46 protein-coding genes (2 of these 46 running past the window's edge) are annotated in these 57,671 nt (G+C 64.1%); 24 read left to right on the top strand and 22 right to left on the bottom strand.

All coding sequences use genetic code 11. The annotated features are described in order from the left end of the window. The 4 genes from L21SP4_RS07330 to L21SP4_RS12395 all read left to right on the top strand — a co-directional run. Window positions 1-605 carry the 3' portion of a hypothetical protein gene (locus L21SP4_RS07330; RefSeq protein WP_052882044.1) on the top strand. 745 nt of this gene lie to the left of the window's left edge, so 605 of the gene's 1,350 nt are visible here — the last part of the coding sequence; the start codon falls outside the window, past its left edge; its stop codon occupies window positions 603-605. Continuing rightward, on the top strand, window positions 598-1,278 hold the full coding sequence (locus tag L21SP4_RS07325) for a CPBP family intramembrane glutamic endopeptidase (protein ID WP_052882043.1): 681 nt from the start codon (window positions 598-600) through the stop codon (window positions 1,276-1,278). Before L21SP4_RS07330 ends, L21SP4_RS07325 begins: the two co-directional genes overlap by 8 nt. An 84-nt stretch (window positions 1,279-1,362) precedes the next feature. Beyond that, on the top strand, window positions 1,363-2,847 hold the full coding sequence (locus tag L21SP4_RS07320) for a rhamnulokinase (RefSeq protein WP_052882042.1): 1,485 nt from the start codon (window positions 1,363-1,365) through the stop codon (window positions 2,845-2,847). Window positions 2,848-2,898: 51 nt separating this feature from the next. Continuing rightward, entirely contained in the window at window positions 2,899-4,068 is a 1,170-nt protein-coding gene (locus L21SP4_RS12395) for an endonuclease/exonuclease/phosphatase family protein (protein WP_074041415.1), read from the top strand. Here L21SP4_RS12395 and L21SP4_RS07310 read toward each other — a convergent pair. From L21SP4_RS07310 to L21SP4_RS07235, 16 genes are all read right to left on the bottom strand, one after another. Next, window positions 3,983-6,091: a hypothetical protein gene (locus tag L21SP4_RS07310; protein ID WP_052882040.1), complete on the bottom strand. Its 2,109-nt coding sequence runs from the start codon at window positions 6,089-6,091 to the stop codon at window positions 3,983-3,985. The genes L21SP4_RS12395 and L21SP4_RS07310 overlap by 86 nt on opposite strands. A 2-nt stretch (window positions 6,092-6,093) precedes the next feature. Then, the gene (locus tag L21SP4_RS07305) at window positions 6,094-7,029 is read right to left on the bottom strand and encodes a PulJ/GspJ family protein (protein ID WP_052882039.1); all 936 of its coding nucleotides are present in this window, start codon (window positions 7,027-7,029) and stop codon (window positions 6,094-6,096) included. Then, window positions 7,026-7,577 (bottom strand): type IV pilus modification PilV family protein, encoded by a 552-nt coding sequence (locus L21SP4_RS07300; protein WP_052882038.1) that lies wholly within the window; start codon window positions 7,575-7,577, stop codon window positions 7,026-7,028. The genes L21SP4_RS07305 and L21SP4_RS07300 overlap by 4 nt, the downstream gene beginning before the upstream one ends. Beyond that, window positions 7,564-8,280, bottom strand: coding sequence for a pilus assembly FimT family protein (locus L21SP4_RS07295; RefSeq protein WP_052882037.1), 717 nt, complete (start codon window positions 8,278-8,280; stop codon window positions 7,564-7,566). Before L21SP4_RS07295 ends, L21SP4_RS07300 begins: the two co-directional genes overlap by 14 nt. 34 nt (window positions 8,281-8,314) lie before the next feature. Further along, entirely contained in the window at window positions 8,315-8,791 is a 477-nt protein-coding gene (gene tadA / locus L21SP4_RS07290; protein WP_052882036.1) for a tRNA adenosine(34) deaminase TadA, read from the bottom strand. 14 nt (window positions 8,792-8,805) lie between these two features. Beyond that, window positions 8,806-9,567: a 5'/3'-nucleotidase SurE gene (gene surE, locus L21SP4_RS07285; protein WP_052882035.1), complete on the bottom strand. Its 762-nt coding sequence runs from the start codon at window positions 9,565-9,567 to the stop codon at window positions 8,806-8,808. A 19-nt stretch (window positions 9,568-9,586) separates the two neighbouring features. Next, window positions 9,587-11,242, bottom strand: a complete 1,656-nt coding sequence (locus L21SP4_RS07280) for an alpha-amylase family glycosyl hydrolase (RefSeq protein ID WP_169747695.1) — start codon at window positions 11,240-11,242, stop codon at window positions 9,587-9,589. Beyond that, entirely contained in the window at window positions 11,239-13,512 is a 2,274-nt protein-coding gene (locus L21SP4_RS07275; protein ID WP_052882034.1) for a beta-galactosidase, read from the bottom strand. Before L21SP4_RS07275 ends, L21SP4_RS07280 begins: the two co-directional genes overlap by 4 nt. An 83-nt stretch (window positions 13,513-13,595) precedes the next feature. Further along, window positions 13,596-15,215 (bottom strand): CBM96 family carbohydrate-binding protein, encoded by a 1,620-nt coding sequence (locus L21SP4_RS07270; RefSeq protein ID WP_052882033.1) that lies wholly within the window; start codon window positions 15,213-15,215, stop codon window positions 13,596-13,598. 205 nt (window positions 15,216-15,420) lie between these two features. After that, window positions 15,421-16,923, bottom strand: coding sequence for a sulfatase (locus tag L21SP4_RS07265; protein ID WP_052882032.1), 1,503 nt, complete (start codon window positions 16,921-16,923; stop codon window positions 15,421-15,423). Window positions 16,924-16,935: 12 nt separating this feature from the next. After that, window positions 16,936-18,363, bottom strand: a complete 1,428-nt coding sequence (locus L21SP4_RS07260) for a sulfatase family protein (protein WP_052882031.1) — start codon at window positions 18,361-18,363, stop codon at window positions 16,936-16,938. A gap of 18 nt (window positions 18,364-18,381) precedes the next feature. After that, a complete protein-coding gene (locus tag L21SP4_RS07255) occupies window positions 18,382-20,913 on the bottom strand; it encodes a sulfatase family protein (RefSeq protein ID WP_052882030.1) in 2,532 nt (843 codons plus the stop codon). 299 nt (window positions 20,914-21,212) lie between these two features. After that, window positions 21,213-21,770 carry a prepilin-type N-terminal cleavage/methylation domain-containing protein gene (locus L21SP4_RS07250; protein ID WP_052882029.1) on the bottom strand — a complete coding sequence of 186 codons (558 nt, stop codon included), beginning with the start codon at window positions 21,768-21,770 and terminating at the stop codon, window positions 21,213-21,215. Then, complete coding sequence (locus L21SP4_RS07245; protein WP_074041414.1) at window positions 21,767-23,176, bottom strand: sulfatase-like hydrolase/transferase; 1,410 nt, start codon at window positions 23,174-23,176, stop codon at window positions 21,767-21,769. The genes L21SP4_RS07250 and L21SP4_RS07245 overlap by 4 nt, the downstream gene beginning before the upstream one ends. Window positions 23,177-23,287: 111 nt before the next feature. Further along, complete coding sequence (locus L21SP4_RS07240) at window positions 23,288-25,234, bottom strand: sulfatase (protein WP_052882027.1); 1,947 nt, start codon at window positions 25,232-25,234, stop codon at window positions 23,288-23,290. Window positions 25,235-25,313: 79 nt separating this feature from the next. Further along, window positions 25,314-27,650 carry a glycoside hydrolase family 65 protein gene (locus L21SP4_RS07235; RefSeq protein WP_052882026.1) on the bottom strand — a complete coding sequence of 779 codons (2,337 nt, stop codon included), beginning with the start codon at window positions 27,648-27,650 and terminating at the stop codon, window positions 25,314-25,316. A gap of 809 nt (window positions 27,651-28,459) precedes the next feature. Between L21SP4_RS07235 and ltrA the strand changes: the two genes are divergently transcribed. Further along, entirely contained in the window at window positions 28,460-29,791 is a 1,332-nt protein-coding gene (gene ltrA, locus L21SP4_RS07230; RefSeq protein ID WP_052880802.1) for a group II intron reverse transcriptase/maturase, read from the top strand. Between the two features lie 164 nt (window positions 29,792-29,955). Here ltrA and L21SP4_RS07225 read toward each other — a convergent pair whose 3' ends face one another. Next, window positions 29,956-31,113 (bottom strand): AraC family transcriptional regulator, encoded by a 1,158-nt coding sequence (locus L21SP4_RS07225; RefSeq protein WP_052882025.1) that lies wholly within the window; start codon window positions 31,111-31,113, stop codon window positions 29,956-29,958. 320 nt (window positions 31,114-31,433) lie between these two features. Between L21SP4_RS07225 and L21SP4_RS07220 the strand changes: the two genes are divergently transcribed. The 3 genes from L21SP4_RS07220 to L21SP4_RS07210 all read left to right on the top strand — a co-directional run bounded on the left by L21SP4_RS07220 (window position 31,434) and on the right by L21SP4_RS07210 (window position 34,747). Continuing rightward, complete coding sequence (locus L21SP4_RS07220; protein ID WP_052882024.1) at window positions 31,434-31,658, top strand: DUF433 domain-containing protein; 225 nt, start codon at window positions 31,434-31,436, stop codon at window positions 31,656-31,658. Further along, window positions 31,655-31,987, top strand: a complete 333-nt coding sequence (locus L21SP4_RS07215; RefSeq protein ID WP_052882023.1) for a DUF5615 family PIN-like protein — start codon at window positions 31,655-31,657, stop codon at window positions 31,985-31,987. Before L21SP4_RS07220 ends, L21SP4_RS07215 begins: the two co-directional genes overlap by 4 nt. Window positions 31,988-32,209: 222 nt before the next feature. Beyond that, window positions 32,210-34,747 (top strand): alpha-L-rhamnosidase-related protein, encoded by a 2,538-nt coding sequence (locus tag L21SP4_RS07210; protein WP_052882022.1) that lies wholly within the window; start codon window positions 32,210-32,212, stop codon window positions 34,745-34,747. Between the two features lie 6 nt (window positions 34,748-34,753). Here L21SP4_RS07210 and L21SP4_RS07205 read toward each other — a convergent pair whose 3' ends face one another. The 4 genes from L21SP4_RS07205 to L21SP4_RS07190 are packed head-to-tail and all read right to left on the bottom strand — an operon-like array spanning window position 34,754 to window position 38,924. After that, on the bottom strand, window positions 34,754-35,320 hold the full coding sequence (locus tag L21SP4_RS07205) for a hypothetical protein (protein ID WP_052882021.1): 567 nt from the start codon (window positions 35,318-35,320) through the stop codon (window positions 34,754-34,756). After that, window positions 35,317-36,678, bottom strand: coding sequence for a sulfatase family protein (locus L21SP4_RS07200; RefSeq protein WP_052882020.1), 1,362 nt, complete (start codon window positions 36,676-36,678; stop codon window positions 35,317-35,319). The genes L21SP4_RS07205 and L21SP4_RS07200 overlap by 4 nt, the downstream gene beginning before the upstream one ends. After that, on the bottom strand, window positions 36,675-37,475 hold the full coding sequence (locus tag L21SP4_RS07195; protein WP_052882019.1) for a hypothetical protein: 801 nt from the start codon (window positions 37,473-37,475) through the stop codon (window positions 36,675-36,677). Before L21SP4_RS07195 ends, L21SP4_RS07200 begins: the two co-directional genes overlap by 4 nt. Before the next feature lie 18 nt (window positions 37,476-37,493). Further along, window positions 37,494-38,924 carry an MFS transporter gene (locus L21SP4_RS07190; RefSeq protein WP_052882018.1) on the bottom strand — a complete coding sequence of 477 codons (1,431 nt, stop codon included), beginning with the start codon at window positions 38,922-38,924 and terminating at the stop codon, window positions 37,494-37,496. Window positions 38,925-39,577: 653 nt separating this feature from the next. Here L21SP4_RS07190 and L21SP4_RS07185 point away from each other — a divergent pair. The 12 genes from L21SP4_RS07185 (at window position 39,578) to L21SP4_RS07130 (ending at window position 52,614) form a co-directional block, all read left to right on the top strand. Then, window positions 39,578-40,306, top strand: a complete 729-nt coding sequence (locus L21SP4_RS07185; protein WP_052882017.1) for an SDR family NAD(P)-dependent oxidoreductase — start codon at window positions 39,578-39,580, stop codon at window positions 40,304-40,306. Between the two features lie 59 nt (window positions 40,307-40,365). Then, a complete protein-coding gene (gene speA, locus L21SP4_RS07180; RefSeq protein ID WP_052882016.1) occupies window positions 40,366-42,288 on the top strand; it encodes a biosynthetic arginine decarboxylase in 1,923 nt (640 codons plus the stop codon). Continuing rightward, window positions 42,278-43,480 (top strand): saccharopine dehydrogenase family protein, encoded by a 1,203-nt coding sequence (locus tag L21SP4_RS07175; RefSeq protein WP_052882015.1) that lies wholly within the window; start codon window positions 42,278-42,280, stop codon window positions 43,478-43,480. The genes speA and L21SP4_RS07175 overlap by 11 nt, the downstream gene beginning before the upstream one ends. Window positions 43,481-43,703: 223 nt before the next feature. After that, complete coding sequence (gene nspC, locus L21SP4_RS07170; RefSeq protein WP_201774608.1) at window positions 43,704-44,876, top strand: carboxynorspermidine decarboxylase; 1,173 nt, start codon at window positions 43,704-43,706, stop codon at window positions 44,874-44,876. Window positions 44,877-44,879: 3 nt separating this feature from the next. Then, window positions 44,880-45,725: an agmatinase gene (speB, locus tag L21SP4_RS07165; protein WP_052882013.1), complete on the top strand. Its 846-nt coding sequence runs from the start codon at window positions 44,880-44,882 to the stop codon at window positions 45,723-45,725. A 138-nt stretch (window positions 45,726-45,863) separates the two neighbouring features. Next, on the top strand, window positions 45,864-47,267 hold the full coding sequence (leuC, locus tag L21SP4_RS07160) for a 3-isopropylmalate dehydratase large subunit (protein ID WP_052882012.1): 1,404 nt from the start codon (window positions 45,864-45,866) through the stop codon (window positions 47,265-47,267). Between the two features lies 1 nt (window position 47,268). Further along, window positions 47,269-47,898: a 3-isopropylmalate dehydratase small subunit gene (leuD, locus tag L21SP4_RS07155; protein WP_052882011.1), complete on the top strand. Its 630-nt coding sequence runs from the start codon at window positions 47,269-47,271 to the stop codon at window positions 47,896-47,898. Between the two features lie 21 nt (window positions 47,899-47,919). Further along, window positions 47,920-48,969 (top strand): AI-2E family transporter, encoded by a 1,050-nt coding sequence (locus L21SP4_RS07150; RefSeq protein ID WP_052882010.1) that lies wholly within the window; start codon window positions 47,920-47,922, stop codon window positions 48,967-48,969. Beyond that, window positions 48,966-49,847, top strand: coding sequence for a carboxylating nicotinate-nucleotide diphosphorylase (gene nadC / locus L21SP4_RS07145; protein WP_052882009.1), 882 nt, complete (start codon window positions 48,966-48,968; stop codon window positions 49,845-49,847). The genes L21SP4_RS07150 and nadC overlap by 4 nt, the downstream gene beginning before the upstream one ends. A 35-nt stretch (window positions 49,848-49,882) precedes the next feature. Further along, entirely contained in the window at window positions 49,883-50,653 is a 771-nt protein-coding gene (locus L21SP4_RS07140; RefSeq protein WP_052882008.1) for a type III pantothenate kinase, read from the top strand. Window positions 50,654-50,676: 23 nt separating this feature from the next. After that, complete coding sequence (gene trpA, locus L21SP4_RS07135) at window positions 50,677-51,483, top strand: tryptophan synthase subunit alpha (RefSeq protein WP_052882007.1); 807 nt, start codon at window positions 50,677-50,679, stop codon at window positions 51,481-51,483. Window positions 51,484-51,528: 45 nt separating this feature from the next. Then, complete coding sequence (locus tag L21SP4_RS07130) at window positions 51,529-52,614, top strand: mannose-1-phosphate guanylyltransferase (protein WP_160300739.1); 1,086 nt, start codon at window positions 51,529-51,531, stop codon at window positions 52,612-52,614. A gap of 121 nt (window positions 52,615-52,735) precedes the next feature. On the opposite strand, the gene mutM is transcribed toward L21SP4_RS07130, so the two are convergent. Further along, window positions 52,736-53,545 carry a bifunctional DNA-formamidopyrimidine glycosylase/DNA-(apurinic or apyrimidinic site) lyase gene (mutM, locus tag L21SP4_RS07125; protein WP_052882005.1) on the bottom strand — a complete coding sequence of 270 codons (810 nt, stop codon included), beginning with the start codon at window positions 53,543-53,545 and terminating at the stop codon, window positions 52,736-52,738. 199 nt (window positions 53,546-53,744) lie between these two features. Here mutM and coaE point away from each other — a divergent pair, with 199 nt between their 5' ends. From coaE to clpP, 4 genes are all read left to right on the top strand, one after another. Beyond that, window positions 53,745-54,362 carry a dephospho-CoA kinase gene (gene coaE, locus L21SP4_RS07120; RefSeq protein ID WP_052882004.1) on the top strand — a complete coding sequence of 206 codons (618 nt, stop codon included), beginning with the start codon at window positions 53,745-53,747 and terminating at the stop codon, window positions 54,360-54,362. After that, a complete protein-coding gene (gene rho / locus L21SP4_RS07115; protein ID WP_052882003.1) occupies window positions 54,359-55,795 on the top strand; it encodes a transcription termination factor Rho in 1,437 nt (478 codons plus the stop codon). Before coaE ends, rho begins: the two co-directional genes overlap by 4 nt. Before the next feature lie 177 nt (window positions 55,796-55,972). Then, the gene (gene tig / locus L21SP4_RS07110; RefSeq protein WP_052882002.1) at window positions 55,973-57,271 is read left to right on the top strand and encodes a trigger factor; all 1,299 of its coding nucleotides are present in this window, start codon (window positions 55,973-55,975) and stop codon (window positions 57,269-57,271) included. 10 nt (window positions 57,272-57,281) lie between these two features. Beyond that, on the top strand, window positions 57,282-57,671 hold the 5' portion of the coding sequence (gene clpP, locus L21SP4_RS07105) for an ATP-dependent Clp endopeptidase proteolytic subunit ClpP (protein ID WP_074041412.1). 219 nt of this gene lie beyond the right edge of the window; 390 of the gene's 609 nt are visible here — the first part of the coding sequence; the start codon lies at window positions 57,282-57,284; its stop codon lies beyond the right edge, outside the window.

Below are 57,671 nucleotides of genomic sequence, written 5' to 3'. Positions count from 1 at the left end.
TTGTCCCGATCTACGCGCCGGAGACCTATTCGTCGGGTTCCTCGCTCAGCCACCTGGATGAAGGCACCTTTCCCGGCGCGCTCATGAGCCCGCAGATCGGGGCAGGGCAGTTGGTGCGCGAACCCACCGATCTCGAATGGGCGATGATGACCGATATGGGATGGCAGGTCATACCGGAGCCGGCGGCGGTCCTGCTGTCCACGTTCGGCCTCGGCCTGATGCGTCTGCTGCGCAGGCGTTTCGTGAAGCGGCTGGTCGGCAGGGAGGACGGGGCGATCCCGGCTCCGCCGGCCTGGAGTCTGGAAGAGGACACGCGCGGGTCGGCATCGATCTGGATTTCCATGGAACGCGGCTTTATCGCGATGCGCGACCGGGCCCGCAGGGCGGCTCCGGAGGCCGGATGTTTCGGGAAAATGACGGCCCTTTTCCGCGCGATCGAAGACGCCGCCTGGTCGAAAGCGGACGCGTGGACGCAGGCGCGCAGGGCGCGCGACGAGGCGCGTGGCGCGGAGCGGCTGGAACGACACGCCGCCCGCGAACGGAAATTCTGGGATTTCGTGTTCAGACTGGAATCCCGCCTGCGGAACCGGAGACGACGTGGCTGAACGGCTGCAGCGCTTCATATCCTCCACGGCCGGCACGCTTCCGCGTATCCCCCCCGCCGCCGTATGCCTGCTCGGTGTGGCCGTCTTTAACACGCTCTTCGTCTTTCACGGCGCGGGTCTGCTCGATGTCTGGTGGGGCCTGAGCGCCGCGCTTCTGCTGCTGATCATGAGCGCAATGGGCCGCCGGCAGGAGTACGCGCGCGCGATGCTCGACGATCTCAGGCAGGGGATTTTTCGCAAGGTGGTCCTGGGCGCCTTCGCCGGCGTGCTCCTCTACGGGGTGTTCGCCGCCGGGCGGTGGGGCGTCGCGCTGCTCTGGAGCGGAGGCGTCGAGCGGATCGCCGGCGTGTATACCTGGGGCGCGGGCCGGTCGCCCGTCGAACTTATGCTGATCCTCGGATTCCTGATCGGACCGGGCGAAGAAATCTTCTGGCGCGGTTTCGTCCAGTCCTACGCGGAAAAGACCACGGGGCTCCGCACCGGCCTTTTCGTCATGACCGGGCTGTACGCCGCCGCACACCTCGCGACCGGCAACGGGATCCTTCTGATCGCCGCGGCGGTCTGCGGTCTTTACTGGGGGCTGCTCTTTCGCACCCTCCGTTCGATCACCGTCAACGTCATCAGCCATGCCGTGTTCGATATCATGGCGTTCGTGATCTTCCCGTTTTCCTGATCCGACGCGGAGATTGAAGACCGGCGCGCGTTTCGCTAAAGTTCCAATCCGACTGCGTTAAAACGGACCGGAAGGAGAGCGGACATGGCGGCGACACGGGCTTATCTGGCACTGGATATCGGAGCATCGAGCGGGCGCGCGCTGATCGGGCGCTACGACGGATCGAAATTGAGCCTCGAAGAGGTGCACCGGTTCGACAACGGCCCGCATCGCGTACTCGACACGCTCCACTGGGACGTGCTCGCGATCTTCGACCATATCAAGCTCGGCATCCGCGCCGGGGCTGCGCAGACGAGCGGGGAACTCGTCAGCATGGGGGTGGATACCTGGGGCGTGGATTTCGGTCTGCTGGATGAGCGGGGCCACCTGCTGGCCAATCCCGTCAACTACCGCGATTCGCGCACCGACGGCATGATGGAGGCCGCCTTCCAGCGCATGCCGCGCGAACAGATCTTCCGGGAAACCGGCATCCAGTTCATGAAGATCAACACGCTCTACCAGATGCTCTCGCTGGTTCTCGCCAACGATCCCGTGCTGAAAGTGGCGCGCACCTTTCTCACCATCCCGGACCTCATCCACTACTGGCTCACCGGCCACGCGGTGGCCGAGCGCACCAACGCCAGCACCACCCAGTTCTACAATCCCGTCGAGAAGAAATGGGCCGCCGGAATGCTGCGCGAAATGGGCCTCCCGTCCTCGTTTCTGCCCGAACTGCGCAATCCCGGCACCTGTCTCGGTCAGCTGCTCACAGCCGTGGCCGATGAGACCGGCGCCGAGGGGCTGAACGTCGTGCTGCCGGGCTGTCACGATACCGCCAGCGCCGTCGCCGCCGTCCCCGCCGCGGGGAAAGAATTCGCCTACCTCAGCGCCGGCACCTGGTCGCTGCTCGGAACCGAACTCGACGAGCCGGTGATCTCCGACGAAGCCCTTCAAGCCAACTTCACCAACGAGGTGGGGGTCGACGACACCATCCGCTTCCTCAAGAACCTGTCCGGACTTTGGGTGCAGCAGGAGATCCGCCGCGTCTGGGCCGAGGCGGGCACGAAGTACTCCTGGGACGAGATCGGTGAAATGGCGGCCAAGGCCCCGGCGTTCGAAATCGTGTACGACCCGAGCCATCCTGATTTCCTTCCGCCCGGCGATATGCCCGCGCGGATCGACGCCTACTGCGAGCGGACGGGCCAGACGCCGCCCTCGACTCCCGGCGGGTATATCCGCGCCACGCTCGAAGGGCTGGCGCTGCTCTACGCCCACCTGTACGAGGACCTCGAACGGATTACCGGCAGGACGCTCGACACGCTTCATATCGTCGGCGGCGGTTCGCAGAATCCGCTGCTGCCGCAGTTCGCCGCCGATGCGCTCGGCCGTACCGTCGTCACCGGCCCCGTCGAGGCCACCGCCATCGGCAACCTGCTCGCGCAGATGGAGGCGATGGGGGATATCGGCTCGATCGCCGAAGGAAGAGAAGTCGTGCGCAACTCCTTCCCGACGCAAACGCTCGAACCCGGCGATTCCGCCCCCTGGCGGGAAGCGCTCGAACGCTTCCGCTCGCTCCGCGAAACGGCGTAAATGCAGCCGGCCCTAACGATCCCTGAATAAGGGCCGGTCATCATCGCGTTCATGTCTGTGACGCGGACGATCGTCTTTTCCATGTACGCCGGGATGCTGATCCCGTCGTCTCCCGGGGAATCCGCGGATACGATCCGCATCGCCACGTTTAACGTCGCACTTCACGGAGAGCGTGCGGGGGAAATGGCCCGGAAGCTGACCGCTCCGGGTCACGTTCGCGCGGAGAAGGTCGCGCACATCATCCGCGCCGTGCGGCCGGATATACTCCTGCTCAACGAGTTCGATTACGACGCCGGGGGAAGGGTGCTGGACGGGTTCCGCCGCCACTACCTCGAAGCGCCGGATGGCGGGCCGCCCCCGATCACGTACCCCCACGCGTTTACGGCGGCGGTCAATACGGGCGTGCCTTCCGGCTTCGATCTGAACGGCGACGGGCGGCGCGGCGAGGGCGCGAAGGACGCCTTCGGTTACGGCCTCTATCCCGGACAGTACGGGATGGCGCTCCTGTCGCGCTTCCCGATCGAGCGTGAGCACGTCCGCACATTCCGCCGGTTCCGGTGGGCGGACATGCCCGGTGCGCTGGGGCCGGCCGCCCTTCCGGAGCAGGCTGCGAGTCGATTCCGGCTCTCGTCGAAGAGTCACTGGGACGTGCCGGTACGAATCGGCGGCGCGACCGCGCATCTCCTCTGCGCCCATCCCGTGCCGCCGGTGTTCGACGGGCCGGAGGACTTCAACGGACGCCGCAATCACGACGAGATCCGTTTCTGGGCCGACTACATCGGTCCAGCCCGATCCGCATACATCCGTGATGATGCCGGGGTGCGGGGTGGGCTTCCGGAAGATGCGCGGTTCGTCATACTCGGAGACTACAACGCCGACCCCGATCACGGTCAAAGCCGCCCCGGCGCGATCGAACAGCTGCTTGAGCATCCCCGCATCAGTACCGGAAAACAGCCCGCGGACAAAACCGCCGCATGGGGATTAAGGGTCGACTACGTCCTGCCCTCCAAAACCGGGTGGCGCGTAAAGGCCGGCAGGGTGTTCCGCCCTTCGAACGGCGAAGAGGGCAGGGCATGGATAACCGGCCCGCACGCTTCGGATCATTACCTCGTGTGGATCGATCTTGAGCTGAAACCTATTGCCCCACCCTCCAGTCGATCATCTGGACGAAGAGGCGGGGTTGATCGCGCCGGTCGGTCTGGCGCGGATCGAGCCAGATGACCGCGGCGACATTCTTCTCGCCGAGGATCGTATCCCCGCCCTCCGTATACGATCCGCTGCGGTCGAGGTCGTCGATCGCCTGGACCTTGATCAGACAGGTATAGACCGCGTTCCGGGTGCCGATGAGCGTCTGGATCATGCCCACAAAGGCTTCGCGCGCCTCTTCGGTCTCGAACTCGTATCCGATCTCGTTGAAGAACCCCTCATTGCGCGCCCAGTCGAGCGAATTTGTGAACGCCGCAGTGCGGGTTAGGTTGGTGAAGAAATCCGCGAGCTGCGCCGCCTCGGACTCACTCACCTTGTGTTCACGTCTGTTTTTCCAGTCGTCCCCGAAAGCGTGGTAGATCTGCCCGTAGACGGGGGCGCCGAGGAAGGCGGTGATCAGTGCGTTTCTGTTTTCGGTGTTGATAGGGATGAGCCCCTGCTCCGGCGGACGGCTCGAGGCGACGAAATAATCGGTTACCGGGCAGAGCTGCGGGCCGTAAAGCCGGATCGTCCGGCGGGGGATGCCGTGACTGAGGTATCCGAGTTCGGCCACGTTGCGGAGCGGGCGGTCCGCGACGTACATGAAGTCCACATCGTCGTGGTTCGGACGTCCGATCGAATTGGTTGAAACGCTTTCCCACTGGTTCGTGTCGGTGCCCGCGAAATTGATCCTCGGGTCGCGGACCGCGACAGTTTTCGCTTCGCCCTGCTCCATGCTGATCCGGCCCGTGAGATTGCTGACGACATCGACCATGTCCCCGCCCATTCGCGTGACGATGCGGTCCAGGTCCACGCGGGCGGGGAAGTTCGTGGAGGGGTGCGTCACGGATTTCTCTTCCACATGGACGGATTCGGTGTCCGGGGTGTAGCTGAAATCCCAGTCGTACTCCTGCACCTGACCGCCGCAGGTTACGCGCAGGCCCTCCACTTCGACCGCGAAGCTCTGATCGTTGCGGTTGGTGGGGAAGGGGTAGGCCATTTCGAGATAGAGGCGGAACGTGTTGCCCGCTTTTTCCACGCTGTTGCTGACCATGAGTTCGCCGGCCATGGGCACCGATTCCGTGCAGAAGGACGCGAGGTCGCCCGGGATCCGGTCCGCATCGACATAATCCCTCAGATTGCGCGCCATGTCGCGGGCCGTAAAGGCCCTCTCTTCGCCCCCGAACGTGCAGCCGCCGAAATCAAGCAGATCCTCGTCTTCCAGGTGTTGAAATATCGCCGCGACCGCGTCGGCCCCGGAGGCCTCGAGCGGTTTGCCGAGGTCGAATCGGGGCGAGTCGGAACCGGGCCGCCAGGCGGGGTAGAAAGAAAAGTGATAGAGATCGCGGGCGCGGCCGCGGCGGCAGTTCAGTTCGTCCCCGGCGCGGGAAACGGTGCCCGTCGGGATGATGGTTTCGAGCGGTGATTCGAATCGGCGCAGATACTGCCGCCGGTCGCTGAGATAGGCCTCGGCATCGTCGATATCCGCGATCACGGACGCGCTGAGCTGCAGTTCGGCGGCGGAGGCCGCGTTGGAACGGGCGCGCATTCCGCTCGCGGGGTCGTATCCTCCCGCGTGCGAGATGTCGATTTTACCCGAGCAGTCATAGGCCAGAAACGCGTAACGTCCGATCAGCCTGCCCCCGTAGCGGATCGGTTCCCAGCCGGCGCCGTCGTCGGGGTGGTCCGTGAAATTCAGCGGGACGTATCGATGGGCCGTGGCGTGGATGCTGCTTCCGTACATGTGGACGTCGACTCCCGTGCCGCTGCGCAGAACGACGGGGCGGTCGCCGTCTCTCTCCGTGCAGAGCCGTTTCTTTCCGTCGACCTCCTCGTTCATGTACTCGTATAGATAATCCGCGGTTCGCGCGATGGCTGCATCCATGAGCTGCACGGCCTTGCCGTCGTTGATATGGCCGTGTGAGATGAGGCGTTCCGTCCGTATGTAAGCCGCGAAAGACACGGCGAGCAACATGAGCACGGAAAGCACGCCGATGACGGCGATCAGCGCAATGCCCGCTCGCGGTTCGCGGTTTCCGTATGCCTGAGACGTGCGCATGATTACTTCTCCGACTGCAGATGGGTGCGGGGGCTCCGGTTGAAGACGAACAGCCTCCGGAAGGTGCGGCACGAAATGTTGTCTTCATCGTCCGCCATGACCTGCGAGACGCTTTCGCCGAATTCGATACGGCGGGCCAGGGCGTCGGCGTCCTCGGGCGTGAGCACCCCGAGTTCGACGGCGACGGCGTCGGGCATGTCTTCGATCGAGGTGGCCTGGATCCCGGGGTCGTCCTCCGGAGGGGGGATATCGGTCGGCCAGGGAGTCCACTGTTTCGGGGGGTCCGGGTTGCCGTCCATCCCCGGCGTGATGTTTTCCAGAGTGCCGTCGGGCCGATAGCGGTATACGTAGACGTACATGCTGACGACGTTGGGCAGCAGCGGCTGCGCGCTCTGCCATCCCGCGTTCGACCCGGAGGCGTCGCGGCGCCGCCGGTCGAGAAAACCGGACATCGGTTTGTGCCGCACGCCGAAGGCCCGGTTGGTCCGGGCGCGGCTCTGATTCTGCAGGTAGAGCGCGAAGCGGGTCGGGTCTTCACGACCCGCCATGTCCGTCTGATGGTCGATGTAATAGAACTGGGAACTCGCGAGTCGGGAAGCCGGCGGGTCGACCGTGCCGTTGAGGCATACAAACGCGAACTCCGTGCCGGCATAGTCTCCGAGATGGGCGACGCTCTCGCCGGGTGTGTCCAGCCCCATCGGGCAGTCCCGGATGCAGGTGGAAAAATGCTCCTGCATTCGGTCGAAAGTCTTGTTGACCTGGACCGCCAGCTTTATCCGCGCACGGGCGCGGTCGGCCGTCCCGGTGGTCTGCAGATAGAGGGAGACCAGGGCCATCAGCAGAATCGAGAGTATGGCCGTGGCCAGCAGCATCTCCACGAGCGTGAAGGCCTTCCCGCCGCCCGGGAACCGTTCTCTTTCGTGGGCACAGACATTCATCGGTACGGATAGAGCCTGAATTCCATGGTGTGGTACGCCTCGGTGTACAAGAAGACCGATCCCTCCTCGGTCTGCGGGGCCGCCGCGGACCGCCATGCGCGCAGCGCGATGCGCTTATGGCGCGCGTTCAGGTCGTCCACGTAGAGGTGGTAGTAGTAATGGATTTCGTCGCCGGCGATGTCTTTGAAGGTGATCTTCGAAAGATGACCCTCCCAGTCCGGGTCAGAGCTGACCGTCACCGCTGCGGGTTCCCACGGGCTGTTGTCGGCCGCATCGACAGGGACGGTCGCGGGGAGGTCCCAGGCATCCCGCGGTGCGGCGGCGAGTGTTCCTTTGCAGGCTTCCAGCACGCTTGAAGCGAACAGGTGGATTTCCGTCTCCTCCGTGCTCTTGCGCACGGCGTCCAGGCCGGAGGGGAAAACCCCGAACAGCGCGAGGAGTCCGAACGAGAGGATGCCGATCGCGAGCACGAGCTCCAGAAGCGAGAACCCGCTTCTTTTCCCCTGCTTCCGGAAACGGTTTGCGTGCCCCTGATCAGTACTGGTCATAGTCTTCCGTGTGCACCGTGGCGATGCTCGTATCGTAATCGTCCACTTCGATAATCGCCCGCAAGCCTTCGCGCAGGCTGCCGCGTTCGATCTCTTCCGGCGTGCCTTCGGCGATATAGATCCGGATCTTTCCGTAAGAGGGGTGATCCCTGAGGGTCTGGATGTTCGCCTTGGACCCGTAGGTGAGCGAGGGCATCCCCATTTTCGAGATCATCAGATCTTCGGTGTTGATCTCCAGGTTCCGGTACAGGTTCATGATATTCCCGTGATTGGAATCGTTGGGCGTATGCAGGGGATCGAATACGGTATGATCGGGAAGAAAGCGCCACGAGGTCAACCGTTCATCGGCCGTGTTACGGTCTTCGGACCCGGCGAAGAGGGCATAGGCCCGGTAGGCCAGATCGGGACGCCCCGCCGCCTCGGCGACGTCTTTGTCCGCAAAAACGAGAAAGGTGTGCTTCTGCTCGAGCGCGCACCGCTGGCGCGCCATGTGCACGGCGCTCGCCACCTCGCGCGCCGCGCGGTCGATGCCGCGCCCCCGGGCCAGGTTCCTGAACGCCGGGAGCGAGACCGTGAGCAGAAGTGCCATAATCAGCATGACCGCAAGCAGTTCGATGAGCGTGAAGCCCCCGTGCGCCCGCTCCGTCCTGTAGTGCGTTCCGGGCATGTGTTCCCCGCGGAAGTCCTCTTGTAAAAACGCCATCCCTTGGGTATCGAGCTTCAGGCACCTCAGAGACTCATGACGGTGCCCGTCGTTTCCGGAAAAAAACCTGGAGCACAGCCCGGCATTCATCCGCCATCACGCCCTGCCGGATTTCGGGGCGGTGGTTCAGTTCCGTGCTCTGAAGTATGGTGAATTGCGAGACCGCCCCGCCGCGTTTCGGATCGTCGGCGCCCCAGACTACGGTCGGAATTCTCGCCAGCACGATGGCCCCCGCGCACATGGGGCAGGGTTCCTTGGTCACGTAGAGTGTGCAGCCGTTCAGGCGCCAGTCGCCGACCGCTTGGGCTGCCTGGGTGATGGCGAGAATTTCCGCGTGCGCCGTGGGGTCTTTCAGCGTCTCGGTCTGGTTGCGGGCGCGGCCGAGGATGGCGCCGTCGAGTGCGATGACCGCGCCCACCGGCACTTCACCTTCATCGGCGGCCTGCTGCGCCTGCCGCAGCGCCATGCGCATGTACACGATATCGGGCTGCAGGGTGTCGGCTTCGGCCATTCTCGCGCTCCCGTTTACTCCGTGTGCTCCGACGCGTCGCGGAGGTGATCGAGCCAGTCGCGGTCGGTGAGATCAAAGTGAATCGGGGTGAGCGCCACGTAGCCCTCGCCGACGACCCGGATGTCGATGTCGTCGGTCCGGTCGAGAATCTCCAGTTCGCCGTCGAGCCAGTAATAGGTGTTTCCCTGCGGATCGGTGCGCTTGTGAAACTTCTCCACGAATCGCGATTTACCCATACCCGCAGGTTTCATGCCTCGCAGCTCACCGTGCGGCAGGTTCGGGATGTTGACGTTCAACAGGCTGCCGGGACGCAGCCCGTTGTGGAGGAAGCGGTCCAGCACCCGGCGTACGACCCCGGCGGCCGTCTCCCAGTGCGGCGTTTCATAGGTGCAGAGCGAGAAGGCGATGCCGGGAATACCCAGAATGACCCCCTCCGTCGCGGCGGAGACGGTGCCTGAGTAGAGGACGCTGATGCCGGTATTGGAGCCGAGATTGACTCCGCTCAGGACGATGTCCGGGGGTTCATCGAGCAGGGCGCACACGGCGAGCTTCACGCAGTCGGCCGGCGTCCCGCTGACCGCCCAGCCGAAGAAATCGTCGCCGTGATAAATCTCTTTCGTGCGCAGGGGGTCGGCGAGGGTAATGGAATGTCCGGCGGCACTTCGCTCGTATTCCGGCGCCACCACCGAGACCTCGCCGTACTCCCGCGCCGTGTCGCGCAGCAGCCGCAGCCCCGGGGCGTGAATGCCGTCGTCGTTGCAGAGGAGTATGTTCACGGGGGAAGAGTTTCGTCGTTCAGGCGCGGGGATGCAAGCGGGGAGAAGGGGGAAGTGCTTCCAGGACACAGAAACTCACGGGGGCCAGGTCGAGTATGAGGCGCGGTCCGTCGCGGAAGATTTCCGGCGCGGTTCCGATTTCGATGGCGGTCGGGGTGGCGCGGTCCTCAGGCCACGTGAATCCGGCGCGGGCAGGTTCGGCGGAGGGGTTGAGGGCGACGATCATCCGCTCCTGCTCCGCAGTCCGCTCGAAGACGAATGGGTAGGCGTGCGGTTCGGCGTAGAGCGGGGCGAATCCTCCATCGGCCCGCAGGCAGCGGTGTTCGCGGCGGAGCTTCAGCAGCGCCTGGACCAGGCGCCAGATCGAGTCCGGATCGTCGCGCTGACCCTCGACCGTGGGGCGATCGGACGCGGGATCGATCGGGAGATAGAGATCCGCGGGGTCGGCGGTGGAGAATCCCGCGTTAGGGGACGGGTCCCACTGCATCGGGGTGCGCGAACCGGTGCGCAGGTAGGCGCCCTCCTTCGACGGCAGATCGGGCTGGTAGCGCAGTCCGATTTCATCGCCGTAATAGAGGCTGGGCACGCCGGGCATGGTGAGCACAAAGGCGAGGGCGACCTTCTGTTCCGAGGGGTTGCGGCGATACGAAAGCCGTGGCAGGTCATGGTTGCCCGAGGGAATCGACAGAAATCCGCGACCGCCCATCCCCCGCGCGTGTGTTTCGAACCACTCCATGAACGGTGTGATATCGCCCTTGCCTTCGCGACGGAAATAACTGTTGCCCGCGCCGGGAAGGACATTGGTTCCCGTCTCCATGCGGAAGAGCGAATTATAGGCGTCGCCGTTGCAGTGCAGGGCGAAATCGACATGAAAGCCGGCATCTATGGCGTCTTCGGGCGAAGACCACTCGGCGACCAGCGCCCGGTCCGGGTAGGCGCGATCAATCCATTCACGCACGTCCCGCCAGTATTCTTTCAGGGCTTCGCCGCCCATTTCATCCTTGATCAGCGTCGAGGCCAGGTCGACCCGGAATCCCGCCGCGCCCTTATCGAGCCAGAAGGTCATCACCCGGCGCATCTCCTCCTTCATCGCGAGGACGTCGGGGTGATCGACGGGGAGTTGCCAGGATTCGCGAGGATGCGCGTAACCATAGTTGAGCGAGGGCTGGAAATAGAAGAAGTTGGCGTGATAGCGGCCGGAGCGCGGCGAGAGCCCGCCGATGAACTTCTCGCCGCAGGGGGCGAAGATGTGATCCGTCCAGATGTACCAGTTGGAATAGGGGGTGGGTTCGGCTCGGGCGGACTGCTGAAACCAGGGGTGGCGGATTGAGGTATGGCCGGCGACGAAATCGAGCAGCACCCGGATGCCGCGTCTTCCGGCCTCGGCGAACAGCCGTTCGAGATCCTCGTTCGTTCCGTAGCGCGGGGCCACGCGGTAGAAGTCGGATACGTCGTACCCGCCGTCTTCGAAGGGGGAATCGAAGACCGGGTTGAGCCACAGCACATCGACCCCGAGTTCGGTAAAGTAGTCGAGCTTCTCGACGATCCCCGGGAGATCACCGATCCCGTCGCCGTTGGCGTCACGGAAACTCGGCGGAAAGACCCCGTAGATCACCGCGCTGCGGAGCCATTCGGGAATCCCCGCGACAGAGTTTTGATCCGTCGCCGCACTCATCGGATCGAGCCCCGGCGCCAGAGGATGTAGGCCGGATGGCCGGGTCGCAGATCGAGGTCCACCCGGTCGGTGTCACGGCCCAGCACGCGTGTTTCCCCGTCGCGCCACTCGCCGACCACAGAGGCGCGGTGCGGAAGGTATACGGTCTTTCTGCCGCCCCGGAAAGACTGCACCATCAGGAAGGGCGGAGAGGCCTGGATGAAATCGGGTTTCATCCATTTGTCGGAGACCTCGTCCAGATAGAGATGGCATCCCGCGCGCCGGAAAAGCTCGCGCCAGATGCGCGGCGTGAGGCGCGACGTGCCGAGGTAGACCGAGGTCCAGCCGTCCATTTCCTTCATCGCACAGGAGGGCAGCTCCTCATCAATATAACGGGCGAAGACCTCGGCCTCTTCGTCCTCCACGTGCAACCACGGCGACACGGGTCCCAGCTTCGCCCCGGGTTCATTCCAGTTGTAGGAGAGGTCGGTCGCCTCCCCGAGCCGGGGGTCGTATCCTTCCTCCATCAGCGTCCCCTGCACCAGGCGGGACTCCGGGTCGATCTCGTCCCTGTGCAACTCAAGTCCGATCCCGGTGAATTTCGTCAGCGAAGGGGCCTTGCCGGCTCGGAACAGGTCGGGCAGGTAACAGAAGACGATCATCCGACCATCCTTCATCCAGCGTCGGCGCAGCGCGTTTTTTTCGGCTGGATCGAGATGGTAGGGCGTGAGCAGGATCACGCAGCGCACCGATTCCGGGATGCGGTCGAGATCGCTCTGCAGGTACCATCCCAGGGCGGCATCCGTCCGGGAGAGGGCCATGCGGGTTTCATACACCCAGCGACCGTACACGGCGCGGGCGGGGACGCGCTGCCATGTGTAACTCTTCTCGTCCAGCACCACCGCGACGGACGGCTCGTAGGCGGGGTTCAGCGAAGCGCGTTCGATCAGGTCGTGGACCTTGTCGTACCAGTTCCAGATGCGCTTGTCATTGAAGCGCCCGTCCGAGAGCAGGTTCTGCCAGTGCGGAAATTCATTCTGGGCGATCATCAGCCCCATATTGCGTTTGAGTACTGCCATGGTCTCTTCCATGTGGGTCGTGCGCTGGGGGTAGCCGGGGGCCGCGAGGCTCTTGTCCGGTTCTTCGGCCAGGTGGGTGAAGGTGTCCTCTTCCAGGAAGACGGCCTTGCCGTGCAGCGGGCCGCTGCTGCGCGGCCCGTGGACGTCCATCGGGAACCCGAAGCGCCGATTGTACATGTTGTAGGAATAGGCGCTGCCGAAAAAGTCCACGTCCGGGCAGGCGAGCAGGCGGCTCGTGCCGAGATGCCCGATCTGCTGCGGCCAGTTCCCGGTCCAGGCGTGCTCGAAGAGATACCCGAAAAAATAGCCGACGAGCGAACGTTCCGCGGTGGCGTCTTTGATCGTCGCCGCCATCTCGCCCATCACGTCCGGGATGAGATTGTTCATAAAGACGGTGAAGTCGATCACCTTCTGCTGCGTGGCCGGGTTGCGGAAGATGCCGAATTCGCCCTCGTAGCGCTCGTCCCGCGAGGGCACCTCGATCTCCCGGAAGGACTCCAGCTCCGTGCCCCACACCTTGTTGACCTTCCCGATCGAACCGTAGGTTTCGCGCGCCCACGCACGGAAGGCGCGGGTCATCGGCGCCGAGTATCCGCCCGACTTTTCCGGGTGCCACATCTGCCACTCGCCGGTCAGGTAGTAGAGCGGGATCAGCCCGATGAAGCGGTCCGCATACGGGGAGTCGGCGATGATATCCAGCAGCTCCCGCACATTCCGGTGGGCGTATTTCCGCCAGACCTCTGAAGCGGGCGAGGCCATCTTCGTCGTGCTGCCGTCGGCGTAGGTGAACCGCTCCTCCGGATGTTTTTTGTGCCAGGTCTCGGAGGGTCCCAGCCAGACACGCAGAAGAATCAGGGCCTCGGGGAAGGGTTCGAAAAAGTAATCCAGCGTCGCGCGGATCTTTTCCGGCGAGGTCGCCTCGGGAAGTCCCACGTTGACCGACAGCACCCGCACCCCGGCATCACGGGCCTTGTGCATCTCCTCGAGAATGATCTCGTCCTTGTCGAATTGATTGTTCCCGAAATAGATCCGGAACGGCTGTGATCCGTGACCCTCCACGCGGACCCGCGGACCGTCAGAGGTGAAGGGGTCGAGCCGCGTCTCCGGAAAGGCGACCGCGTTCGTGGGGGTGTCGGGTCCGCCGCCCGCCGCCATCGCGCCGGCGGCCATGATAAGAAGGCCCCAGACAAGGAACGGTCTTTTGAGTTTCATGGGTATTATCCTGTTTTGAGCCGGGGCTGTTTCTTCGATAGGCGCGGGACTAAACCATTTGCAGTGAATAATCCAGCTTAAGCTCATTCAATCAGCATAGTCGCGAGCGTCTGGGCGTAGAGCCGCACGAGAAAGTCGTTGGGGTGATTGACGTGGTTTCCGGTCATGTCCGCGTAGATCTTGTTCCGGAGCAGGTAGGCGTGCAGCGACCACAGGTCGGCTACCGCCACGCCGTCGCCTTTGAGTTGCTTCAATGCGGGAAGATAGCCGCGCATGGGCTCCAGCGCGCGCCATTGCTCGTTGGGTAACATCGACATAACCAGGATGAACTCAGCGTCCGGATTCTGAGTCCGGATGGCGCGTATGGTTGCCTTCGTGTTTTCGATGTAGCGTTCGACCGGCACATGACCGCCATCGTTCATGCCGAAGGCGAGAATGCACAGATCCGGTCGCTCGTGCGCGACCAGTCCGTCGACCGTCTTCGCCCCCCACGCCGAGGTCATTCCGCCCAGCGAGGGGTTGATGAGCTCGATGGAGGAAGCCGTCTCGCGGCGCAGCTGTTCCGCGAGCAGGCGTCCCCACGAGGGCATGTACGGCGGACGGGCGGCTTTGGCGCTGGCGGAGGCGCCCACCGCGATGCTGTCGCCGAAGAGCACGATCTTAAGCGGCGCGCCCGCCCGCAGCCGGCCGGTCGTGCGCGGCAGCCTGTCGCCGCCATATTCCGGTACCGGTCCGCGCCATGGTTCCCCGCGCCGGTAGGTGACTCGTATCTGCCGATCGTTGAACCATGAGGATTCGGAAAACGCGAGGTATCCGCCGTCCCGCCGCTTCATCACGCCCGGCTTCGCGTCGGGGCTGTCCGGAAAGAGTTCGCGTCGGAGGGTCACCGGCATGTCGCTCCCGGGCCGCACGATTAAATGGCGCCCATCCACGCGGAAATCCTTTCCCTCTTCGTAGGTGCGGGTGAGGGCGTAATCCTCCACCCGGAGGATGCGTTCGGGGCGGAAGGCCAGGCGCGCCCGGGGTGCCTGGCCCTCCTTCGAAAGGGGGAGGGCTGTTTCCCGGTGAATGACGGGGTTGGACCAGAGGGGACGCATTGCGGCCGCGAACCCGTAGCGCGGGCGGGGTTCTTCTGCGATCGCCAGCCATGCGCGGTCGCCGCCGGCCTCTTTCGAACCGAAGTGCACCGGGCGGGAGAATCCGGGAGCGCTGCGCATTTCGATCAGAAAAGAGAGTTCCGTGCGGTCGAGATGACGGGTCACGTAATCCGTGAGATCAAAAGGGACCGGCCCCGAAGTATCCGGCCTGATGGTGGTCACGGCCACCCGTTCGAGTTTTCGCGGTTCCGTATCGAAGGTGACCGACGACTCGCCCCATTCCGAATCGATGGCGTACACGGAGAACGAGGGGTTTGATCCCGTGCCCTCCGCGGTTCCCTTAAACCAGATCCTGGCGCTCGCCGTCGAGGTCTGCGCAAGGGTGGAGAGGTCGTAGCGCAGCAGGATGGAGCGCTGCTCCTCCGCCGCATTTCCGCGCTGAACCCAAAGTTCGCGCGCATTTCCGAAATGTCGTGCGGCGTACGCCCCGCCGCGGATTTCCGTATCCGCGCAGGGCCCGAGTACCGTGCGGGGCGGACGTTCGCCGGCCACCGCCGCCAGCCCCGTCAGGAGCACTCCGCTGATGACAATTCTGCGCCAGCCCATCTGTCTCCTCCCGAACTATACGAACGGCCATACTATAATCGGCAACGCCCGTACCTTATACCGTTCCGCTTATTTTACTTCATGAATTCCACAGCGAATGACACCCGGCATGGCGGCCACGGCCGTAACTTCAGGATTAATACGGATTACGAAGGGCACGGATAACAGAATGGGATTAGCGGGGGGCTTTGTACTGATATGGTCTTTACCCCCTCCCACGGTCTGCCCTTCCCGCACGTTGCAGCATCCGGTCGTACATGGGACGCAGGCGCTCCAACGCGTCCCGATATTCCGGATCATCAACCCGGTTCCGCGTCTCCAGTGGTTCGTCGCGATAATCGTAAAGCTCCTCGGCTTTCGTCGATCCATCTTCGTCGATCCAGCGGATATAGCGGTAGCGGTCGGTGCGGACGGATTGTCCGGTGTACGGATGCTGCCACGCGCGGCGGTTCATGGCGTAGACGGCGTTTTTCCACGGCAGATCGAGGTCGTAGAGCAGCGGCGTGAGACTCATGCCGTCCGCGCGGCCGGGCGGCGGCAGGCCCGCCAGTTCGCAGAGCGTGGGCGCAATATCGACCGCCTCGGTCAGCGCGTCGCTGTGCCGCCCCGCCGTCTCCATCCCCGGCACCCGCACGATCAGCGGACAGCGCAGGGAGGTCTCGTAGTTGGTGTCCTTGCAGTAGACGCCGACTTCGCCGAGGTGAAAGCCGTGGTCTCCCCACAGCACGATGACGGTGTCACGTGATAGCTTCAGTTCATCCAGCGTACGGAGAATGCGTCCGACCTGCGCGTCGATAAATGACGTGCAGGCGCAGTAGCCGTGCATCACCCTGCGCCGGAGCTTTTCGGGCAGGGGGCCGGCGTTTGGAACGTCGTGGTACATGCGCAGTTCATAGGCGTTGTGCGGGTGGAAGTCGGGTGCTCCCGCGGGGTTCTCCATAAGCGTGAGCGGAAGCGAGGCGCGGTCGTAGAGATTCCAGTAGCGCTTCGGCGCGATCAGTGGGAGGTGGGGTTTCAGGAAACCGGCGGCCAGGAAGAACGGCTGCTCTTCTCCGGCGAGTTCGTGCAGGCTTTCGACCGCCATCCGCCCGATGACTCCATCGGGATATTTTTCTTCCGGCGCATCATACGCTTCGGTGCACGGGCCGACGGTCAGGGCAAAGCGCTGGTGTGGCGATAAATCCTCGCCGGCATCGATCCGATTCTGCACTTCTTTCCGCCTGCGCTTCTGTTCGGCGAGGTTTTCGGGGTCGAAGTAGCCGCGTCCGGTAAAGGCCTTCCACTCGTCCCATGAGCGTTCGTCGCCCCCCCCGCCGTGATGGAAGATCTTGCCCATGCCGACGGTGCGGTATCCGTGCAGGCGGAAGTGCTGGGGCAGGGTCAGGATGTCGGGTGACACGCCTCGCAGCGAGACGGCGTTGTCCTGCATCCCGTGGTGCTCCGGACGCAGGCCGGTGAGCATGCTCGCGCGCGAGGGGCCGCAGATCGAGAACTGCGCGTACGAGCGGTCGAAAACCATCCCCTGCGCCGCCAGCCGGTCGATGTTCGGCGTCTTCATGAAATCATGGCCGTAACAGCCGAGCATCGGACGCAGATCGTCCACGCAGAGAAACAGCACATTCGGCCTGGATCGGCGCGCCGCCCCCGCCGCCCATGAGCCCATGACCACCGATCCCGCCAGTGCCGAAATAAAATCACGTCTTTTCATCGTCTGCTCCTTTTACAGGTCATGTGCGGCTTTGAGCCGAACGAGTTCTTCAGGGTCGAGCAGCGGGTCGTCGGTTTCTTCCCGCCTCCGCTGCAGTTCGGCCTTCATCCGCTCCAGTACCGGTTTCATCTCCGGATTGCCCGCGAGGTTATGCATCTCGTGCGGGTCCTTCGAGAGATCATACAACTCGAATTCGGGCGGATGCATGCTCGTCTCGTACGCCTGCCGCGTCTCGTCGTCCTCGGCGAACTTGATCCCGACCGGTCCGATCTGCGGCACGGGATTGGGGCGCGTGTGATCGAGATTCCGGATCAGCTTGTAACGCCGGTCGCGGATCGAACGGCGGGGATAGAAGTGCTGCGCGGCATGGGCGGTGTATTCCCCATAGAGCGTCTTGCGCCAGTCCGCCGGGGTGGATCCCGTGAGCAGCGGGATGAGCGAACGGCCCGCCCGGTGCGCCGGCGGTGCGATGCCGGCTGCGTCCAGGATCGTGGGCAGGATATCGACCGAGGAGATAAAATCGTGGTTGACCTGTCCGGGACGGATTACGCCGGGCCAGCGCACGAGGAAGGGTACCTCCTCGCCGGCCTCGTAACAGGTGGTCTTGGCGCGAACGAAGGGAACGCCGTGATCGCCGAGAAAGATGATGAGCGTATCCTCTTCGTGTCCGGCCTCCCGCAATGTTTCGAGGAGCATGCCCAGACCGGCATCCGCCCTGCGCTGGGCGTTGTAGTAACCGGCGACCTCCCGGCGCACCCGGTCGCCATCGGCGTGCAGGTAGGGGAAGGGCTCGACCTCCTCCGGCGTGTACGGGTCCTCGGGCAGACCCATGTACTGGTTGGCCTCCTCGTTGTACGGCCGATGCGGATCGAAGTAATTGACATACAGGAAAAAGGGGCGATCGCCCGCTTCGTCGAAAAACATCGCCGCGCGCCGCGCGACCTCGCGCACGTCGCGCGTCTTCAGGGCCTGATGTTTCCACCATTCGAAATCGAACGGGAAGATCTCCTGCGGGGTGACATGCAGTTTCCCGATGATGCCGTTGTAGTATCCCGATTCCTTGAGGATTCCGGGGAGCGTGGGGATGTTGCGTTTGACGCCGTATTCGGGATGCGCACCGGCGAGACCGATCTGACCGTTCTGGTGCGGGTAGAGCCCCGTGAGTATTGAACTGCGCGAGGGGCTGCACGAAGCGTGCGTCACGTAGGCGCGGGTGAATCGCATCCCTTCCGCCGCCAGCCGGTCCATGTTCGGCGTGCGCCCCAGGGGGTCGCCGTAACAACCCAGCGTCGTCCCCTGGTCGTCGGTCGTGATCAGCAGGATGTGGGGTCGCTTCCCGCGCAGTTCGAACTGCGCGGCGGCTTCGCCGGAGACCGCGTAGAGCGCGGGCAAAGTCAGGGCTCGGGTCAGAAAGCTTCTTCGGCTGATCGTCTCTTTCATGGGAGTCGTACCTCGGTTTTACACAGTCCCTCTAACGTCCCGTCCCCGTGCAAATCTGAACCGGGAAAATGACAGCTCCTCAGACATGATCTGGTAGAGCCCTGACCAGGAACGACCTGCGGGCATTGTGAGCGCCGTATGCCCCACCAGCAACGTCGTGCCGTTCGGGTCGATCACCCGGTAACGCAACTGGCCGCTTTCGTTCGTCGCGGTACAGCGAAGCGTTTCGCCCTCGAAAGAAAAGGGTTCGGTGGAGACGACCTGTTGCAGATCCCGAGCCCGGCGCATCCGCAGCACCTGGAACACCGCCCGGTCAGGGGCGTTCTTCCAGAAACGGCATACGTAGAAGTCATCCGGGGATGTGGCGCCGAAGACGAGTCCCGCCATCGCGCCGCGGCGTTTGAGATGGACCTCCGCCTCCACGCGGAACGGCTCGGAAGGAGCCACGCCGGTGGTGTCCGCGAGCACGAGCGAAGGCGGCCGATCCGTCCGGGCCACGGCGAGTTCCCGGTTTCGGACGGCCCACTCGCCGGAGACGATCTGCCACGGTGCGCCCAGCGGGTGCCCCTCTTCAAACCACGCGACGGGCAGGGTATCGCCGCGATCGAAGCGGTCCTGGAACGACGGCCCGGAGCTTCCGCGGAACGCCAGCCACGGCAGCGGTGCGCCATGGGTCATGCGGATCCACAGCGCACCCAGCGCGTCGCGCACATAGGTAGTCATCGAAGCGAACTCGTCCGGGTACGTCACCGTCTTCTGCTTTCGATAACGGGCGCGCACGACGTCGTTCAATCTCGAAAGGGCGGTGTGGCCGGGCCAGCGCAGGACGTCGGCGGTCCAGAGCAGCGCGTGCGGATCTTCCTCGCTGTGCAGCGAGACGCGCAGGACCCGGAGCGCGTGTTCATGGCCCGGGTGGTCTTTCAGCAGGGCGACGGCGGCCGTACTGCGCACCACCGGCGAGTCGTCGGTCAGCCTGAATTCGAGCCGGCTTTTCAAGGGCGCGGCCCGCTCCCGGTCGGTCAGCGCATAGGCGCCGAGACAGGCCCAGTAGCGGAAGCACGGTTCGCGGTGATCGAGCGCCCTGCCGAATCTCTCCGCCTCCCGGGGGCTGCCCCCGGAGGCGGCGAAGGCCAGTTCGACCAGCGCGCGATGTTCCTTCGCGCGGCCCGCGAAGAACCGGGTCGGATCCGCGTCCCTGGTTTCACACCAGCGCATCAGCTCGTATTCCGGGACGACACCGAGATCCCGGTGTTCGATCATCCAGTCGAAGACTTCGCGCCGCAGCACGTCGAGCTGCTCGCGCCGGGCGGGATCGGCGGCGAGATTGCGTACCTGGTGGGGATCGGCTTCGCAGTCGTAGAGTTCTTCGACCGGCGTTATGCTGAAATAGCGCGCCTCCTCCGGCGTCAGGGTCCCGGCAAGGTGACGCGCCCAGAGCGCCTGCATCGTCGGCATCTTGTCGGTGCCGTGATGCATCCGGCTCTGCGGACTGAACGGAAGCAAGTTGCGGATGTACCGGTAGCGCCGGTCGCGCACCGAGCGGCTGATCCGGATTATTTCCTCCGTGCGGTCGCGGTAGCCGAACGAGGTCGGGCGGGTCTCCGCGGCGAGGAAGTTTGTTCCTTCCATCTCCGCCGGCGGTTCGATCCCGGCCAGTTTCAGGACGGTGGGTGCGAAATCGACGAACGAAACCAGGTTCCCGTTTTTCGCGCCGGGCCGGTACGCGGGCACCGCGGCACGATAGCGCTCCGGGATGCGCACGATCAGCGAAGTGTGCAGACCGGAGTCGTACAGCCAGCGCTTACCGCGCTGCAATCCCTCGCCGTGGTCGCCGAAAAAAAAGATGATCGTGTCTTCATAGAGTCCGTCGTGTTTAAGTTGATCGAGGAGCGCGCCGACTTTGCCGTCGAGTTCGGCGATCTTGTGGTAGTAGGCGGCCGTATCGCGCCGGGCGGCGGGCACATCCGGATGGTAGGGGCGGAGCGGGGCCTCGTCCGGATGGTGGTACGGCAGCGGGCCGCCCTGCACCGCATGGTAGCGGAACCGGCTCTCGTGGGTACAGACGTAGTTGAAGACGCTGAAGAAGGGTGTGCCCGGGGGCCGGTTCCGATACGACGCTTCGCGCGAACTGTCGTCCCACGCCTCCGGCGGGGTGGGGAAGTGGTAATCCTCCTTATGATGGTTGGAGCAGTAGTAGCCGTGTTCGCGAAGCATTCCGCTGAAGGTGCGTCCGGCGAACGGAACGCGGGTGCGCATGTTCTGGCTTCCGAGCGACGGCGGATAGCGGCCGGTAATGAGTGTGGAGCGCGCCGGCCCGCAGACCGGCGCATTGCTGAAACAGCGCAGAAACAGCATGCCCTCCCCGGCGAGGCGGTCGAGCCGGGGCGTCTTCGCGCAGGCGTCCCCGTACGCTCCGAGATGAGGACCCATGTCCTCCGCCGTGATCCAGAGGATGTTAGGCCGACGACCGCGTTCGTCCGACACCGCCGCAGCGAGCGCGGGCAGCGTGAGGGCTCCGGCATTGAACGATCGTCGCGTGATCCGGTTCATCGTGCTTGTCTACTCGTTCTTACGCGGTGGTGTCATCCGTATTCTTCGCGGCGTCTGCAAAAAGGGAACTATCCGCTCAGCGATGGCGGATCAGATAGACCCGTGAATCGACCTCGTAGTTATAGTGCGTCCCCCGCGAAGGATCTTCCTCGGAAATTATTTGTCCCTAATATTCGGTAAGCTCTTCCACGTGTTCGTCGTAAAAGCACATATTGGCGTGCCCGTCGTGGCGGTATTCGATCTGCCCGGGCGTCTCCTCGTCCGGATCAAAGTCGTCCTTCCAGTAAAGCCAGGGCCGGTTATGGCTGTCGATTATAGAGCAGGGTTTTGGCGGGGTGCTGTACAAGCTGGGGGTTCCACATGCTGTGCCTGTACACATTGATGTTTCGGGCTTTGGAGTTTTCCTGGCTGAGCCACTTGTTCATCGAGTAGGACATGCGGTAGGTCTTGGTGCCTGAGTCGTCGAGCGGATCGGGGGTGTCGGCGGGAATCTCGGGACAGCGATACACGCCCTCGTACATCAGCTTCTCGAGGACCTCATAGTTGGGGACGCGGAACTGGTCGCCGGGGGAGTCCTTGGTATAGGGCAACAGGCTGTGCTCCCAGCGCAGGGCGTACCACGGTATCCCCTCGTAGGGCGAGCCTTCATCGTTATTGCCCCAGACGAAGGTATGGATGCCGTGGTCGGCAGTATACTGTTTCTGGGCGATGGCCAGATTGCGGAGGTTGGATTTGCACTGCGCGTCGCGCGCGAACGAGACGCCCTGCTCGATCAGCGGGAACAGGATGCTGAGCAGCAGGGCGACGATCGCGATGACCACCAGCAGTTCGATCAGTGTGAAGGCGCGGCGTTTCATCCGGAGGCGCGCTCCTGTCGCTTTTCCCAGCGGCGGTATTCTTCGGCGGGAAACCGCTTGAAGTCCGGCGGCGGCAGCGTCGCTTCCCAGCGCTCAAATGCGCGCATTAGCGTACGGGTTCGTTCGGGATAAACTGTGGCGAGATCCACTTCTTCGCCAATGTCATTGCGGATGTCGTAAAGATGCGGCCTGCCGTCGCGGGTGACGACCAGCTTCCAGTCGCCGTCCCTCACCGCTTTCATCCCCTGGGCTTTCCAGAAGAGAGGTTCGTCATGGAGCGGTTTTGCGCTGCGGCCGGCGAGCACGGGCGTCAGATCCGCCGAGTCGTAGACGCGGTCGCCGGGCAGCGAGGCCCCGGCGAGACGGGCGCAGGTCGCGTAGACGTCCATCGAGGAGACGACGGGCTGATACCGCGAGCCGGCGGGGATCGTACCGGGCCATTCCGCGAGGAAGGGAACGCGGATACCGCCTTCAAACAGCGTGCCTTTGTAGTCGCGCAACGGGTCGTTACGGTAGGCGCCCGTCTTGCGCGCACCGCCGTTATCGCTGATGAAAAAGACGAGGGTGTTTTCCTCCAGTCCCGCCTCGCGCAGCTTCGCGCGGATATCCCCCACCGCGGTATCGAGCGCTTCGACCATGTTGATGTACGTCTTGCGGTTCTCGCGGGGATCGTCGACCCCGTTCAACGGAATGTCGACCGGACCCGGATCCTCATCATCCATCAGCGGCGTGTGCACGGCATTGAAAGCCACGTACAGGAAGAAAGGTTCATCGCGGTGACGCGCGATAAAGTGGTTGGCCTCCCGCGCGAAGGCGTAGGTCAGGTATTCCTTCTCATGGACGCGCTCGGTCCCGCGCATGATGCATTTCGGGGGCTTCAGATTCCCGAGATCGAAGTAGCGGTAGAGCGAACCCATGAAGCCGTAGAACTCGTCGAACCCGTGCTTGATCGGGTGGTCGTCGAACGAATGACCGAGGTGCCACTTGCCGACCATGCCGGTGGCGTAGCCCCGGCGCTTTAACAGCTCGGGCAGTGTAATTTCCTCCTGCGAGAGCCCGCGCGGATTGCCGGGGCGGGTCGGAATCACCTGGTCCGGGTTGGTCGGGAATCCGATCCGGTGGTGATGACGCCCCGTCATCAGACTGGCGCGCGACGGACCGCAGGCGGGGTAGGTCACATACCCCTGCTCAAACTGCATCCCGTTCAGGCCGAGGGCATCGATGTTCGGGGTCTTGAGATCCTGCGCACCATGCAGCCCGATGTCTGCATAACCGAGGTCGTCGGCGAAGAGGAGGACGATGTTGGGCCGGGTGGGACGTCCCGCCGTTGCGGCGGTACCCGACGCAGCGGCCGCCGCGCCGGTCCAGGCCAAAGATCGAAGAAAGTCTCTGCGGCTGCGACTCATGATCGTTCCCCCCTAAACGGTAATACGTACACAATCCTAAATCCCGGCTCTGTTTAGAATATCGATATGCATATGATGTTTAATAAAAAAAACAATGCCATGGGGTGGCTCTCATTCGTAGGCCATCCTGTAGAGCCGGATGGCGCGTACCTCGATGTAGTCGGGTTGGGTCGAGGGATCGTAGTGACCGCCCATGTTGAGATGCGTAGGCGCGGCCAGGCTGAACGATTCCGGCTCGTGGCCGATCTCGAACACCCCGGTGAGCGTGTGCCACGAGCCGTCCCGCTTCGGGAAGAATTCGACCGTCGTGGTCCGGCTTTTACGGTCGTGGCAGCTGAACCGGATTCTCCCTCCCGTGGCCACCTTCAGTTCCACCTGCACGGCATACCGCCCGGCGGTGAGCCCTTCCGCGTCCGCCGTACCGGCGACCGGGTAGACGCCCCCGGATTTCATGCGCAGCACCCCGCGGTCGCGCGCGAGCGTGATCATCCGCCGGGCGCGCCACGAACTGTTCGCTGCACCGGGTTCCCATTCGCGTACGGGGGAGAGGTCGCGGGGGAGGATCTCCCCGGAGACCTGACGCGGAATGACGTAATCCGGGTCGTACTGCGAGTTGGGTGTGGGGAGGGCGATGCCGGTGTCCTTGAGCCAGCCCGCGAGCGTCTTCTGCAGGGCGGCGAGCACTTCAGGGTTCCGGTCGGCCAGGTTCCGGCTTTCGCCGGGATCGTCCCCGACATGATAGAGTTCCGGCGGCAGGCCGAAATTCCGTACCAGACGCCAGGGGCCGCGCTGCAACGCGGCGACCGGAACGACCGGGGTCGCGTCGTCGCCCAGCAGCGCGGTCACGTTGTACCAGAAGAGTGGGCGCCGCCCGAGATCCGGCTGCCGTCCGGTGGTCAGCAGGGGTTTCAGGCTGATCCCGTCCGTGGGCTGTTCTTCAGGGAGCGGGACGCCCGCGATGTCGAGAATCGTGGGATAGAAATCCATGATGCACACGGGGAGATCTGACCTGGCGCCCTGCACGGCACCCGGCCAGTGGATGGCCATCGGTACCCGCAAGCCGCCGAGATAAGTGTAGCGTTTCTCGCCGCGGTAGGGGTCCACGGAGGTGATCGGGACCGATCCGAAAAGCTCACGCCCCCCGTTATCGGAACTGAGCAGGATCACCGTCCGATCCCGGATGCCCAGTTCCTCCAGCGTCTCCAGGACGCGGCCGACGCCCTGGTCGACGACGTCAAGCATGGCGGCGTAGGTGGGGTTGAGCGACGCGTCGCCGATTCGTTCCTTCTTTTCGCGGTAGTACTGCACTTCTTTTTCGGGTGCCATGATCGGGGTGTGCGGCGCGTAATGCCACAGCTGCACGTAGAAGGGCCGCTCGCGGTTCGCGCGAATGAAGTCGAGCGTCTCATCGGTCAGTCGGCGGGTCAGGTACTCGCCCGGCTTCGAGTCCACGTCGCCGGGCAGACCCTGAAACGGGGCGAAGTAATTCTTAATCGCGCCCGTCGTCTCCGCGCCGCCGAAATTGACGTCGAAGCCCTCGCTCTCCGGCGTCACGTCGCCGCCGACATTGCCGAAGTGCCATTTTCCGATATGGGCGGTAGCATAGTCCTTGCTCTTGAGCATTTCCGCAATGCTGGCGAACTCGGGGCGCTGTTGGGTCCACGCCGGCGCCCAGGTCGGGGAGTAGGGCGCATTGGGGCGCGGCATATCGGGGCGGTTGAGTTCTCCGCGCCGCGTCCAGGCCGTGCGCGCGGGCCACTGGCCCGTCAGCATGCTCTGGCGCGAGGGAGCGGAAAAGGGGTGGGTGGCATGGGCCGCGGTAAAGATCATGCCCTGTTCGGCGAGCCGGTCGATGTGGGGCGTCTCTATGTACGGATTGCCGGTAAACCCGAGGTCGCGCCAGCCGGCGTCGTCGAGCAGGATGACGATAAAATTCCACGGCCGGTTTGCCTTGAGCGACGCGTTCACGGCCGCCCGCGAGATCGTCTGGAGCCCCAGTACGATCAGAGCGATCATAATGCCCGTTCGTGTTCGCACGCCTTTCATCATCGATCTCATGCCTCTTCCTCCGGGTTTTACGCTTTTACGTACTGAACTCGATGTATACAGGGAACGCGCAGGTTGGTACGACGGGCCGTCACGAGGCGTGGCCGGTCAGTTCCTTCGTCTCACCGGCGCGCACTTCATCCGTGCGGCCGAACCCGCCTATGCGAACCGGGGCCGGATTGCTTTCGTCGGCGCGGATCTCGACCCCGCCTGACCGGACCGCGGCATCGACGGCCTGTCCCCGAAAATGCAGGCGGAACGAAATGGCCCCCCATTCTTCAGGCAGATGGGGGTCGAAGTACAGCGTGTCGCCGCGTAATTCCAGCCCGGCGAACCCGTAGATCGCCGCCTGCCACAGGCCCCCGCAGTTGCCGATGTGAATACCTGCTTCCGAGTCGTTGTTGTAGTCCTCGAAATCGAACGATCCGGCCAGCCGGAAATAGTACCGCGCGCGCTGGACGAGGCCGATCTTCGCGGCCGCCAGGGCGTGGATAGAGGGGCTGAGCGACGAGCCGTGCAGAATGAATCGTTCGTAGTAATCCCAGTTGGCGACCCAGTGCCGTCGCTCGAACTGTTCGGGGAAGAGCGTGAGCAGCAGGATGACGTCCGGCTGCTTGATCCCCTTGCAGCGATGATACTCCGCCCCCGGCCCGCCCCAGTCCGAACCCACGCGCTCCCAGTCGTCCTGCAGGTCGAAGAACCCGTCGCACTGCGGGATCAGCCCCGTCGTCTCGTCCACGGGCCGGAACATTTTCTGTCCGGCCTCGCGCCAGCGGGCCGGCTCGCCGTCGCGGAGCTGCAGGCGGGCCTCGAGTTCTCGCGCGCGGTCTGCGTCTTCCGCGCGCAGTGCGTCGAGCGCATCGGCGGTGCGGAGCAGCACCTCCGCCGTCGTCCAGTTGGTGTAGGCGTTGTTGTTCGTGATCGGATGGTACTCGTCGGGGCCGCCGACGCCGTGAATCTCGTAACGATCCTCCGCCTCGTGGCGGACCAGGCGCTGCATCATGTAGCGGCTGCTCTCCACGGCCGCTTCCAGCCCGTGGCGGTAGAGGAATTCGCGGTCGCCGGAGGTGGCCGCGTAGCGGAAGATGGAATGGGCGACGTCGGGTACGACGTGGATCTGGGTGCGGCTGCAGTTGATGGATACGGGCGCGTGCTCGTGGCCCGAGACCGAACTCTGCCACGGGTAGCGCGCGCCTTCGCGGCCTTCGGATTGCGCATATTCGCGGGCGGCGTCCAGCATCCGGGTCCGGTAGCGGTGGTGGGAGCGCGCGTATTCCGGGAGTGCCCACTGGTAGAAGGGCGCGAGATTGATGTCGTCGTCCCAGAACACACATCCCCCGTAGCCGTAGCCGCTCAGCGATTTTGCGGCGATGCTCACCGAAGAGTCGGGGTGGGGAGAGGCGATGATCAGATGAAAGATCGCAAACCGGATCATGCGCTGGTCGTCGGGACCGTTTTCGATGCGGATGTCCGTCTCGCGCCAGAGACGCCGCCAGGCCTCGGCGTGTGAGCCGAACGCTGCGTCGTAGCCCTCCGCCGCCGCGCGGTCGGCCAGCTCGACCGCGGCCTCGGCGGGATCGTCGAGGTCCGGATCCCGCGACGAGTACAGCGCGCAGCTTTTTTCGAGGACGACCGTCTCGCCTTTCGCGACCTCCAGGCGGGTGGATGCGGTGTGCCGGCGCAGTCGTTCGCCGCGCGACCACGCGGGATCGGCCGGCCGGCCGTCTGCGAGGATGCGGTGCCGCACGGCCTGGAACACCGATACGCCGGTGCTCGGGAGCGTGCTCCTGAGCGTGAACCCGTCTTCGGCTTCTTCGTGTATGGTGTCTTCGCAGGTGTCGTTCAGGCCGGCATCGATGCCCGAACGGAAGGCGAGGACGGCATCGTGATTCTCGGGCGTGACGCAGATCCGCTGCATGATCAGGTGACGGCGGTCCATCCCGCAGAAGCGGCGGAACTCGAAGCGCGTGATGCGCCCCTCGCCGTCGTCCCGGCGCACGGTGCGCACCAGTTCCCCCGTGCGCAGATCGAGCCGGCGGCGGTATTCGAGCAGCTCGCCGTCCCAGAGACGGAACGGGCGGTCATGGACCTGCATCTGTACGAAGAGGGGATCGGGGAGATTCTGGATTTCGCAGATCTCCTCGGGGGTGGTCATCGCCTCCTCGTCGAAGATGTATTGCTTGCGGCAGAAGGTATCGGCGCGACAGAACTGCTTACGCAGGCGACGATGGAAGACCCCGGCCACGAAGAGCCCCTGGACGTCCTTCGTGCCCAGTTCCTCGTAACTCCCGCGCAGGCCCATGTAGCCGTTGCCGATGCAGTACTGCGTCCCGCCGAGCGGTTCACGGGCCGGGTGGTACGAGTGCTCTTCGATTGTCCAGCCCGCCGCGTCCGCCGAGGCCGCGATGTCTTTTTCTCCGTCCGTCATACGCTCCCGATCCGGTTCCGGCATAAAGAGTGCACCGTACACGATACGTGGAGACTCGCGGCGCCGCTATATGCATATGCGTGTTTGGGTTAATAAATTCCACTCGCGGGGAAAGGTGCTCCGAACGCTGAACGACGGATACCACGGTATGGCCGGACTGTGGTCAGAGGAAAAAGAGGACCACGGATTACACGACGGATAAGATCCTGCCCCGCCCCGTTCACGTTTCCGATTCCACTCCTCTGCGAGCCCGGCGTCTTTGCGCGATTCAATAACAGAGCGAGTCGGAGTCCTGTTCACCCATTATCCGTGCCCTTCGGTGCGCCAAGCAAAGCTTGGCTGTTTCTAACTGAATGAAAGGAGTCAGTCGTGTGAATTGATCGTTGCACATGTAGCCGACCCAGCGGTGATCGGGGGTAACCCCGGCGTCGAAGCCTGGGAAGGCGAACGCGCGAGCCGTAGCGAAAGCGAACTTGATTCAGCCTCGTTACACAAGTCGAGGGCGGCCAGCCTATCGGATATGATGAAGCCAGCACTTGTCGGGAAGGAACGGTCATATGCACCGGCAAGGCCCTCCGGGGTAACAAGAGACGGCGCGCGCAGAAAGAACAGCCAGGAACTTGGGAGGCCCGCCGTGATGTCGGGTAAGCCGACAAGCCCGTGGGGGAATCAATAACCTCGGGGGTGATCGCGTGCGGGAGTCGGAGAGGCTCGTAGTAGTGATGAAGCGGGGTAATGCCCGTGGAGCGAAGGGGTCTCGGCGGAAGACGAGCTGAGTAAGAAGCGCGGGGGACTGATTGGTGAAACCTATGACAGAAGAAGCGACGGAGTACTATCGCATTGACGACAGACTCTTGCCGCCGAAACTCGCCGCGCTGAGACAGAAGCTGAGTCAGAAGGCCAAACAGGAGAAGCGGTTTCGCTTCTACAGTCTCTATGGCCACATTGGCCGGGCCGACACTCTGCTGGCGGCATGGAAACATGTACGCGCTAACGGCGGAAAAGAAGGCCCCGATGGTGTGACCATCGAGGACATCGAACAGAGTCAAGGAGGAGTCGAAGCCTTCTTGGCGGATATTGAACGCAGCCTGAAGGATCGAACCTACCGTGCTGGAAAAGTGCGGCGGGTCTACATCCAGAAGGTGAACGGGAAACTCCGTCCCTTGGGAATACCCTCGGTGCGGGATCGGGTCGTGCAGACCGCTACGGTTCTGATATTGGAACCGATCTTTGAAGCTGACTTCAAGGACTGCTCCCATGGGTTCCGGCCTGAGCGCTCGGCGCATGATGCGTTGAAGGCGATTGGGCAGGAGCTCCGGCAAGGGCGGTGTGCGGTGTATGATGCGGATCTGGCCGGCTATTTCGACAGTATTCCACACGACAAGCTCATCGCTTGTGTGCAGATGCGTGTCACCGACCGGTCCGTGCTGAAGCTGATCCGAATGTGGCTGAAAGCGCCGGTAGAGGAAACGGAGAAAGGCAAACCGCCGACCGTGAAGCGCAACGACAAGGGCACGCCGCAAGGCGGGGTCATTTCGCCGCTTCTGGCCAACATCTATCTGCACTGGTTCGATGCGGTGTTTTACCGCAAAGACGGACCGGCACGGTGGGCGAAGGCCAAACTGGTGAGGTACGCCGATGACTTCGTGGTCCTCGCCCGGTATATCGGTCCGCAACTCGAAGCGTTCATCGAAGCCAAGATAGAAGGGTGGCTCGGGCTGAAGATCAACCGGGACAAGACCCGGATACTCGATGCTCGGGAACCGGGGCAGACGCTGGACTTTCTCGGATATAGCTTCCGCTATGACCGGGACCTCGGCGGACGCCCGTGCCGGTACTGGAACCTGACACCGTCGCGGAAAGCGCTCCAACGGGAACGTGATCGGCTTCGGGAGATGACCGGACCGGAACAATGCTTCAAACCTCTGCCGACGGTGATCGACGAACTCAACATGCAAATGCGAGGATGGGCAAACTACTTTTCGCTGGGTTATCCGCGTGTGGCATTCCGCCACGTCAATGGATACGTGCGACAGCGTCTCACGCGACATGCGAAACGACGCAGTCAGCGCGGCTACTGGCCCCCTGAAGGTATGAGCTACTACGCGCATTTCAAGAACATGGGACTGATCTACCTGTGAAACCATCCAACAAATGCCTTCCGCGAGAGCCGGATGCGGGAAATCCGCATGTCCGGTTCGACGAGGGGGAGGGCAGTCCGCGGTCATTGGCTATACGCCTCTCATCCCGTGGCTCCCTCTCTACTCTACTGGTCCTCTTCTCCCGTGGACGGCTTTCAGCGATGCTACGTGACGCGGACGCGCCGCCGGTACTGGGAGGGGGACTGGCCGGTGATCTCTTTGAAGACGGTGCTGAGGCGGATATCGCTGCTGAAGCCGCACTTCTCGGCGATTTCCAGGATCGATTCGTCGGTGTCCGCGAGAAGCTGCCGGGCGCGCACGATCCGCTGTCGGCGGATCTCGACGAGCGGGGTGCGGCCCAGCTCGGTCTTGAATTTGCGTTCAAGCAGGGTGCGGGACACAAAGACGTGACGCAGGAGATCCTCGACCTTGATCGGTTCGGTGAGGTGTTCCCGGATGAAATCGAGCGCCTTGGCCACCACGGCGTCCCCCACACGGAAGACGTCGGTGGACTGCCGGCTGACCAGTCCCATCGGCGGAAGCTCGTGACCGCGCTGTTCCTGCTTTCTTTGATCGAGTCGCTGGTCGAGCAGTTCCGCCGCCTCGTACCCTACACGCTCGAAGGGGATGCGGACGCTCGACATCGGGGGATTGCAGACGTGGCAGAGCATCTCGTCGTTTCCCGCGCCGAGGACGGCGAATTCTTCCGGAACGCGGTATTCCTGCTGCCGGCAGAACTGGATGAACTGAAAGGCCTCCCAGTCATTGCAGGCGAAAACCGCGGCTGGTTTCTCCATTTGTTCGAGCCACTTACGTTTGCGCCGATCGATGTTCACCCGCTCCCGGCGGGTCTGACTGTAGAAGCGGGTGCGGTAGAGAAAGGTATCACACGCATATCCCTGTTCATTGAGCGCGTGTTCGAAGGCCTCCGCACGCTGGATGGAGAACTCATGCTCCCGGTTGCCGATGAACGCGAACGACCGGAGCCCGCGCTCGGCGAAATACTCCGCCGCCATTCTCCCCACCGCGTCTTCATCAATGGTCACAAACGGCCGCCGCCGGTCGTCCGGCCGGGCCAGAATGCATACCCAGGGACGCCGGTAATGAGGGATCTCCACGGGGTCGGCCGTATCGAGCAGGCTCGAGATGATCCCGTCCGGCTGCCATTCCTTGAGATCGTCGTACAGGACGGGCGAATCGGACTGCACGAGGTGCAGCACCCATTGGGGATGCTGCCGGGCGAACCGCGAAATCCCGGCCAGTACCCGGGCTCCGTAGCCGTGCCACGGCACTACCACCGCCACCTTTCTCGTTCCCGGCATGCTGTCCCCCGCCCGCAGGTAATGTGCTCAAACCGTGAAACTACCCACTGTATTTCCACAGCTCAAGTCAAGAGTTCAGGGCCGTACGGTTATGGAAATGCTCGCTGCCGGGATCGGGGTTCACCATCAAGAGCATGAAGGTGGGTTCGGGGGGCAAGGGTGAACATAATTCGTACTCGTCAGCTCGGCAGATCGGTAGCCCATGGCGTGGAACGGGATCTGGATACTGGCCGGGGGTGGGGCGGAGAGGACCTGTCCGCTGCGCCGCGGTCGTAAAATGGGATTGCGCGCAGGGGTGTCGCCGAGGTAGAATTTACGATATGGATTATACGAAGATCATCACCATAGAAACCGGCAAACGCTGTGGTAAGCCTTGTATCCGTGGCATGCGGATTACGGTGACAGACGTTCTGGAGTACCTTGCTTCCGGGATGACCGTTCAGGAGATTCTGAACGACTTCCCTGAGCTTACGGAAGAAGATATACGCGCGTGTCTGGCCTTCGCGGCGGCAAGGGAAAAGCGACTGGTTGCGGCGGTGGCATGAAGCTGCTGTTTGACCAGAACCTGTCATTCAAGCTGGTGCAGCGGTTGACGGTTTCATTTCCCGGATCGAAGCATATCAGGGACTTTGCTCTTGTGCGCGAAATGGATGAATCGATTTGGGTCTTTGCGGCAAAGAATGGGTTTACCATCGTCTCAAAGGATTCGGATTTCGTGCATCTTTCGATGGTGCAAGGGCATCCGCCCAAGGTAGTACATGTTCGTTTCGGCAATTGTTCCACAAATACGATTTTGGATCGAATGATTGCGCATGAACACGCGATCAAAGAGTTTATTTCCGACTCAGACGAGTCTTTTCTGGTCCTTGAGTAGATTTTTATGGAAATCTGTCCGACCCGGCGCGTCCGGAGATCGCGCCCTACCCGAGAGACGCAAGCCGAACCCGTGCGTGAAGGTAGGGACGGACCTCCGGGCCGTCCGCAAAGCCGGCGCGCCCGGAGATCGCGCCCTTAAATGATACCTTGCGGACTAAAATTCCGGTAGTTCCCTCTTTATTCCCGGATAGCTGATTGCCTCTAAACCATTAGCCGAAATATGAAATCCGATATGGATCTGGAGCTGCGGGTCGTGGATGATCGCCTGCCGTCTGCGCACGAAGCGCAGCGAACACGGAGGGTCACGGAATACATGGGCGGAGCAGATTCAGCGGGGGAGTGTTTCAGAAGCGGGCGCGCGCAGTGGATCTGGTCGCGGGAAGGCATTCACGAACGCCCCGAAAAGGGATCGCCGTCGCACTACGAGGTGCGGCGCTTCCGCCGCACGTTTGAGCTGGAGTCGGTCGAGGGTAAACGCTGCGCGGCGGCGATCTCGGCTGACAGCCGCTACCGGCTCTACTGCAACGGCGTCTCCGTCGACCGCGGGCCGGCAAAGGGCGACGTGGTTCACCAGTGCTATCGCGAACTCGACCTGACCCCGCACCTGCGGCCCGGGCGAAATGTGATCGCCGCGCTGGTCATGGATATGTCGCCGGTTCGTTGCTGGCCGCCCGAGCTGGGTGCGCCATGTTCGGTGATGAGTTTCGCCGGAGGACTGATCCTCGAAGGCGCGGTCACGGATGAATCCGGAGCGGACATCGAGCGGCTCGATACGGATGCGCAATGGAAGGTGGATATCGATCGCGCCTTCAGCTTTCATAACGAAGGGTGTCCTTACGGCGGTTTTGTCGGCTATTTCGAGCGCTTCGACGCCCGTGCCGAACCCGCGGGCTGGGCGCAGCCTTCCTTCGACGACGGCGAGTGGGCCGCGGCGCGTGAACTCTATCCGGGCACCCGCTTCGACGACCGGCGCGATGCGCCTTCGCCCTATGGGCTGCTTCCCGAAATGACCGCGCCGATGTTCGAGAGCGATCCGCGGCTGCCGGGCGAGGTTTTTCTCCCGGGCGGTGAGGAGCCGGATGAGGCCTGGCGGCGGTTCGCCGGGGGCGAGGCCCTGGAAGTGCCCGCCCGCAGCGAGGTCACCGTGCTCTTCGACGCCGGCGCGTTGCAGACCGGGTATCCGGTGCTGGAGACGGAGGGAGGGCAGGGGGCGTCGGTCCGCCTGCGCTATGCGGAGGCGCTGCGCCTGCCGTGGTCCACGCCCGGCGCGAATATTCTCGGCCGGCCCGTCGATATGTCCGGCGTCTCGACCGGATACGCCGACGAGACCACGGGATGGACGTTCGATCACCGCGGAACGATGACGGGGTGGTACGACGAGATCACGCTGGATGGCGCGGCCCGGAGGTGGGAGCCGTTCCACTGGCGCACCTTCCAGTTTCTCGAACTGACGCTGAAGACGGGCGGGGAGCCCGTGACGATGGGGGGGCTGCGGTACCGTTTCTGCGCTCACCCGTTCGAAGACGAGGCCTGGTCGTTCACCTGTTCGGACGAGCGATTCAACCGGATGGCGGACATAAGCTGGCGAACCTTCCGCCTGTGTGCGCATGAAACGTTCGAGGACTGTCCGTATTACGAACAGATGCAGTATCCCGGCGATAACGTGATCACCTCGCGGATCAACATGCTGGCGGGCGGCAAGACGGATCTCAGCCGCCAGGCGCTGCACCACTTTGCCTGGTCGATTACGGCCGAGGGCATCACCCAGTGCCGCTATCCCTCCACGCTCCCGGTCGTGATCCCGTCGTGGAGCCTCCACACCGTCATGATGGCGGGCGACTATTACGAGTGGTCGGGGGATGCGGACACGATCCGCGAACTCATGCCGGCGATGCGGTCCATCATGGACTGGTTCGGACGGCACACGGACGACCGCGGTCTGCCGTCGCGGCTCCCGCACTGGAATATCGTGGACTGGTCGCCGCGCTGGGATCGCGGACAGCCGCCCGGCTGGGACCGCGGCCCGACGTGTATCATCAGCAGCCAGTACGTCTACACCCTGCGCGTGATGGCCGACCTGGAACGGGCGGTCGGAGAAACGGAGCGGGCCGATGCGCTCGATCGTCGTTCGGAAGACCTCGCCGGCGCCGTGTATGATTTGTTCTGGAACGCCGACCGCGGGGTCTACGAGGACTGCCCCGGCGGACCGGACGCGAGCCGGTACGGCCAGGCCTGGGCACTGCTGGCCGGCGCGGTTCCCGAAGCGATGCGGGAGACGGTGGTGGATCGCATGCTCGCAGACGACTCCCTGGACCCCGCTTCCTTTTTCGGCTGTTACTACCTGATTCGTGCGCTGCATGAGACCGGTCACTACGACCGTTTCCCGGAGGTCATCGACCGCTGGAACGAGATGATCGACGGCGGCTTGAGCACATGGGCGGAGGAGTTGACGTACTGGCGGTCGCTCTGCCACGCCTGGAGCGCCTTCCCGCTGCTCGAGTTTCTCGGCGGCGTGCTGGGCATCCGCGCGGGCCGGCCGGGGTTTGAAGAGATCGTGGTCGCCCCGCATCCCCTGCACCTCACCGCGGCCTCGGGTCATGTCACCACCCCGCGGGGCAGGGTAGAGGTGGCCTGGAAAGTCGAAAACGACGGACTGGATCTGCAGGTCCGCGGACCGGAAGACGTCCCGCTGCGCGTGATCCTGCCCGACGGCGCGGAACACCGGTCGAACGGCGGCGCGTTCCGCGTAACGGCCTGAGGCGAGTCAGGGCAGCGATTCGATGGTCACGTCATCGATCAGCAGGGCGCACTCTTCATCACGAATCGAACGGATCGTAAGGCGCACGTTCCCGGAAGCGGGGGCGGTAAAGGGTTCGCTGATAAGAAGATGAAAGGGGGGCCGGTAGTCGTGGCGGTCGCCGACGGGGGAAATCTTCACCGGGGATATAACTTCGGCGCCGTCGACCTCCACCCCCAGGACCGGTTCGGTCTCGGCGTAAAAGTAGCGCGCGTTCGCCCGCAGGCGTATACGGTATCTCTTATCGGGCTGAAGGCCGTCCACGGTCTGATGGAGCGCCCCGGCCGACTGGATCACGGCGACCTGTTTTCCCTGCGGTACCCGCCCGTTGTCGTGGAACGGCCGCTGTCGGCCGACCGGGTTCAGGCCGGCGCGGCCCTCCGTCTCCCAGCCTGTCATGGCGCCGTTGGCGCCGCCGGCATATCCCGGCGCCCGGGAGAAACGGTCGGTCTCGAAACTTCCGTTCTCGACCGGCGATCCCGCCGCGATCGAAACCGCCAGGAACGCCTGAGTGATGAAGAACCATGCACTCATGCTTTGTCCAGTCCGGCTTCGTATTCCTGCTGCAGGGTTCTCAGTGCGCGCAGCGTCTCGGCGTACTGCGGATCGCGGTAGAGATTGTTCGTCTCCAGCGGATCACTGCGCAGGTCGAAGAGCATTTCGACCGGGTCATCGCCGTAGCGCGCGTATTTGAACTCCGTCGTCCGCAGGTAGCGACCTTCGAACAGGAATTCGCCCGGCGCAAACTCCCGCGATTCCATCGGGTTGCCCTGCACGAGGGGAAACTGGTTCTGTCCGTTGACTCCGCCGGGCGGGGCGATCCCCGCCGCGCCGCAGAAGGTTGGAAACAGGTCGAGCGTCGAGCTGAGATGTTCGCGGTCCACGACCCCGGCGGGCAGGTGTTCGGGCGCGTACCAGATATACGGCACGGTCGTCGAACTCTCGAAGGGCGTCCACTTGGTGACCTTCTCCTGGCAGCCGGCGTGTTCGCCGTGGTCGGAGGTGAAGAGGACGATCGTGTCCTTCGCGTGCGGGGAAGACTCCAGCGCGTCCAGCAGGCGCCCGACTTCGGCGTCGAGCATCTCCACCTGGCGGAAATAGACGTGCCGGTACTGGGTCCAGTCGAGATCGGTCAGCCCCTCGAGATGGTTGTGCTGCGCGAGCCGGCGCGGCATCTCAGGCACGAGGTGGAGGTTGGGCGGCAGGGACGGCATAGCCTCCCGCAGCCCCTCGAACGGAACGCGGTCGTTCATGTAGTGACGCGCATTGAGTTTCCAGTGGCAGATGTCGTGCGGCTGTAGAAAGCCGGCCACGACCAGAAAGGGCTGGCTGGCGCGGACGGGACGGTTCCTGAGCCAGGCCGATACCGAACGCGAGACGAAGGGATCGACGAGGTCGCCCTCGCCGTGGCCGACGGGAAGGACGTCGAATCCGGGAATCCGGTGCGTATAGGGTTCCGGCAGATGCCATTTCCCGCAGTACATCGTCTCGTAGCCCTGCTGCCGGAACCACTCGCCCATGGTCGGCATGCCGTCTCGAATCGGAAGACCGTTGCGGATGACGCCCGTCTCGCAGGTCATGCGTCCGGTGAAGATCGTGCTGCGGTTGGGGCCGCAGACCGGATTGGTGCAGCAATGATTCGTGAACGACAAGCCACCCTGAACGAGGCGGTCGAGGTTCGGTGTGCGCGCATCGGTGCACCCGTAGGCGGACATGGCGTCGAGCCGGAGCTGATCGCAGACGATCAGCAGGATATTGGCCCGGCGGGTGCCCGTAAAAGAGGGCGCCCCGCCGGCCGCTCCGGCCGCGAGGGCCGCCGCGCCCGTTCCGGCGAGAAAGCCCCGGCGGGATAACGCCGCACCGTGATGATTCAATGCAGTCGTGGTGTTCATGTTTCCCTGATCCAGGCGTGGGTTCCGGCCGTCATGAAGAGCGGCCCCTCGCGTTTCGCGATCCAGTAGAACGTCGGAACGGAACCTTCTCCCGTGCGGCAGAAGGCGGTTACCTCCAGATCACGTCCGCCGTCGCGCACCTCGGAGGGTGAGCGCAGCGTGCCCGCGTCCAGTTCCCGCTCCTCCCACAGGAAGGCGCGTTTTCCGCCCAGCGCCATCGACCCCGTGCGGTGGATGTCGAGCCGCTGATCGTGCTTAAGGTGTTCGCCGTCCTCGATAAAATCGCAGTGGAGGGCCGAAAACGCTTCATCAGAGTTCATCCGGGCGAGGGCGGCCCAAGCGGTCCAGGGGAGCAGCGCCGGACGCAGGCGTGGAAGGCGTCGTTCTGACTTACCGGTCTTGAACACCCACTCCGCGGATTCGCGCCGACCCTCGAAGGCGTACTCCGTCAAAGGCAGCACCCGGCCGTCGGGGCCGCGCATCTCCGACTTGCCGTTCCAGCGCCGCAGGTCGGGCCAGCCCTCTCCGCCGCAGTGGATCTCGGCGTGGAGGAGGTTTTCGTAGTCGCCGGGGGCCTTTTTGACGTAGTCCACGCGCACGACGACTCCGTTCGCCCCGCGCTCGCTCCGGATCGTAAGGGTCCCGCTGCGCTTTGGCGCGGCCATGAACTCGTAGATCCCGAAGGTCAGGGTGTGATCCCGGCCGGGATCGTGCTCGCCGTCCGGCGGCGTGAAACCGTCCAGGACCGGACGGTAGAGCGCGAGCGAATACGCCTGGTTGAAGGGTATCGGGTTCATCGAGCTTTATAAGATTCGTCAGGCGGTCTCCGGGTTCTGTTCATGGTTTCTTCCCAGTTTCGCGCGGATGTCGTTGGCCATTTCCTCCGTGATGAAATATTTGCGGATCGCGATGATCGCGATGAGGAAGGCGAAGGCGGGAATAAAGGCGTTCGCCAGGCGCATTTTGACGATGGTGGTCGGGATCTGTCCCGTCTCCAGCGAGACGTCGAACCCGGTCCAGACGAGGGCGAAGCCGGAGGCGAGGATCGCCGCCGAGCTGCCCAGTTTGGTGAACCACCCGAACGCCGCCCCGAAGATGCCCTCCCGCCGACGGCGGCTGTGCATCTCGTCATAGTCGCAGACGTCGGCGATCATCGAGGGAGCCAGGATCCACAGACCTCCGATCGCGGGGGCGGAGAACAGCAGCGGCACGATCTGCAGATAGGGCATCTCGGGGGTGAGCATGAACCAGGTCGAGATGCTCCCGATGATCCCCAGAGAAAGAATCGTCATGAGCGCGCGGCGTTTACCGAGATGGGTCCCGAGCCACGAGACGGCCGGGACGGTGGCGATCGAGGCCGCCTGGTAGCAGGTGCCGACAATCCCCTGCAGCTGCGAAGCGAAATCCTGGTCGCCCGCGCAGACGTAATAGATATTCAGGTACAGACCGACCTGCATGATCGACATGACGCCGATGATGACGCTGACGCAGCAGAGCAGGATCAGCAGGAACGGTTTCGTGCTCAATGCCGCCTTGATGCTTTTCACGATCCCCGTCTTGGGCGGCCCGGCGCCGTGTTCGGCCGCGGAGGCGGTCAGGATGCGCTCGCGCAGGAATACCGCCGGGGTCAGCGCGCAGATCAGGATCACGACCCCGAATCCGAGCCCGACCCATTTCATGCCCTCGACGATGTCCGGGAAAACGGGGCGTTTGGTCAGCCAGAACATCCAGTTCATCGCCAGTCCGGCGGAGACGGAAAAGAACGCCTTGAAGCCCATCACGCGGGTCCGCTCGTTGTAGTCCGGCGTCAGTTCGAACCCGAGCGCAATGTACGGCACCAGGAAGATCGTCACGCAGGTGTAAAAAAGAAGCAGCATCCCGAGAAAGAAGAAGAAGTAGCCCATCTCCGAGAGCCCGGGGGGGAACCACCAGATGGCGGCGTACGAGATCGCCGTCAATATTCCGCCGAGGAGGATGAACGGCCGCCGCCTGCCGTGCCGGGAGCGGAAGTTGTCCGAAATCGACCCCATCACCGGGTCGGTGAAGGCGTCCCAGATGCGCGGGATCGTCATCGCCGTGCTGACCAGTGCGGGACTCACGCCGAGGCCGATATTGAGTACCGGGTTGGCGATGACGTTGAAGTTGTTCTGGAGGAAGCACTCGCAGAATCCGCCGAGGCCGTACGCGAATTTCCTGCTGCGCGGCAGACGCCCGGAGTTATCCTGTGGCGGCTTTTTCTGCGTCATCCAAAGGCTCTTCGTTTAACCCGTACACAATCCATCGCGGCATCTTAGGGCAGCCCGGCCCGCCCGTGAATATCGATTTGAGTTTATGAGCTAATGAAAAAAGTTCACGCAGGAGGCTCTTGCAGAACCCTTCGCGTCGCCCGCCTGCGGCGGTCGCCACGAAGAGAGAACGCACCATTTCTTTGCCTGTGCTCTTCTCATTCATCTTTGCGATTTACGGGTAGGGCGTGATCTCTCCGCCTTCGGCCCTTTATGCCTTCGGCGGACAGGCTAAGCGCGCCGCTCTTTTGCGGACGGCCTTCTGCTGTCCGGCAGAATCCCTACCTTCACATGATGAGCATGAAGGTGGGTTGAAGGGGGGGGGGAACGAAATCCGTACTCGTACTCGGTACGCGTACTCGGAGCGCCGAAGGCGCGATCCCATCCCCCGATTCAAGGAATTTGAGTACGAGTACCCCTTCGCTGAGTACGAGTACGAGTACGATATTCCCCCGGGTGTCCCCATGTTGAACTCAGGACAAAACGCCCCGCGACGCAAGCCGTCAGGCGCCGCGCTGCGGGGGGTGCAAGAGGCTCGCAGAACCGGGGCGTGCGCTCATTCCCATCCGGTTCCCGGTTCTGCTACAGTGTGCGCACAGTAAAGGAGTCGCATCATGGCCGGAACAATTATGATGTACGGCGGGACGGGAGGCATAGGCGAGGCCTGCGCCCGCGAGCTTCGCGGGCGGGGATACGGACTGCATCTCGTCGCGCGCAGCGAAAACAGGCTGCAGGCTCTGGCTGAAGAGCTGGAGGCGGGCTTTACGGCGGGAGATGTAAACGACACCGAAACCTTCGAGCGGGCCGCGGAGGAAGCCGGCCGCGAACTCGCCGGACTGGTGTACGCCGTGGGAACCATCAATCTCGGGAGTTTTTCCCGTCTGGGAAGAGAGGATTACGAGCGCGATTTCCGGGTTAATGCGCTGGGGGCCGCGCTGGCGGTGCGTTCGGCGCTGCCGGCGCTTAAACAGAGCGAACAGCCGGCTTCGGTCGTGTTCTTTTCGAGTGTCGCCGCGGCGCGCGGATTCAAGTGGCATGCCTCCATGGGTATGGCCAAGGCCGCCGTGTCGGGACTGACCGTATCGCTTGCGGCGGAACTCGCGCCCCAAGTCCGGATCAATGCCGTGGCCCCCTCGCTGACGCGTACCCCGCTCGCCGCGGGAATCCTTTCCAGCGAAAAGACGGCCGCGGCGATCGCCGCCGGGCACCCCCTGCCGCGCCTGGGGGCGGCGCAGGACATCGCGGCGCTGACCGCCTTTCTGGTGTCGTCGGACGCGGACTGGATCACGGGCCAGGTCATCGGGGTCGACGGCGGCCGGTCGACGATTGCGGGGCAGGGGTGAAGATTTGCTTGGCGGCGCCGGCGGCGCGCCAGTAAAAGGGCGTGTTTCCGGAGGGGTCCATGACGGTCGATACGACAGCAGCCGAATCCTGGGGCGTACGGGACGCGCGCGAAGTGTACGGGGTCCGCAACTGGGGCGCCGGGTATTTCGATGTCTCGGACGGCGGGGAAGTGCTCGTCTGTCCCGACGGGTCCCCCGACGGCGCGCGGTTGAGCCTGAGGGCCGTCATCGAAGACCTGGAAGAGCGCGGCGTGGCGATGCCGGTGCTGCTCCGGCTCGAGGATATTCTCGCCTCAAGGATCCGAACCCTGAACGAAAGCTTCGCGCGCGCGATCCGCGAGGCCGGCTACCGTGCCGGGTTTCGCGGCGTATACCCGATCAAGGTCAATCAGCAGGCGCAGGTGGTGGCCGCGGTCGCACGCTACGGGGCTCCGTACCACTACGGCCTCGAGGCGGGCAGCAAGGCGGAGCTGATCGCGGCGATGTCGGTGCTGCGCGATCCCGAGGCGTTGCTTATCTGCAACGGCTACAAGGACGAGGAGTTCATCGACCTCGGCCTGTATGCCCGCAAACTCGGCATGTCCTGCGTCCTGGTTATCGAGTCGCCCGGCGAACTTCCGATCATTCTCCGGCGCGCCGCGGCGCTGGGCGTGCGTCCGAGTCTCGGGGTGCGCATCAAGCTCTCCAGCAGCGCCGGAGGGCGCTGGTCGGAGTCCGGCGGGGACCAGAGCGTGTTCGGACTCAACACGGCGCAGGTCGTGAATCTCGTCGATGAACTCCGCGAACGCGGCATGCTCGACGGTCTGCACATGCTGCACTACCACGTCGGATCCCAGATCCCGAATATCCGCGACATCCGCAACGCCGTGCGCGAGGCGGCCCGGGTCTATGCGGGCCTGGTCCGGGAAGGGGCGCCCATGGGGCTGCTCGATCTCGGCGGGGGGCTGGCCGTGGATTACGACGGTTCGCATACCGACTTCTCCAGCAGCCGCAACTACAGCATGGACGAATATACGGCCGATATTATCGAGGGTGTGATGTCGATCATGAACGAGGCGGGCATCGACCATCCCGATATCGTGACGGAGTCCGGACGCGCCATCACGGCTTACTACTCGGTCCTGCTCTTCAACGTGCTCGATGTGAGCCGGTTCGAGTGCTCGCCGCCGTCCGGCGCGCTTCCGGAGGATTCGCATGAGTCCCTTCGCAGCCTGGCGTCGATTCCGGAAACCATGACGGCCCGGAACGTGCAGGAGTGTTATCACGACGCCCTGTACTACCGTGACGAGATACGCCAGCTCTTCCAGCACGGATCGCTCGGACTGCGGCAGCGCGCGGTCGCGGAACAGCTTTTCTGGCACCTCATGATGAAGGTGGTCGATACGATCCGCGGCATGGAGTACGTGCCGGATGATTTCGAGGGGCTGGGTCAGCGGGTGGCGGATGTCTACTACGGAAACTTCAGCGTGTTCCAGTCGCTGCCCGACGCATGGGCGATCGATCAGCTCTTCCCGGTCATGCCGCTGCACCGGCTCGACGAGCGCCCGGCACGGGAAGGGATGATCGCCGACATCACCTGCGACTGCGACGGCAAGCTGGACCGCTTCATCGATCTGCACGATGTGAGGCGTACGCTTCCGCTGCACGAACTCCGGGACGGCGAAGAGTACTACCTCGGCATCTTTCTGGTCGGGGCGTACCAGGAGACGCTCGGAGACCTGCACAATCTGCTGGGGGATACGAACGTCGTCAGCGTGCATATGGATGAGGACGGCAGCGTGGAGTACGTGCGCGATGTCGAAGGCGACGCGGTGGCGGACGTGCTGGATGTGGTGGAGTATCAATCCAAGGATATGGTCGCCGGCATGCGCAGACTCGCCGAGCAGGCGGTGCGCGCGAAACGCATCACCCCGCGTGAAAGCCGGGACATCGTCAACGCGTACGAAGCGGGACTGAGGGGGTATACCTACTATGAGAGATAAATCCGGGGTGTTGATGATCGGAGCCGGCGGGGTCGGCGGGGTGGCCGCGCATAAAGTCGCGGCGCACCCGGAGGTGTTCGGAGACCTCGTCCTCGCCAGCCGCACGCGCGAAAAATGCGAGGCGGTCGCGGCGCAACTGCCCCGCCCCGTCACGACGGCGGAGGTCGATGCGGAGCACGGGCCCGAACTCGTCGAGCTGATCCGCCGCCACCGGCCGTCGCTGGTCATGAACCTGGCCCTCCCGTACCAGGACCTGGCGATCATGGATGCGTGCCTGCAGTGCGGGGTCGATTACCTCGACACCGCGAACTACGAGCCCCGCGACACCGCAAAATTCGAGTATTCCTGGCAGTGGGCCTACGACGAAGCATTTCGCAAGGCCGGCCTGATGGCCCTGCTGGGATCGGGGTTTGATCCGGGCGTGACGAGCGTGTTCTGCATGTACCTCCGCAAGCATTACTTCGACGAGCTGCACGCGATCGATATCGTCGACTGCAACGCGGGAGCCCACAACCAGCCGTTCGCTACCAACTTCAACCCGGAGATCAATATCCGCGAAGTCACCGCGAAAGGTTGCTACTGGGAAAACGGGCAGTGGAGAGAGACCGACCCGCTCTCGGTCCGCCGGTCGTTTGACCTCCCGGAGGAGCTGGGCGGAATGAATATCTATCTCATGTATCACGAGGAACTCGAGTCCCTGGTGAAACATGTCCCGGGGCTGCAGCGCGCGCGGTTCTGGATGAGCTTTTCGGATGCGTATCTCAAACATCTCGAGGTCCTGCAGAATGTGGGTATGACGCGCATCGATCCCGTGGACTATCGGGGACAGCAGATCGTTCCGCTCCAGTTCCTCAAGGCCGTGCTGCCGGAACCGGCTTCGCTCGGACCCGAAACCCGGGGCAAAACCTGTATCGGATGCATCGTCAGCGGGATCAAAGACGGCGAGCCGCGCACCTGCTACATCTACAACATCTGCGATCACCAGCAGTGCTACCGCGAAGTGCGCGCCCAGGCGATCTCGTATACCACCGGGGTTCCGGCGATGGTGGGCGCGAAACAGATGATCGAAGGGACCTGGCGCGGCGAAGGGGTGTTCAATATGGAACAGTTCGACCCCGACCCGTTCATGGCGGATCTCGAAAAGTACGGGTTGCCGTGGACGGTGCAGGAAGGGGCCGAACCGCTCCCCTGAGGCCGCAAAAGGGCACAGAAGAGGGGAATGAGAAAAACGGCCACAAAAAGGCACAGGAGACACAGAAGAGAGGTGCCTTTTCCGGCTGTGAAATAAGTGGCTTCTTCTGTGGGATCTTCTGTGCGTCTTGTGCTTTTTTGTGGCTTCTTCTGTATTTCTTGTGCTTCTTTGTGGCACTTCTTTTCTTGCTGCCCCTGTGCTTTTTTCGTGGCTCATGGAGACGATGACGAATCAACGCCCTATATCACCGCTGTACATCGTGGACGAGGATCGGCTGCGCGCGAATCTGAGGACGCTGGCGGCGGTCAGGGAGCGCACCGGCTGCCGGATCCTGCTCGCGCTCAAGGCGTTCGCGCTGTGGCGACTCTTCCCGCAGATGCGCGCGTATCTCGACGGAGTCTGCGTCAGTTCACCCTGGGAGGCGCGACTCGGACGCGAGGAATTCGGCGGCTATGTCCACGCCTACGGTCCCGCCTGTGATGACGCGGGATTCCGCGAGCTGGAGAAGTACTGCGACGCGATCAGCTTCAATTCGCGGTCGCAGTGGGAGCGCTTCGCAAGACCCGCCCGCCGGGCGGGAAGCGCGGTGAGTTACGGTTTGCGCGTCAATCCCGAACACTCCACCCAGCCGCCCGGACACGCCCTCTACGATCCCTGCCGTCCGGACTCGCACCTCGGTCTCAGGCGCTCGCAGTGTGAAGGGATGGATTTTGGCGAGATAGACGGGCTGCACATGCATACGCTCTGTGAACAGGGCGCGGAGGCGCTTGAGGTCACGCTGGACGCCCTGCACGGGAAATTCGCCGATATACTGCCCGCGATGCGCTGGCTCAACCTCGGCGGCGGACACCACATTACACGCGGGGATTACGATGTCGATCTGCTCTGCCGGCTGATCGACCGCGCCCGCGACCTCTACGGCGTGGAGGTTATTCTCGAGCCGGGCGAGGCCGTTGTGCTCCATGCCGGCGTGCTGCTCTGCACGGTGCTGGATGTGATTTCCGCGGGGAACCGCGAGGTCGCGGTGCTCGATATCTCCTGTACCTGCCACATGCCGGACGTACTCGAGATGCCGTACAGGCCCCGCGTGGCGCTGATGGAACGCGGCGGAAGTTTTCCCGGCGCCGACGACCCGCGCGGCGGAAGGGAAGGGCGGCATGCCGTGCGGCTGGCGGGCCACAGCTGCCTCGCCGGCGACGTGATCGGCGACTACGCGTTCCCGCGACCGCTGCGCGTCGGAGACCGGCTGGCGTTCGAGGACATGGCCCACTACACGATGGTCAAGACCACGTTTTTCAACGGCGTGCGCCATCCGTCGATCGCCGTCCGCCGCGACGGGCGGATCGTGATGCTGCGTGAGTTCACGTATGAAGACTACAAGTCGAGGCTGGGGTAAATCATGAGCAGGGAGATCCCGGACTTTCTTGAATCCGAACTGAGTCCGCGGCCGGCGGAGCAGTGCCTGTTTCATGTGATCCCCGCGCCGCTGGAGGAGACGGTGTCGTACGGTGGGGGTACGCGCAACGGGCCGGAGGCGATCCTGCGCGCCTCCACGCAGCTTGAGGCGTTCGATGAAGGCCTCTGCGCCTGCGAACGGGGGATCCACACCGCTGCGGCCGCCGGCGATCCGGACGCCGTCAGGCGGACGGCGGCGAAGGCGCTCCGGTGCGGGGCCGTGCCGGTCCTGCTCGGCGGCGAGCACAGCGCCACCCTCGCCCCGCTGAAGGCGCTCAGGGACGAGGGCGTATCGTTCGGCCTGGTGCAGTTCGATGCGCATGCCGACCTGCGCGACTGCTACGAAGGGCGCCGCGACAGCCATGCCTGCGTGATGCGGCGGGCGATCGAGGATCTCGATCTCCCGCTCTTTCAGATCGGCGTGCGCGCGATGTCGCCCGGGGAGCACGAGCTGCGGCGCGAACGGGCCATTCCGCACCTGGACGCCGAATCGATCGCGGCCGGCGGTGTGCCCGCGCCGCTCCTGCCCGCGACCTTTCCCGGGCATGTGTACATCACGTTTGACGTCGATGCGCTCGACCCCTCGCTGATGCCCGCCACGGGTACGCCCGAGCCCGGCGGGCTCGACTGGTGGACCGCCCGGCGGCTGATTCGTGCCGTGACCGCCGGTCGCCGCGTGGTCGGCATCGATGTCGTCGAACTGGCCCCGATTCCCGGAATGCATGCCCCGGACTTCACCGCCGCGCGGCTGACCTACGCCCTGATAACCGCTGCCGCGGATAACGCCTGATGAAGCCGCCGTCCTGTTTTGGAGCCGGGTCGTGATCCGATGCTTCCGAGGACTCAGCCTGCGGGTGTTTTGTGCGTGATTGCAGCGGGGTGTATCGCTATACTTCCCCGCTCAATTCATGAAGCAAAGCAGGGAGTCATGGAACCACAGACCCTTTTCGATAAGGTATGGAACCGTCATGTCGTGACCGAGCTGGGCGGCGGCGAGCAGCTGCTCTACGTCGACCGGCACCTCGTCCATGAAGTCACCAGCCCGCAGGCATTTGAAGGCCTGCGGCTGAAAGGACGCCGGGTGCGCCGTCCGGAGCGGACGTTCGCGACGATGGATCACAACGTGCCCACCGGCGCGGATCGGCTCTGTGTCCGCGACGAGGTCTCCCGCGCCCAGATCGAAGCGCTCGACCGCAACTGCGGCGAGTTCGGCGTCCGGCTCTTCGGGCTCGGCGACGACCACCAGGGCATCGTCCACATCATCGGCCCCGAACTCGGCATCACGCTTCCGGGCCAGACGGTTGTCTGCGGCGATTCCCATACGGCCACCCATGGCGCGTTCGGTTCGCTCGCCTTCGGTATCGGCACCTCGGAGGTGGAACACGTCCTCGCCACGCAGACGATCCGTCAGCGCAAACCGGCGGTCAACCGGGTCCTCTTCATGGGCGATCTTCCCGGGGGCTGCGGGGCCAAGGACCTGATCCTCCGGTTTATCGGACTCTACGGGACCGCCGCCGGGACCGGGGCGGCCTTCGAGTTCTGCGGCCCGGCGGTGCGGACGCTCTCGATGGAGGGCCGGTTCACGATATGCAACATGGCCATCGAGGCCGGCGCGCGGACCGGCATGATCGCGCCGGACGAAATGACCTTTGATTACCTGCGCGCGGAGGAGCGTCCCTACGCTCCCGGAGGCGCGGCGCTCGATCGGGCGATCGAAGACTGGCGTACGCTGACCACCGACGAGGGCGCACACTTCGACCACGAGCTGGAGGTCGATTTGTCGTCGCTCGAACCCCAGGTCACCTGGGGCACCAGTCCCGGCATGGTGACGGGGGTGAACGGACGCGTCCCGCAGCTCGACGAGGTCCCGAACTACCGGCCCGCCGATGTGCAGCGCGCGCTGGACTACATGGGGCTGAAGCCGGGGCAGGCGATCGGCGATATCGAGGTCGATACGGTGTTTATCGGGAGCTGCACGAACGGCCGCATCGAGGATCTGCGCGAGGCGGCGGAGGTGATGAAGAACCGCCGTGTGGCACAGGGCGTGCGCGTCCTGGTCGTGCCCGGATCAGAGCGCGTCCGCCATCAGGCTGAACAGGAGCGGCTCGACCGGATCTTTGTGGAGGCCGGCGCGGAATGGCGGTACGCCGGCTGCAGTATGTGCCTCGCCATGAATCCCGACCGCCTCGAGGCCGGCGAACGCTGCGCCTCCACCTCCAATCGCAACTTCGAGGGCCGCCAGGGCATGGGCGGCCGCACCCACCTGGTGAGTCCGCGTACCGCCGCGGCGGCGGCCGTAAGCGGACGATTCACCGATCCGAGGGAGTTCTGACATGGAACCGTTGACCACCTTTCGCGGAACGATGGCGGGGATCGATCGTGCAAATATCGACACCGATGCGATCATCCCCAAGGAACACCTGAAATCGGTCAGCCGTGAGGGCTTCGACCGCGCCCTGTTCGCCGAGTGGCGCTACCGGGATGACGGATCGCCGGACCCGGAATTCGTGCTGAACCGGCCGGAGAATCAGAACGCGCGCATCCTCGTCGCCGGCTCCAACTTCGGCTGCGGATCGAGCCGCGAACACGCCGTGTGGGCCCTGCAGCAGTATGGGCTGCGGGCGATCGTCGCCCCCTGGCAGGGCGCGGGAGAAGACCGCACGCCCGCCTTCGCGGATATCTTCCGCAACAACGCCCTCAATAACGGGCTGCTGCCGATCGAACTCCCGCCTGAAGAGGCGGAGGAGATCTTCAATCGACTGAAGGCGTCGCCGGGGATCGAGGGTTCGGTCGATCTTGAAGCCCAGGTGCTCACGGTGCATGATGCGGGCGGAGAGGCCACGTACAGGTTTGCGATCGAGGACACGGTGCGCGAACGCCTCCTGCGCGGCGAGGATCTGATCGACCTCACGCTCCGTCACGAGCATGCAATCACGGAGTATGAATCGGGGCATTCCGAGTGACCTCCGAAAGGGGAAGCGCTCATGATCGATGACCGCAATTTTATGACGGCGCTGCTCGGCATCGTGGCCGTGATCGCAGTGGGGGTCGTGCTGGACGCCGCGCAGGTCGTGATCCTGCCGCTGATGATCGCGTGGCTCCTCTCGTACATCTTCGCGCCGGTGGTCCGTCGTCTGATCCGCTATCACATCAACATCGGGTTCGCCGTGATGTGCGTGATTTTGTTCCTGCTGGCGGTGTGCTACCTGGGCGGGATGTTCGTCTATGCCCGGGTCGCCTCCTTCGCCCAGGAGTACGAAGCCTACGCGCAGCGGTTCACCGAAATCTCGGCGGACATCACCACGCGCCTGCCTTACATCAAGTCTTCGCTCGCCGAAGTCGACTGGCTGCAGCTCGCCGGCAAGCGGATCGTCGCCTTCTCGGGATCTTTTGTCGGCTTTGTGAGCAACCTGGTGATGGTGCTCATCTTTCTCGTGTTCATGCTGCTCGGAAAGCCGTACATGAAGGCCAAGATCCGGTACGCGTTCCCCGGCGGACGCTCCGCGCGGGTCACCGACGTGCTCGACTCGATCGCGGGGCAGATCAGCCGATACCTCACGGCGAAACTGGTCATCAGCCTGATCACCGGTCTGCTGGTCTGGGGGGCGATGACCGCGATCGGGGTCGATTTTCCGATGACCTGGGGCGCGATTGCCTTCTTCCTGAATTTTATCCCGACCATCGGATCGATCATCGCCGGCATCCCGCCGACGCTTATGGCGCTGGTCCAGTTCTACCCGAACTACTGGATGGCGGTGCTCACCGCGCTGATCTTCATGATTATCCAGGTCGTCATGGGCAACGGCGTCGAACCCAAGATGATGGGCGAGCGGCTCAACCTCAGTCCGCTGGTGGTCCTGATCGCGCTGGTCTTCTGGGGATGGCTGTGGGGCTTTATCGGCGCCCTGCTCGCGGTGCCCATCGCGGCCGCGATCAAGATCGTGTGTGAAAACATCGAACCGCTGCGGCCGATCAGCATCATGATGGAATCCGGAAAACGGTTCTGGCGCGAGGAAGCGCAAGAGGGCGCATGACGACCGGCGGGATACTGCAGCTAAGCGGGATCGGGGAGGCGGAAGCGCTGATCGAGGCGGCGTTGCGCGAGGACCTCGGTCCGGACCGGCTCGATGCCACCACCCTCGCGCTCGTGCGCGGCGACCGGACCGCGCGAGCGAGACTTGTCACCCGCGCCCCCTGCACCGTGGCGGGCGGTCCCGTGGCGGCGGCGGTGTTCGAGTGCGTCGACCCCGACACGCGGGTCAGGACGCTCATTGAGGACGGCCGGCAGGCCGGAGCCGGCGAGGCGGTGCTGGAGATCAAAGGGCGCGCCGGTTCTTTGCTGACGGCCGAGCGCACCGCCCTCAATTTCATCCAGCGCCTCACCGGCGTCGCCACCGTCACGCGCCGGTTCGTCGATGCGGTCCAGGGCACACAGGCGCGCATCCTCGATACCCGTAAGACCACGCCCGGCTATCGCGCGCTGGAGAAATACGCCGTACGCTGCGGCGGAGGCGCGAATCACCGCATGGGACTCTTCGACGCCGTGCTGATCAAGGATAACCACCTCCACTACCGCGCATCCTGCGGCGATACCCCCGTCGCCGACGCCGTGCGCGATGCGCGCGCGGCCTTTCCGCACCTGACGATAGAGGTTGAAGTCGATACGCTCGATCAGCTCGACGAAGCCCTGACCGCGGAGCCCGACTGGGTGCTTCTGGACAACATGGACCCCGGGACGCTGCGCGAAGCCGTACGGCGCTGCGCGGGCCGCTGCTCGACCGAGGCCTCGGGTACGATGACCCTCGATCGCGTCGCCGAAGTCGCCGCGGCCGGGGTCGACGCCATCTCGGTCGGTGCGCTCACCCACTCCGCCACCGCCGTCGACCTCGCGCTCGATTTCGCGGAGGACTGAGCGGGGGCGGCGGGACATCACGGAATGACGGATCTATGGATGCATCAGAACACATGCTCGTGCTGGATGTCGGCAACACCGGGGTGACGGCGGGGCGGTACCGCGCGGGCCGGGTCTCTCGCGTCCGGCGACGGGACACCGGACGCGCGGATGCCGGGGAACTCCGGGCGTGGCTGACGCCGTCCGGCGACGCAATCCGGCAGGCGGCCTACGCCTCCGTCGTCCCCGAAGTCAATCCGCTGTGGCGCGACGCACTCGCCGCGGCCGGGTTCAGTTCCGTGCTTCCGATCGGCCCCCACCTCGATCTCGGTGTGGCGGTCGATTACCCGCGGCCGGAGACGATCGGCGCCGACCGGCTGGCCAACGCCGCCGCGGCCGCGCGGCGCTACGAGCCGCCCGTGGTGGTGTGCGACTTCGGAACCGCCTTGACCTTCGATGTGATTCTGGCGGAAAAGGGGTATGTGGGCGGCCTGATCTGCCCGGGGCTGCCGCTGATGTTCGAGTATCTCGCGGAGCGAACGGCCTTGCTGCCCCGGATCGGGCCCGGCCGGGTGAGCCGGGTGATCGGGCGCAGCACGGTCGGAGCGATGCGCAGCGGCGCACGGCTCGGCGCGCGCGGGATGGTGCGCGAGGTGATCGAGGCGGTGCGCGCGGATCTGGACGCGGAGCGCCTGTCGGTCTGCGCCACGGGCGGGCAGGCTTCGTGGATCTGCGGAGACATGGATATCGAGGTCGATCCGCACCTGACACTGCGCGGGCTGGGAATCATCGGCGAACGCAACCCGGATCGCTTTGAAGGAATGTAACGGGACGGACGAAAGGACGGATCTTGAAGAAGACGCGCATTTCAAAGCTGTTCGACGGGCTCAGGGATCGGGGCGAGCGCGGGTTTATCGCCTACCTCACCGCCGGCGACCCCGATCCGGGCGCTACGGTCGAGTATGTTCAAAGACTCATCCGGGCCGGAGTGGATCTGGTCGAACTCGGGTTCCCGTTCTCCGATCCGGTGGCCGACGGACCGGTCAACCAGGATTCCGCGATCCGTGCCCTTGAGGCGGGCACGGACTTTGCAAAGGTGATGGACCTCGTTCGTCGCGTCCGCGAATCGTCCGAAATCCCGATCGTGATCTATTCCTACATGAATCCGCTGTGTGCGCGGGGGTTCGACCGGGCGATGGCCGAGGCGGCGGAGGCGGGGGTCGACGGATTTCTGCTGCTCGACCTGCCGATGGAGGAGGACCGCGAGTACCGCGCTGCGGTGAAATCTCACGGGCTGGACTCGATCATGCTGATTACGCCGACCACCCCGGAGGAACGGATCAGGAAGATCGTCCGCCACGGTTCGGGATTCGTCTACTGTGTTTCGCGCGCGGGCGTGACGGGCGTGCAGCAGCGGATCGAAAGCGGGGCCGAGGGACTGGTGGGATCGATTCGAAGACATACGGAGATGCCGGTCGCGCTGGGATTCGGGATCGGCAGCCCCGAACGCGCCGCCGAGGCGGCGCGCTACGCCGATGCAGTCGTGGTCGGCAGCGCGCTCGTCGACCGCTTCCACCGTCTCGGCGGCCGCGAAGAGGGCCGCGCGGAGGTCGAAGCCTTCGCCGCCTCGCTGGTGGGGGCGGTTAAGGCAAGGTGAACGGCGGAGGCCTTCCGCACAGAGATGAGACAGGCCGAGGAGGAAATGATGGGCGAACGATACGCGGTGATCATGGCGGGAGGCAAAGGCGAGCGGTTCTGGCCGCTCAGCACCTCGCAGCATCCGAAACAGCTTCTGTCCCTCGTCGGGAAGCGCCCGTTCCTCGCGCAGGCGGTCGAGCGGCTCGAGGGCCTGGTCCCGCCGGAGCGGGTGTGGGTGGTGACCAACCGGGACCTCGTGGACGCCACCCGCGCGGCGGTGCCGGAAGTGCCCGCGGAACAGATCGTCGGCGAGCCCATGGGGCGCGATACCGCGGCGGCGGTGGCCTGCGGCGGGGCATTGATCAAAGCCCGCGATCCGGACGGCGTCTTCTGCATCCTCACCGCCGACCACGTGATCGGCGATCTCCCGCTGTTCCGTTCCACGCTCCGCGGCGCGATGGACCTCGCGGCCGGGGAAGATCTGCTTCTCACCATCGGGATCGAACCCTCGGAACCGAGTACCGGGTTCGGCTACATCGAGGCGGGCGAGCCCTACGCCGAGCGCGAGGGCGTGTCGTTTCACCGCGCCGCGCGCTTTGTGGAAAAACCGGATCGCGCCACCGCCGGGGAATACTGTGCGAGCGGCCGCTATTGCTGGAATTCGGGAATGTTCGTCTGGTCGGTGCCCGCGCTGCAGCGTGCCTTCGACGAATACCGCCCGCAGCTCAGCGGGTTGATGGACGAGCTGTCCGCGGCGGCGGAGGCGGGGACGCTCGACGAGGCGATGGCGCGCACGTATCCGGAACTGGAGAAGATCTCCATCGACTACGCCCTCATGGAGAAGGCTTCCAACATCGTCATGGCGCGCGGAACCTTTGCATGGGACGACGTCGGGTCGTGGCCGGCGGTGCGCAACCACTGGGCCGCCGACGAGGCCGGCAATACGGTTCAGGGGACCTGCGAGACGCTCGACGGCGGCGGCAATATCGTTTACTCGCCCGATCGCCTCACCGCCCTGATCGGGATGGAGGATACTGTCGTCGTCCAGGCCGAAGGCGTCACCCTGGTCTGTCCCCGCGACCGCGCGCAGGACGTGAAGAAGCTGGTCGGGAAACTGCGCGAAAAACAGGGGTACGAAAACCTGCTCTGATCCGCGCAGGACCCCGGGCTGTCCGGTTTCGCCAGCCGGGGGTGATAGACTCGCGGACCGGGTCATACATATTTGCCTCGCGGGGCGGGGCCGTACCCCGTTTGATGGCCTGCGCGGCCGTTCAGTGCTGGCAGCGGGCGCAGAACACCGTCGTGCGCTGCGCGATGCGGGTCGGCTGCAACGGGCTTCCGCAGCACGGGCAGGGCTGTCCGGCGCGGCCGTAGACCTGGACGCGCTCGCGGTGTCCGCCCGAGTTCCCGTTGAGATCGCGGTAATTCCCGCGGCCGGTCCCGAGCGAGGTGCCCTGATTCCGCACCGCGGCGCGCAGGATGCGTTTTATCGCCTCCGCCAGCACTGCACGTTCGGAGGCGGTGAGCGTCGCGGTGTTGCGGCGCGGATCGATTCCCGCCGCAAACAGCGATTCGTCGGCGTAGATGTTGCCGATCCCGGCGACGAAGGACTGGTCGAGCAGCAGGGCCTTGACCATCCGCCGCCGCGTGCCCAGCGCACGGGCCAGGGTCGCGGTCCGCATCCGCAGGGCGTCGGGTCCCACCCCGGCCGGCGCGGGACCGAGACGCCAGCGACCGAATTTGCGCGGATCGCGGTAGTGAAGATTCAACCCGCCCGCGAGACGCAGGATGACGCGATCATGCGGCCCGCGCCGCAGACGACCGCGCGTCAGTCCGAATCCGCCGGTCATGCGCAGATGAATCAGCAGGTGGTTTTCCGCGTCGAGTTCAAAGATCAGCCACTTGCCGTGTCGGCGCAGACGCAGCAGCGTACGTCCCTTCACCCGCCGTGCGAATGCGGCCGGCGTGAGCGGATCGACCGTCCGCGGCCAGTCGATACGGACCCGTTCGATACGGCGTCCCTCGATCCCGGCGGCGCGCAGCTGACGGCGGATGGTTTCGACTTCGGGCAGTTCGGGCATAAGCTCTTTTTCCCTGAAAAACTTTTCGCGCGCAAGGTTGACATCGCATGCGCAAAACGGCAGATTCCGAGTCGATTCAGGACGACGCCTTCTATCCCCGAACACACTGCAATGGCCGGAGTACCGGTTTTCAGGACAGCACGGGCAGGCCATTCCGGCATACGGTTTCCCGCGATCCGCGGCGCTGAATAATCAATCGATGAATTCCAAACAAGGGCTTGTGCTGGGAATGACCGGGGGAATCGCCTGCGGCAAGTCCGAAGCGGGACGCATGTTGAAGGAAGGCGGATGGGCGGTGTGCGAGGCGGACCGGCTGGCGCATGAATCGATGAAACCCGGCACCGCCGTACACGCGAACATCCTTGAGGAATTCGGCCCGGCGTGTGCGGATGAACAGGGCCGCATCGACCGCCGGGTCCTGGGGAAGAGGGTTTTCGACGATCCCGTCGCGCGTCAGAGGCTCAACGAAATCGTTCACCCGGCGGTGATCGCGGAGCTGGGCCGCTGGGCGGACGAGCAGCGCCGGAGCGGACGGGACGCGGCCGCGATCGTGCCGCTGCTGTTCGAGGCCGGTGTCCGGGCACCCTGGGATGCGGTGCTCTGCATCGCGGCTTCCGTGGAGACCATGAAAGAGCGTCTGGCATTGCGGGGGGTCTGCGGATCGGACGCGGAGAAACGAATCGGGGCCCAGTGGCCCGTGGAAGAAAAAGCGGAACGTTCCGATTACGTAATCCGAAACGACGGCGATCTCGCCGGACTGGAGAAACAATTATGGGCGACGATCGAGCGGATCAAGCAGGAGAAGAGCGAGCCATGAGCGACGAACAGAATCAGCAGAACGAGCGGAATCAGCAGAACGAGCAGCAAAAGCAGCAGCAGAAAAATCGTCGCGGCAATGACGGCGGGAACAAGGGCGGCGGCGGTCAGCGCGGCAAGCGCGGGCGCGGGGGCGGCCGCAATCAGAACAAGGAGAAGGACCGCCGCAACACCGGACCTTTTCTGGATCTGAAAGATCTGCAGGCGATGAAGGTGCCCCAGCTGCACGAGCAGGCGCAGAAGTTCGAGCTGGAGGACTTCGCGGGTCTCCGCCGCCACGAACTGGTCTTCGAGATCCTCAAGGCCCACGCGCGCAATAACGGAAGACTGCGTGGCGAAGGTGTGCTCGAGGTCCTTCCCGATAACTTCGGATTTCTCCGCTCCCCCCGGTACAACTACCTTCCCTGTCCGGAAGACATATACATCTCCCCCTCGCAGATTCGCCGGTTCGGGCTGCGTACCGGCGATCACGCCGCCGGCGAGATCCGCCCCCCCAAGGACCGGGAACGGTTCTTTGCGATGCTCCAGATGGAATCCATCAACGGGATGGAGCCCGAGCAGAATCGTCACCGCATCCCGTTCGAACAGCAGACCCCGCTGTTCCCGGAAGACCGTTTTCATCTCGAACGCGACAGCAAAGAGATCTCGATGCGGGTCATGGACATCCTGACCCCGATCGGGAAGGGGCAGCGAGGACTGATCGTCGCGCCGCCGCGCACCGGGAAAACGGTGCTCCTGCAGAAGATCGCCAACAGCATCAGTACCAACAATCCCGAGGCGGAACTGATCATTCTGCTCATCGACGAGCGTCCGGAAGAGGTGACCGACACCGAGCGCAATACCAGGGCGCAGGTCCTCTCGTCCACGTTCGACGAACCGCCGGAACGCCATACGCAGGTGGCGGAAATCGTCAGCGAGATGGCCAAGCGCCGCGCGGAACTCGGCAAGGACGTGGTCATCCTGCTCGACAGCATCACCCGGCTGGCCCGCGCGTACAACACGCTGCAGCCGCACAGCGGCAAGATCCTCTCGGGCGGGGTCGACGCCAACGCGCTGCAGAAACCCAAGCGGTTTTTCGGCGCGGCCCGGAACCTGGAGGACAGCGGCAGCCTGACCATCATCGCCACCGCGCTGGTGGATACGGGCAGCCGCATGGACGAGGTGATCTTCGAGGAGTTCAAGGGCACCGGCAACATGGAGCTGGGTCTCGACCGCAGCCTGGTCGACAAACGCATCTTCCCCGCGATCAATGTCGAGAAATCCGGCACGCGCAAGGAAGAGCTGCTCCTGCACCCGGACGAGCTGGAACGCATCTGGACCCTCCGCCGCGCGCTCAAGGATGTCCCCGCGGTGGAAGCGATGGAACTGCTCATCAACCGGCTCAAGAAGACCTCCAGCAACGCCGAGTTTCTCATGGCGCTGCAGAATAAATAGGGGGCCTGGCTGTTCGCGTTGATTCGCGGTTGAGAAGAAAGGCCCTCCCGCGGATAAACCGGAGGGTGTTCCGGCCGCCGAACGCGGCCGCGCCCTTGACCGTATCCGGCACTTTTCCTACCATGCCGCGCTTGTGCTCATGACGCCGGTCTGCGTGCCGGCACAGGAAAGGAACGCATGATGAAAGTGGACATCGAGGAACTGGAGCCCTGCCGCAAAAAACTGCGCATCGAGGTTCCCGCCGAGGACGTGGAGAAGGAGAGGCGCGAGATCGAGGATCTCTACGCGGCCCAGGCCTCGGTACCGGGGTTCCGCAAAGGCAAGGCCCCCCGGGACCTGGTCCGGCGTAAATTCGCGGATAAGATCGCCGAACAGACGCGCGAGACGCTCGTTCCCGAATATTACCGCAAGGCGATTAAAGAACAGGGGATCGATCCCGTCGCCGTGCTGAATCTCGATGAGCCTCAGCTGGAGGAGGGCGCGCCTTTCGTGTTCGAGGTCACGGTCGACGTGCCGCCCGAATTCGAGGTTCCCGAATACGAAGGCCTCGAATTGAAGGACGAGCAGGAGGAGGTCACCGACGACCGCGTGAACGAGACCGTCGATCAGCTCCGGCGCCGGTTTGCGACGTACGAAGAAGTCTCCGACCGGCCCATTCAGCAGGACGATATCATTGAGGTGAACTACAGCGCGCAGTGCGACGGTCAGCCGCTGGAGACCTTCGCGCAGGAGGCGAAAGCGCTGGGGCAGGCCGAGGGCCAGTGGATCCAGGCGGGCGAGGACAGTTTCATTCCCGGCCTGGGCGAGGCCCTGATCGGAATGAACGCGGGCGACACGAAACAGGTCGAGGTGACCTTCCCGGAGGATTTCACCATCCAGGCGCTCGGGGGCAGGACGGCGCAGTACGAGGTCACCGTCAGCGGCATCCGCGAACAGCAGATGCCGGAGGTCGATCAGGATTTTCTGCAGCGGATCGGGGTGAACACCGAAGAGGAACTCCGCGGCGAGATGCGCAACCGCCTCGAGGAGAACGAGCAGCAGCGCGAGCACAGCCGCCGCGAGACGGCCCTGCTCGAAAAACTCCTCGAAGCCACCGAACTGGACGCGCCGAAATCGCAGGTCGATGAAGAGGCGAGGGAGGCGCTCTACGATCTCTCCCGCGAGCGGCTCTCGCGGGGCGAGAGCCGGGAGGACATCAATGCCGACCGCGAAAATATATGGGGCGAGGCGCGCGGGATCGCGGAGCGGCGTGTTAAACTCAGACACATCATAAGCGCCATCGCCGACCGGGAGGAGATCGAGGCCTCCGACCGCGAAGTGCAGGAACACATCGCCGAAATGGCCGTGCGGCAGCGTCAGGACGCCGCCGAACTGCGCAAGCGGCTGGAGAAGGAAGAGCGGCTCGATCAGGTACGCGACGATGTGCGGTTCCGGAAGACGATCGACCGTATTATGGAGAAGGCGCAGGTTGCATAAGGAGGACGACATGGACGAGCGGGCTCAGATGCTCATTCCCATGGTGGTGGAACAGACGGGGCGCGGCGAACGCGCCTACGACATCTATTCGCGGCTGCTGAAGGAGCGCATCATCTTTCTCGGCACCCCCGTGGACGACGCGGTCAGCAACCTCGTCGTGGCGCAGATGCTGTTTCTGCAGAGCGAGGACGCCGAAAAGGACATCCAGCTTTACATCAATTCGCCCGGCGGGGCGGTCACGGCCGGACTGGCGATCTACGATACGATGCAGTTCGTCAAGTGCGACATCACCACCTACTGTGTGGGCCAGGCCGCCAGCATGGGCGCCCTGCTGCTCGCGGCGGGCACGAAGGGGAAGCGGTACGCGCTGCCCAACGCGCGCATCATGATTCACCAGCCC

The organism is Kiritimatiella glycovorans (assembly GCF_001017655.1).
GTDB lineage: Bacteria > Verrucomicrobiota > Kiritimatiellia > Kiritimatiellales > Kiritimatiellaceae > Kiritimatiella > Kiritimatiella glycovorans.
The sequence above is the reverse complement of the archived record's forward strand: the minus strand, read 5'-3'. Positions and strand labels throughout refer to the sequence as shown.

Excerpts from the sequence above, each read along its gene's own strand:
- L21SP4_RS12395 (WP_074041415.1), top strand. The coding sequence starts at position 2,899 with ATGTCTGTGACGCGGACGATCGTCTTTTCCATGTACGCCGGGATGCTG.
- L21SP4_RS07130 (WP_160300739.1), top strand. The coding sequence starts at position 51,529 with ATGATGGGCGAACGATACGCGGTGATCATGGCGGGAGGCAAAGGCGAG.
- L21SP4_RS07150 (WP_052882010.1), top strand. The coding sequence starts at position 47,920 with ATGATCGATGACCGCAATTTTATGACGGCGCTGCTCGGCATCGTGGCC.
- tig (WP_052882002.1), top strand. The coding sequence starts at position 55,973 with ATGATGAAAGTGGACATCGAGGAACTGGAGCCCTGCCGCAAAAAACTG.
- L21SP4_RS07235 (WP_052882026.1), bottom strand. The coding sequence starts at position 27,650 with ATGACGGACGGAGAAAAAGACATCGCGGCCTCGGCGGACGCGGCGGGC.
- L21SP4_RS07175 (WP_052882015.1), top strand. The coding sequence starts at position 42,278 with ATGAGAGATAAATCCGGGGTGTTGATGATCGGAGCCGGCGGGGTCGGC.
- L21SP4_RS07270 (WP_052882033.1), bottom strand. The coding sequence starts at position 15,215 with ATGGGCTGGCGCAGAATTGTCATCAGCGGAGTGCTCCTGACGGGGCTG.
- L21SP4_RS07255 (WP_052882030.1), bottom strand. The coding sequence starts at position 20,913 with ATGAACCGGATCACGCGACGATCGTTCAATGCCGGAGCCCTCACGCTG.
- L21SP4_RS07280 (WP_169747695.1), bottom strand. The coding sequence starts at position 11,242 with ATGAGTGCGGCGACGGATCAAAACTCTGTCGCGGGGATTCCCGAATGG.
- L21SP4_RS07210 (WP_052882022.1), top strand. The coding sequence starts at position 32,210 with ATGAAATCCGATATGGATCTGGAGCTGCGGGTCGTGGATGATCGCCTG.
- L21SP4_RS07275 (WP_052882034.1), bottom strand. The coding sequence starts at position 13,512 with ATGAAACTCAAAAGACCGTTCCTTGTCTGGGGCCTTCTTATCATGGCC.
- L21SP4_RS07320 (WP_052882042.1), top strand. The coding sequence starts at position 1,363 with ATGGCGGCGACACGGGCTTATCTGGCACTGGATATCGGAGCATCGAGC.
- L21SP4_RS07200 (WP_052882020.1), bottom strand. The coding sequence starts at position 36,678 with ATGAACACCACGACTGCATTGAATCATCACGGTGCGGCGTTATCCCGC.
- L21SP4_RS07260 (WP_052882031.1), bottom strand. The coding sequence starts at position 18,363 with ATGAAAGAGACGATCAGCCGAAGAAGCTTTCTGACCCGAGCCCTGACT.
- L21SP4_RS07245 (WP_074041414.1), bottom strand. The coding sequence starts at position 23,176 with ATGAGTCGCAGCCGCAGAGACTTTCTTCGATCTTTGGCCTGGACCGGC.
- ltrA (WP_052880802.1), top strand. The coding sequence starts at position 28,460 with ATGACAGAAGAAGCGACGGAGTACTATCGCATTGACGACAGACTCTTG.
- L21SP4_RS07250 (WP_052882029.1), bottom strand. The coding sequence starts at position 21,770 with ATGAAACGCCGCGCCTTCACACTGATCGAACTGCTGGTGGTCATCGCG.
- speB (WP_052882013.1), top strand. The coding sequence starts at position 44,880 with ATGAGCAGGGAGATCCCGGACTTTCTTGAATCCGAACTGAGTCCGCGG.
- L21SP4_RS07295 (WP_052882037.1), bottom strand. The coding sequence starts at position 8,280 with ATGGCGTTTTTACAAGAGGACTTCCGCGGGGAACACATGCCCGGAACG.
- L21SP4_RS07300 (WP_052882038.1), bottom strand. The coding sequence starts at position 7,577 with ATGACCAGTACTGATCAGGGGCACGCAAACCGTTTCCGGAAGCAGGGG.
- L21SP4_RS07140 (WP_052882008.1), top strand. The coding sequence starts at position 49,883 with ATGGATGCATCAGAACACATGCTCGTGCTGGATGTCGGCAACACCGGG.
- mutM (WP_052882005.1), bottom strand. The coding sequence starts at position 53,545 with ATGCCCGAACTGCCCGAAGTCGAAACCATCCGCCGTCAGCTGCGCGCC.
- L21SP4_RS07220 (WP_052882024.1), top strand. The coding sequence starts at position 31,434 with ATGGATTATACGAAGATCATCACCATAGAAACCGGCAAACGCTGTGGT.
- nspC (WP_201774608.1), top strand. The coding sequence starts at position 43,704 with ATGACGAATCAACGCCCTATATCACCGCTGTACATCGTGGACGAGGAT.
- L21SP4_RS07205 (WP_052882021.1), bottom strand. The coding sequence starts at position 35,320 with ATGAGTGCATGGTTCTTCATCACTCAGGCGTTCCTGGCGGTTTCGATC.
- nadC (WP_052882009.1), top strand. The coding sequence starts at position 48,966 with ATGACGACCGGCGGGATACTGCAGCTAAGCGGGATCGGGGAGGCGGAA.
- L21SP4_RS07185 (WP_052882017.1), top strand. The coding sequence starts at position 39,578 with ATGGCCGGAACAATTATGATGTACGGCGGGACGGGAGGCATAGGCGAG.
- L21SP4_RS07195 (WP_052882019.1), bottom strand. The coding sequence starts at position 37,475 with ATGAACCCGATACCCTTCAACCAGGCGTATTCGCTCGCGCTCTACCGT.
- L21SP4_RS07305 (WP_052882039.1), bottom strand. The coding sequence starts at position 7,029 with ATGAATGTCTGTGCCCACGAAAGAGAACGGTTCCCGGGCGGCGGGAAG.
- tadA (WP_052882036.1), bottom strand. The coding sequence starts at position 8,791 with ATGGCCGAAGCCGACACCCTGCAGCCCGATATCGTGTACATGCGCATG.
- L21SP4_RS07190 (WP_052882018.1), bottom strand. The coding sequence starts at position 38,924 with ATGACGCAGAAAAAGCCGCCACAGGATAACTCCGGGCGTCTGCCGCGC.
- leuD (WP_052882011.1), top strand. The coding sequence starts at position 47,269 with ATGGAACCGTTGACCACCTTTCGCGGAACGATGGCGGGGATCGATCGT.
- L21SP4_RS07215 (WP_052882023.1), top strand. The coding sequence starts at position 31,655 with ATGAAGCTGCTGTTTGACCAGAACCTGTCATTCAAGCTGGTGCAGCGG.
- L21SP4_RS07225 (WP_052882025.1), bottom strand. The coding sequence starts at position 31,113 with ATGCCGGGAACGAGAAAGGTGGCGGTGGTAGTGCCGTGGCACGGCTAC.
- L21SP4_RS07310 (WP_052882040.1), bottom strand. The coding sequence starts at position 6,091 with ATGCGCACGTCTCAGGCATACGGAAACCGCGAACCGCGAGCGGGCATT.
- rho (WP_052882003.1), top strand. The coding sequence starts at position 54,359 with ATGAGCGACGAACAGAATCAGCAGAACGAGCGGAATCAGCAGAACGAG.
- L21SP4_RS07240 (WP_052882027.1), bottom strand. The coding sequence starts at position 25,234 with ATGAGATCGATGATGAAAGGCGTGCGAACACGAACGGGCATTATGATC.
- coaE (WP_052882004.1), top strand. The coding sequence starts at position 53,745 with ATGAATTCCAAACAAGGGCTTGTGCTGGGAATGACCGGGGGAATCGCC.
- speA (WP_052882016.1), top strand. The coding sequence starts at position 40,366 with ATGACGGTCGATACGACAGCAGCCGAATCCTGGGGCGTACGGGACGCG.
- leuC (WP_052882012.1), top strand. The coding sequence starts at position 45,864 with ATGGAACCACAGACCCTTTTCGATAAGGTATGGAACCGTCATGTCGTG.
- L21SP4_RS07265 (WP_052882032.1), bottom strand. The coding sequence starts at position 16,923 with ATGAAAAGACGTGATTTTATTTCGGCACTGGCGGGATCGGTGGTCATG.